56 protein-coding genes (2 of these 56 running past the window's edge) are annotated in these 56,614 nt (G+C 54.3%); 43 read left to right on the forward strand and 13 right to left on the reverse strand.

Annotated elements, in window-relative coordinates; genetic code table 11:
• The 6 genes from rsmB to rpe form a co-directional block, all read left to right on the forward strand.
• Positions 1-78, forward strand: the end of a protein-coding gene (gene rsmB, locus EDM60_RS17255) for a 16S rRNA (cytosine(967)-C(5))-methyltransferase RsmB (protein ID WP_122965079.1). It extends 1,269 nt beyond the left edge of the window; only the last 78 of its 1,347 coding nucleotides appear in the window; its start codon lies off the left edge, out of view; it ends in the stop codon at positions 76-78.
• A gap of 198 nt (positions 79-276) precedes the next feature.
• Positions 277-1,347, forward strand: coding sequence for a dual-specificity RNA methyltransferase RlmN (rlmN, locus tag EDM60_RS17260; protein ID WP_122965080.1), 1,071 nt, complete (start codon positions 277-279; stop codon positions 1,345-1,347).
• A 4-nt stretch (positions 1,348-1,351) separates the two neighbouring features.
• Complete coding sequence (locus EDM60_RS17265) at positions 1,352-2,107, forward strand: Stp1/IreP family PP2C-type Ser/Thr phosphatase (protein WP_122965081.1); 756 nt, start codon at positions 1,352-1,354, stop codon at positions 2,105-2,107.
• Positions 2,108-2,112: 5 nt separating this feature from the next.
• Entirely contained in the window at positions 2,113-4,095 is a 1,983-nt protein-coding gene (gene pknB / locus EDM60_RS17270; RefSeq protein ID WP_122965082.1) for a Stk1 family PASTA domain-containing Ser/Thr kinase, read from the forward strand.
• Positions 4,096-4,114: 19 nt separating this feature from the next.
• A complete protein-coding gene (gene rsgA / locus EDM60_RS17275; RefSeq protein ID WP_122965083.1) occupies positions 4,115-5,005 on the forward strand; it encodes a ribosome small subunit-dependent GTPase A in 891 nt (296 codons plus the stop codon).
• Positions 4,999-5,646 (forward strand): ribulose-phosphate 3-epimerase, encoded by a 648-nt coding sequence (gene rpe, locus EDM60_RS17280; RefSeq protein WP_063229871.1) that lies wholly within the window; start codon positions 4,999-5,001, stop codon positions 5,644-5,646. Before rsgA ends, rpe begins: the two co-directional genes overlap by 7 nt.
• A gap of 64 nt (positions 5,647-5,710) precedes the next feature.
• Here the strand turns inward: rpe and EDM60_RS17285 are convergent, their stop codons facing one another.
• Both EDM60_RS17285 and EDM60_RS17290 read right to left on the reverse strand, forming a co-directional pair.
• The gene (locus tag EDM60_RS17285; protein WP_122965084.1) at positions 5,711-6,136 is read right to left on the reverse strand and encodes an RDD family protein; all 426 of its coding nucleotides are present in this window, start codon (positions 6,134-6,136) and stop codon (positions 5,711-5,713) included.
• 118 nt (positions 6,137-6,254) lie between these two features.
• Entirely contained in the window at positions 6,255-7,385 is a 1,131-nt protein-coding gene (locus EDM60_RS17290) for a M20 family metallopeptidase (protein WP_122965085.1), read from the reverse strand.
• A gap of 330 nt (positions 7,386-7,715) precedes the next feature.
• Between EDM60_RS17290 and EDM60_RS17295 the strand changes: the two genes are divergently transcribed.
• The 6 genes from EDM60_RS17295 to spoVM all read left to right on the forward strand — a co-directional run bounded on the left by EDM60_RS17295 (position 7,716) and on the right by spoVM (position 11,134).
• Entirely contained in the window at positions 7,716-8,537 is an 822-nt protein-coding gene (locus EDM60_RS17295; protein ID WP_122965086.1) for a transporter substrate-binding domain-containing protein, read from the forward strand.
• A gap of 55 nt (positions 8,538-8,592) precedes the next feature.
• A complete protein-coding gene (locus EDM60_RS17300; RefSeq protein WP_122965087.1) occupies positions 8,593-9,252 on the forward strand; it encodes an amino acid ABC transporter permease in 660 nt (219 codons plus the stop codon).
• Entirely contained in the window at positions 9,245-9,967 is a 723-nt protein-coding gene (locus EDM60_RS17305) for an amino acid ABC transporter ATP-binding protein (RefSeq protein WP_122965088.1), read from the forward strand. Before EDM60_RS17300 ends, EDM60_RS17305 begins: the two co-directional genes overlap by 8 nt.
• A 118-nt stretch (positions 9,968-10,085) precedes the next feature.
• The gene (thiT, locus tag EDM60_RS17310) at positions 10,086-10,646 is read left to right on the forward strand and encodes an energy-coupled thiamine transporter ThiT (protein WP_122965089.1); all 561 of its coding nucleotides are present in this window, start codon (positions 10,086-10,088) and stop codon (positions 10,644-10,646) included.
• A 207-nt stretch (positions 10,647-10,853) separates the two neighbouring features.
• The gene (locus EDM60_RS28710; protein WP_167470322.1) at positions 10,854-11,030 is read left to right on the forward strand and encodes a hypothetical protein; all 177 of its coding nucleotides are present in this window, start codon (positions 10,854-10,856) and stop codon (positions 11,028-11,030) included.
• A 20-nt stretch (positions 11,031-11,050) separates the two neighbouring features.
• Entirely contained in the window at positions 11,051-11,134 is an 84-nt protein-coding gene (gene spoVM / locus EDM60_RS17315) for a stage V sporulation protein SpoVM (RefSeq protein ID WP_005831022.1), read from the forward strand.
• Positions 11,135-11,229: 95 nt separating this feature from the next.
• Here spoVM and rpmB read toward each other — a convergent pair whose 3' ends face one another.
• Positions 11,230-11,418, reverse strand: a complete 189-nt coding sequence (gene rpmB, locus EDM60_RS17320; protein WP_005831020.1) for a 50S ribosomal protein L28 — start codon at positions 11,416-11,418, stop codon at positions 11,230-11,232.
• A gap of 245 nt (positions 11,419-11,663) precedes the next feature.
• Here rpmB and EDM60_RS17325 point away from each other — a divergent pair, with 245 nt between their 5' ends.
• The 7 genes from EDM60_RS17325 to EDM60_RS17355 all read left to right on the forward strand — a co-directional run bounded on the left by EDM60_RS17325 (position 11,664) and on the right by EDM60_RS17355 (position 20,184).
• The gene (locus EDM60_RS17325; protein WP_005831018.1) at positions 11,664-12,029 is read left to right on the forward strand and encodes an Asp23/Gls24 family envelope stress response protein; all 366 of its coding nucleotides are present in this window, start codon (positions 11,664-11,666) and stop codon (positions 12,027-12,029) included.
• Positions 12,030-12,042: 13 nt separating this feature from the next.
• Positions 12,043-13,752, forward strand: a complete 1,710-nt coding sequence (locus EDM60_RS17330; protein ID WP_122965090.1) for a DAK2 domain-containing protein — start codon at positions 12,043-12,045, stop codon at positions 13,750-13,752.
• A 21-nt stretch (positions 13,753-13,773) separates the two neighbouring features.
• Positions 13,774-14,628 carry a DegV family protein gene (locus tag EDM60_RS17335; protein ID WP_122965091.1) on the forward strand — a complete coding sequence of 285 codons (855 nt, stop codon included), beginning with the start codon at positions 13,774-13,776 and terminating at the stop codon, positions 14,626-14,628.
• A gap of 180 nt (positions 14,629-14,808) precedes the next feature.
• Entirely contained in the window at positions 14,809-15,471 is a 663-nt protein-coding gene (sdaAB, locus tag EDM60_RS17340; protein WP_122965092.1) for an L-serine ammonia-lyase, iron-sulfur-dependent subunit beta, read from the forward strand.
• 54 nt (positions 15,472-15,525) lie between these two features.
• Positions 15,526-16,410, forward strand: coding sequence for an L-serine ammonia-lyase, iron-sulfur-dependent, subunit alpha (gene sdaAA / locus EDM60_RS17345; RefSeq protein WP_122965093.1), 885 nt, complete (start codon positions 15,526-15,528; stop codon positions 16,408-16,410).
• Position 16,411: 1 nt separating this feature from the next.
• On the forward strand, positions 16,412-18,466 hold the full coding sequence (gene recG, locus EDM60_RS17350; RefSeq protein WP_122965094.1) for an ATP-dependent DNA helicase RecG: 2,055 nt from the start codon (positions 16,412-16,414) through the stop codon (positions 18,464-18,466).
• 158 nt (positions 18,467-18,624) lie between these two features.
• Entirely contained in the window at positions 18,625-20,184 is a 1,560-nt protein-coding gene (locus tag EDM60_RS17355) for a hypothetical protein (protein WP_229049702.1), read from the forward strand.
• A gap of 10 nt (positions 20,185-20,194) precedes the next feature.
• On the opposite strand, the gene EDM60_RS17360 is transcribed toward EDM60_RS17355, so the two are convergent.
• Together EDM60_RS17360 and EDM60_RS17365 are read right to left on the reverse strand one after the other, a co-directional pair.
• Positions 20,195-20,680, reverse strand: coding sequence for a GNAT family N-acetyltransferase (locus EDM60_RS17360; protein ID WP_122965095.1), 486 nt, complete (start codon positions 20,678-20,680; stop codon positions 20,195-20,197).
• Between the two features lie 21 nt (positions 20,681-20,701).
• Complete coding sequence (locus tag EDM60_RS17365) at positions 20,702-21,073, reverse strand: VOC family protein (RefSeq protein WP_370641080.1); 372 nt, start codon at positions 21,071-21,073, stop codon at positions 20,702-20,704.
• A gap of 135 nt (positions 21,074-21,208) precedes the next feature.
• Here EDM60_RS17365 and EDM60_RS17370 point away from each other — a divergent pair, with 135 nt between their 5' ends.
• From EDM60_RS17370 to EDM60_RS17425, 11 genes are all read left to right on the forward strand, one after another.
• Positions 21,209-22,087 (forward strand): AraC family transcriptional regulator, encoded by an 879-nt coding sequence (locus EDM60_RS17370; RefSeq protein WP_122965478.1) that lies wholly within the window; start codon positions 21,209-21,211, stop codon positions 22,085-22,087.
• Between the two features lie 162 nt (positions 22,088-22,249).
• Complete coding sequence (locus EDM60_RS17375) at positions 22,250-23,491, forward strand: DNA polymerase IV (RefSeq protein ID WP_122965096.1); 1,242 nt, start codon at positions 22,250-22,252, stop codon at positions 23,489-23,491.
• Complete coding sequence (locus tag EDM60_RS17380; RefSeq protein WP_122965097.1) at positions 23,488-23,874, forward strand: YhjD family protein; 387 nt, start codon at positions 23,488-23,490, stop codon at positions 23,872-23,874. Before EDM60_RS17375 ends, EDM60_RS17380 begins: the two co-directional genes overlap by 4 nt.
• A complete protein-coding gene (locus tag EDM60_RS17385) occupies positions 23,871-24,221 on the forward strand; it encodes a YolD-like family protein (RefSeq protein WP_122965098.1) in 351 nt (116 codons plus the stop codon). The genes EDM60_RS17380 and EDM60_RS17385 overlap by 4 nt, the downstream gene beginning before the upstream one ends.
• Before the next feature lie 272 nt (positions 24,222-24,493).
• Positions 24,494-24,775, forward strand: a complete 282-nt coding sequence (locus tag EDM60_RS17390; RefSeq protein WP_063229853.1) for a hypothetical protein — start codon at positions 24,494-24,496, stop codon at positions 24,773-24,775.
• A gap of 172 nt (positions 24,776-24,947) precedes the next feature.
• A complete protein-coding gene (locus EDM60_RS17395) occupies positions 24,948-25,919 on the forward strand; it encodes a helix-turn-helix transcriptional regulator (RefSeq protein ID WP_167470323.1) in 972 nt (323 codons plus the stop codon).
• Between the two features lie 244 nt (positions 25,920-26,163).
• Entirely contained in the window at positions 26,164-26,763 is a 600-nt protein-coding gene (locus EDM60_RS17405; protein ID WP_122965101.1) for an ECF transporter S component, read from the forward strand.
• 3 nt (positions 26,764-26,766) lie between these two features.
• Positions 26,767-28,569, forward strand: coding sequence for an ABC transporter ATP-binding protein (locus EDM60_RS17410; RefSeq protein ID WP_122965102.1), 1,803 nt, complete (start codon positions 26,767-26,769; stop codon positions 28,567-28,569).
• A gap of 3 nt (positions 28,570-28,572) precedes the next feature.
• Complete coding sequence (locus tag EDM60_RS17415; RefSeq protein ID WP_122965103.1) at positions 28,573-29,382, forward strand: energy-coupling factor transporter transmembrane component T family protein; 810 nt, start codon at positions 28,573-28,575, stop codon at positions 29,380-29,382.
• Positions 29,383-29,423: 41 nt separating this feature from the next.
• Positions 29,424-31,292, forward strand: coding sequence for an ABC transporter ATP-binding protein (locus EDM60_RS17420; protein ID WP_122965104.1), 1,869 nt, complete (start codon positions 29,424-29,426; stop codon positions 31,290-31,292).
• Positions 31,261-32,997 carry an ABC transporter ATP-binding protein gene (locus tag EDM60_RS17425; RefSeq protein WP_122965105.1) on the forward strand — a complete coding sequence of 579 codons (1,737 nt, stop codon included), beginning with the start codon at positions 31,261-31,263 and terminating at the stop codon, positions 32,995-32,997. Before EDM60_RS17420 ends, EDM60_RS17425 begins: the two co-directional genes overlap by 32 nt.
• A gap of 51 nt (positions 32,998-33,048) precedes the next feature.
• On the opposite strand, the gene EDM60_RS17430 is transcribed toward EDM60_RS17425, so the two are convergent.
• Both EDM60_RS17430 and EDM60_RS17435 read right to left on the reverse strand, forming a co-directional pair.
• The gene (locus EDM60_RS17430; protein ID WP_122965106.1) at positions 33,049-33,495 is read right to left on the reverse strand and encodes a NucA/NucB deoxyribonuclease domain-containing protein; all 447 of its coding nucleotides are present in this window, start codon (positions 33,493-33,495) and stop codon (positions 33,049-33,051) included.
• A gap of 200 nt (positions 33,496-33,695) precedes the next feature.
• Positions 33,696-35,012 carry an MFS transporter gene (locus EDM60_RS17435; RefSeq protein WP_122965107.1) on the reverse strand — a complete coding sequence of 439 codons (1,317 nt, stop codon included), beginning with the start codon at positions 35,010-35,012 and terminating at the stop codon, positions 33,696-33,698.
• A 215-nt stretch (positions 35,013-35,227) separates the two neighbouring features.
• Here EDM60_RS17435 and EDM60_RS17440 point away from each other — a divergent pair, with 215 nt between their 5' ends.
• Positions 35,228-36,826, forward strand: a complete 1,599-nt coding sequence (locus EDM60_RS17440) for an amidohydrolase (RefSeq protein WP_122965108.1) — start codon at positions 35,228-35,230, stop codon at positions 36,824-36,826.
• Between the two features lie 150 nt (positions 36,827-36,976).
• On the opposite strand, the gene EDM60_RS17445 is transcribed toward EDM60_RS17440, so the two are convergent.
• Positions 36,977-37,864 (reverse strand): DMT family transporter, encoded by an 888-nt coding sequence (locus EDM60_RS17445; RefSeq protein WP_122965109.1) that lies wholly within the window; start codon positions 37,862-37,864, stop codon positions 36,977-36,979.
• Between the two features lie 147 nt (positions 37,865-38,011).
• Here EDM60_RS17445 and EDM60_RS17450 point away from each other — a divergent pair, with 147 nt between their 5' ends.
• Positions 38,012-38,887: a LysR family transcriptional regulator gene (locus tag EDM60_RS17450; RefSeq protein WP_122965110.1), complete on the forward strand. Its 876-nt coding sequence runs from the start codon at positions 38,012-38,014 to the stop codon at positions 38,885-38,887.
• Between the two features lie 7 nt (positions 38,888-38,894).
• Here the strand turns inward: EDM60_RS17450 and EDM60_RS17455 are convergent, their stop codons facing one another.
• Positions 38,895-39,641, reverse strand: a complete 747-nt coding sequence (locus tag EDM60_RS17455; protein ID WP_122965111.1) for a YwaF family protein — start codon at positions 39,639-39,641, stop codon at positions 38,895-38,897.
• 198 nt (positions 39,642-39,839) lie between these two features.
• On the opposite strand from EDM60_RS17455, the gene EDM60_RS29465 reads away from it, so the two are divergent.
• Entirely contained in the window at positions 39,840-39,965 is a 126-nt protein-coding gene (locus EDM60_RS29465) for a hypothetical protein (protein ID WP_255679085.1), read from the forward strand.
• A gap of 199 nt (positions 39,966-40,164) precedes the next feature.
• Here EDM60_RS29465 and EDM60_RS17460 read toward each other — a convergent pair whose 3' ends face one another.
• Both EDM60_RS17460 and EDM60_RS17465 read right to left on the reverse strand, forming a co-directional pair.
• Positions 40,165-40,698 (reverse strand): cysteine hydrolase family protein, encoded by a 534-nt coding sequence (locus EDM60_RS17460; protein ID WP_122965112.1) that lies wholly within the window; start codon positions 40,696-40,698, stop codon positions 40,165-40,167.
• An 89-nt stretch (positions 40,699-40,787) separates the two neighbouring features.
• Positions 40,788-41,285: a Gmad2 immunoglobulin-like domain-containing protein gene (locus EDM60_RS17465; protein ID WP_122965113.1), complete on the reverse strand. Its 498-nt coding sequence runs from the start codon at positions 41,283-41,285 to the stop codon at positions 40,788-40,790.
• A gap of 161 nt (positions 41,286-41,446) precedes the next feature.
• On the opposite strand from EDM60_RS17465, the gene aspA reads away from it, so the two are divergent.
• Positions 41,447-42,871 carry an aspartate ammonia-lyase gene (gene aspA / locus EDM60_RS17470; RefSeq protein ID WP_217365361.1) on the forward strand — a complete coding sequence of 475 codons (1,425 nt, stop codon included), beginning with the start codon at positions 41,447-41,449 and terminating at the stop codon, positions 42,869-42,871.
• Positions 42,872-42,999: 128 nt separating this feature from the next.
• On the opposite strand, the gene pdaA is transcribed toward aspA, so the two are convergent.
• Entirely contained in the window at positions 43,000-43,806 is an 807-nt protein-coding gene (gene pdaA / locus EDM60_RS17475) for a delta-lactam-biosynthetic de-N-acetylase (RefSeq protein WP_122965115.1), read from the reverse strand.
• Positions 43,807-44,080: 274 nt separating this feature from the next.
• Here pdaA and EDM60_RS28715 point away from each other — a divergent pair, with 274 nt between their 5' ends.
• From EDM60_RS28715 to EDM60_RS17490, 4 genes are all read left to right on the forward strand, one after another.
• The gene (locus EDM60_RS28715) at positions 44,081-44,251 is read left to right on the forward strand and encodes a hypothetical protein (RefSeq protein WP_167470324.1); all 171 of its coding nucleotides are present in this window, start codon (positions 44,081-44,083) and stop codon (positions 44,249-44,251) included.
• A 99-nt stretch (positions 44,252-44,350) separates the two neighbouring features.
• Positions 44,351-47,629 carry a DEAD/DEAH box helicase gene (locus tag EDM60_RS17480; RefSeq protein WP_122965116.1) on the forward strand — a complete coding sequence of 1,093 codons (3,279 nt, stop codon included), beginning with the start codon at positions 44,351-44,353 and terminating at the stop codon, positions 47,627-47,629.
• 159 nt (positions 47,630-47,788) lie between these two features.
• Positions 47,789-49,723: a CotS family spore coat protein gene (locus EDM60_RS17485; RefSeq protein ID WP_122965117.1), complete on the forward strand. Its 1,935-nt coding sequence runs from the start codon at positions 47,789-47,791 to the stop codon at positions 49,721-49,723.
• A gap of 25 nt (positions 49,724-49,748) precedes the next feature.
• The gene (locus EDM60_RS17490) at positions 49,749-50,903 is read left to right on the forward strand and encodes a glycosyltransferase family 4 protein (RefSeq protein ID WP_122965118.1); all 1,155 of its coding nucleotides are present in this window, start codon (positions 49,749-49,751) and stop codon (positions 50,901-50,903) included.
• Positions 50,904-51,133: 230 nt separating this feature from the next.
• Here EDM60_RS17490 and EDM60_RS17495 read toward each other — a convergent pair whose 3' ends face one another.
• The gene (locus tag EDM60_RS17495) at positions 51,134-51,742 is read right to left on the reverse strand and encodes a hypothetical protein (protein WP_122965119.1); all 609 of its coding nucleotides are present in this window, start codon (positions 51,740-51,742) and stop codon (positions 51,134-51,136) included.
• A gap of 188 nt (positions 51,743-51,930) precedes the next feature.
• Between EDM60_RS17495 and EDM60_RS17500 the strand changes: the two genes are divergently transcribed.
• The 5 genes in view from EDM60_RS17500 to EDM60_RS17520 are tightly spaced (at most 10 nt apart) and all read left to right on the forward strand, a layout consistent with a single transcriptional unit that may run on beyond the window.
• On the forward strand, positions 51,931-52,953 hold the full coding sequence (locus EDM60_RS17500; protein WP_122965120.1) for an ABC transporter ATP-binding protein: 1,023 nt from the start codon (positions 51,931-51,933) through the stop codon (positions 52,951-52,953).
• On the forward strand, positions 52,946-53,572 hold the full coding sequence (locus EDM60_RS17505) for a DUF4129 domain-containing protein (RefSeq protein WP_122965121.1): 627 nt from the start codon (positions 52,946-52,948) through the stop codon (positions 53,570-53,572). The genes EDM60_RS17500 and EDM60_RS17505 overlap by 8 nt, the downstream gene beginning before the upstream one ends.
• On the forward strand, positions 53,565-54,689 hold the full coding sequence (locus tag EDM60_RS17510) for a DUF4350 domain-containing protein (protein ID WP_122965122.1): 1,125 nt from the start codon (positions 53,565-53,567) through the stop codon (positions 54,687-54,689). The genes EDM60_RS17505 and EDM60_RS17510 overlap by 8 nt, the downstream gene beginning before the upstream one ends.
• A 10-nt stretch (positions 54,690-54,699) precedes the next feature.
• A complete protein-coding gene (locus EDM60_RS17515) occupies positions 54,700-55,620 on the forward strand; it encodes an AAA family ATPase (RefSeq protein ID WP_122965123.1) in 921 nt (306 codons plus the stop codon).
• On the forward strand, positions 55,571-56,614 hold the 5' portion of the coding sequence (locus EDM60_RS17520; RefSeq protein ID WP_122965124.1) for a DUF58 domain-containing protein. 327 nt of this gene lie beyond the right edge of the window; only the first 1,044 of its 1,371 coding nucleotides appear in the window; its start codon is at positions 55,571-55,573; its stop codon lies off the right edge, out of view. The genes EDM60_RS17515 and EDM60_RS17520 overlap by 50 nt, the downstream gene beginning before the upstream one ends.

The raw sequence follows: 56,614 nt of genomic DNA on the forward strand, positions 1-56,614 counted from the left end.
GGTGCCTGCGTGCAGATTTTGCCTCAGCATTTTGACAGTGACGGCTTCTTTATCGCGCGATTGAAACGAAAAGGATAGCAAGGGAGGGGTGGCGTGCCAATTGCGGAAAATGCCACTCCTTTGCCTTTGTTTGCGCATGTGCGGATTGGTTTACACTAGGAAAAGGGACGCATTTCTGAAATGGATGCCAAAACCGTTTGAAGCGTGACGCGTGGCGAGGTACAATGATAGAATGATAATTTGTGCAAGCAATGATTTTGAGGATGTGGAAAAGAAATGCCATTCACGACATTTACAAGCGCTAAGCCGCTTATTTACAGCTTGACCCAAGACGAAATGAAAGAGTGGCTCATCAGCGTAGGTGACAAGGCTTTTCGCGCCCAGCAAATTTTTGACTGGCTGTACGTAAAGCGTGTGACTTCCTTTGATGAGATGAGCAACCTGTCCAAAGACTTGCGGCAGAAGCTTGCTGAGACATTCCGTCTGGACTCTTTGACAGAAATTACGCACCAGCAATCAACGGATGGCACAATCAAGTTTTTGTTCCAGCTCGTTGACGGGCACGCAATCGAAACGGTCATCATGCGCCACAGCTACGGAAACAGCATCTGTGTGACGACGCAGGTCGGATGCCGGATCGGCTGCACGTTCTGCGCCTCCACGCTCGGCGGATTGAAGCGCAACTTGGATGCAGGCGAGATCGTTTCCCAGGTGCTGATGGCCCAGCGCAGACTGGATGCCGATGGGGAACGCGTCAGCCACGTCGTAGTGATGGGGATTGGCGAACCGTTCGAGAACTTCGAGAGCTTGATGGCTTTTCTGTCCATCATCAACGACAACCGCGGGCTGAACATCGGCGCTCGTCACATTACCGTTTCTACCAGTGGGATCGTGCCGAAGATTTACGAGTTTGCCGAACGCGGCGGACAAGTCAATCTCGCTATTTCCTTGCACGCTCCGAATACAGAGCTGAGAAGCAAGCTGATGCCGATCAACCGCGGCTTCCCGCTTGACAAGCTGATGGAGGCGTGCCGTCATTACATCAACAAAACGGGCCGCCGGATCAGCTTCGAGTACGGTCTGTTCGGAGGCAAAAACGATCAGCCTGAACACGCCGAAGAGCTGGCGGAGCTGATTGGAGACATGCTGTGCCACGTCAACCTGATTCCGGTCAACTACGTGCCGGAGCGCGACTACGTGCGCACGCCGCGCAACGAAATTTTTCAGTTCAAACGCATCTTGGATGAAAAGGGAATCAATGTGACCATCAGACGCGAGCAAGGCAGCGATATCGCCGCTGCCTGCGGTCAGCTGAGGGCACAACACGCTAAAGAAACCGTGGGGTGAAGCCATGGAAATCGCGATGAAATCCCATGTCGGCCGCGTCCGCCAGGTAAATGAGGACTACTATGCCTGTGTTGCCGATCTGAACGGACGCGTGCTGGCCATTGTTGCAGACGGTATGGGCGGGCATCAGGCTGGAGACATTGCCAGCCGCCTTGCCGTTGAGCGAATAGTAAAAGAACTGCGGCACCTGGATGGACAGCTTGACGCGGAAGATGCGCGCGAGCAGTTGATGAATGCTGTCCTGGCCGCGAATAAAGAAGTGTACGATTACGCTTTGAATCATCCGGAGTGCAGCGGGATGGGAACGACAGTAGTGGCCGCGCTGCTTGGCGAAACATCTGTCATTACGGCCCATATTGGCGACAGCCGCCTGTACGTGTACAACGCAGACGGACTGGTCATGAAAACAGAGGACCACTCTCTTGTGAACGAGCTTTTGAAAAGCGGACAAATCACGGAAGAGGAAGCTTCTGTCCATCCACACCGAAACGTCATTATGCGTTCGCTCGGCACCGAGCCGGATGTGTTGATTGATCTGGGGCACTTTGAATGGGCGAAGGGCGATATCGTCCTCATTTGCTCAGACGGCCTCAGCAACAAGGTAGCCCATGCCTCTTTGGAAAATTGGTTGCAGAAACAGATATCGTTGCAAGCGAAAGTGGACGGTCTGGTGCAAGAAGCGCTGGAAGCCGGTGGGGAAGACAACATTACGCTGGTCGCTGTCCAAAAAAAGCTTGACGTCGGTCAGAAAGAGGGGTGAGAGAGATGGAAGGTCAACGACTGGGAGGACGGTACCAATTGGAATCCCGCGTCGGCGGAGGCGGTATGGCGATCGTATACAAAGCGAGAGATCTGATACTGAATCGTCCAGTGGCCGTTAAGGTGCTGCGTTCGCAGTTTGGTACAGATGAAGACTTTGTGAACCGGTTCCGGCGTGAAGCTCAGGCAGTAGCAAGCTTGTCTCACCCCAATGTGGTCGGGGTTTACGACGTAGGCCAGGAAGGCGACACGCATTACATGGTGATGGAGTACATAGAAGGCTACACGCTGAAAGAAGTGATTATCCAGCGTGGGGCATTGCCGGTGGAAGAGGCCGTGCGCATCGCCGAACAAATTTGCGATGCACTCGATCATGCGCACCAGAACCAGATTATTCATAGAGACATCAAGCCGCACAATATCATGATCGGCAAAAACGGTCGGGTGAAGGTAACGGACTTCGGAATTGCGCGAGCAGTCACTTCTGCTACCATAACCCACACCAACGCCATGCTTGGCTCTGTCCATTATTTTTCGCCAGAGCAGGCGCGTGGCGGGATTACAGGGGAAAAGTCGGATATTTATTCGTTGGGGATTGTCTTGTACGAAATGGTGACGGGAGAGCTGCCGTTTTCCGGGGATTCCCCGATTTCCGTGGCGCTCAAGCATTTGCAGGAACCGCTGCCTGAACCGCGCCAGGTGAATCCGAACATCCCGCAGAGCGTGGAAAACGTGATTTTGAAAGCATTGGTCAAGGACCCGTTTTTGCGGTACGCCTCGGCCCGCGAAATGCTTGAAGATTTGGAGACGTGCCTGTTTCCGGAACGGTTGAACGAAGAAAAGCTGACGTTTCCGATTGATGAAGAGATGACGCGTGTCGTCCCGATTATTACGCCGGAAATGATGGAAGGGCACACTCACGGACGGACCGGAGGCGGACAGCGCAGCCGCCAGGAGCCGAACGGAGACGACGAGGAGCAAAGACCCCAGAAAAAATGGTGGGTGAAGGCGCTGCTCTGGGTCGGCGGAATCGGACTGTTTTTCGTGCTGGCGTTCTTCGGATTCAACTTCCTGTTGAACGTCGTGCCATCTGTCCCGGAGGTGCCCGTCCCTTATGTGGAAGGAACCGAGGTGTCCTTGGCTGAGAAAAAGATTCAGGAAGCGAATCTCGTTCCGCAAATTGTCGAGGAAGCGAACGATACGATGGAAAAAGGAATGGTCATCAGGCAAGACCCGGCTCCGCCGATGAGGTTGAAGGAAAAGGCCGTCGTCACCTTGTACGTCAGCAAAGGCCAAGAGCTGATCGACATGCCGAACCTGATCACCTTGCCGCGGGCAACGGCGGAAGAGACGTTGAAAAAGAATGGCTTCAAGCTGGAATCGGTCAAGTTCGTCGAAGAAGAGGACGACAAGGCCGAGGTGGGAACCGTCATCAAGCAGTCGCCGGAAGCAAATGAGAAGGTGTATGCAGGAAAAACAAGCGTGACGGTGACGATCAGCAAAGGAAAAGCGTTCGTGACCATGCCGGATGTACGCGGCAAATCGGTCGAAGCGGCGCAAGTGGAGCTGTTCAAAAAAGAGCTCAACGTCGGGGAAATCAAGAAAGTGCCTACGTACTCGACCGACAAAGAGGGGGAAGTGCTGAGCACCCATCCTTATGACCCGGGCATGCAAGTGCAAAAAGGGGTGGCTGTCCCGCTGACCGTCAGCAACGGACAGTATCCGCAGGACGCCAAGTCCGCCGTCGCGCCTGTGTACGTCGAAGTCGTGCCTGGCGAGACGCTGGAAGTGAAGATTGAAGTGACAGACGCGCGCGGCGATGCAAAAGTGCTCTACCAGGAGGCGATTGCCGAGAACAAGGAATACGACGTTCCGGTAGTCGTATCGCCACAAAAAGACGCGCTGGTCAAAGCAACGGTCAAAAGGCAGAACGAAACCGAATTTAAGGAATATCAAACGATTCCGATCTCGTACAACAGCCTGCCGTAAAACAAGTGGAGGGACATGAATGCCAGAGGGACGGATTGTGAAAGCGCTGAGCGGCTTTTACTATGTAGCCGATGAAGGGCGCATCTACAGTTGCCGTGCAAGAGGGCTGTTCAAGAAAAAAGATGCCAAGGTCAACCCGCTTGTAGGCGACTGGGTCGTCTACGATGCGATCAACGAAGAAGAAGGCTATGTGATGGAGGTGGGCGAAAGGACCAATGAACTGGTCCGCCCGCCCATTTCCAATGTAGATCAGGCCGTCCTCGTCTTTTCCATGTACAAGCCGATGTTCAGTCCGCTTCTTTTGGACAAGTTTTTGGCTCATACGGAGCATGTCGGGATTGAGTCCGTCATCGTGCTGTCCAAGGCTGATCAGGTGCCGCAGGAAGAAGTGGACGCGATTGTGCAAAAATACGAGAAGATCGGCTATCGCGTGATCCCGACCTCGACCGTGGACGAACGCGGGCTGCACGAGGTTCGCGAGATTTTGCACGACCGGATTACCGTTTTCGCCGGGCAGTCAGGGGTAGGCAAATCATCGCTGATCAATACGCTGTTTCCCGGTGTCAGTCTCCAGACCGGAGACGTCAGCGAAAAGCTGGGCCGAGGAAAGCATACGACCCGCCATGTGGAGCTGATTCCGCTGGACGGGGGCGGATATGTAGCCGATACGCCAGGCTTCAGCTCGCTCGAGTTCATCGATTTTACCGAGCTGGATCTGGCAGAGTCGTTCCGCGATTTCGCCGAGCTTAGTGCGGATTGCAAGTTCCGCGGCTGTCTCCACGTGAGCGAGCCGTCTTGCGCCGTACAGGAGGCGCTGGCTGCGGGCGAGCTGTGCGAAGAGCGCTATGCCCACTACAAACAGTTCCGTGAAGAGCTGAAAGAATATCAACGGAGGAACAAACCATGGTAAAAATCGCACCTTCTATCCTGTCAGCGGATTTTGCCCGTCTGGGCGAGGAGATTCTCGATGTCGAGCGCGGGGGAGCAGACTGGATTCACGTCGATGTCATGGACGGACATTTTGTGCCAAACATTACGATCGGGCCATTGATCGTCGAGGCGATTCGCCCTGTGACCAAGCTGCCGCTGGATGTTCATTTGATGATTGAAGAACCGGACCGCTACATCCCGCAGTTTGCCAAAAGCGGTGCAGACTGGATCACGGTTCATCAGGAAGCGTGCCGCCACCTGCACAGATCGCTCTACCTGATCAAAGAGCAGGGCGTAAAAGCGGGTGTAGTCCTGAATCCGGCCACTCCGGTTTCGACGATCGAGCCTGTGCTTGCTGACTTGGACATGGTCTTGCTGATGACAGTCAATCCAGGTTTTGGCGGCCAGAAATTCATTCACAGCGTCGTTCCGAAAATCAAGGAGCTGCGCCAGTTGCTGAATGAACGCGGACTGGGCCATGTCGAGATCGAAATCGACGGCGGGGTCAACGTGGAAACGGCTCGCCTGTGCGAAGAAGCGGGGGCAACTGTGCTCGTCGCCGGAAGTGCCGTATTCAACCAGCAAGACCGGGCGAAAGCGATCTCTGCCATCCGCGGATAAAAAGCATAGCAAAAAGCCGACTGCCATTTTTCGAGCAGTCGGCTTTTTTCGTGGGAAGCGAGCGTCAGGGCTGATCAGAGGTTACGTACGTGCCAGCAACCAAGTCGTGAATGGCTCGCTTGTCTTTTCGCACACAGACCATGACCAGACTGACAAGCGCAGCAATGCCAAATGTGATGCCGTAAATGAGCATCATGCCGACCAGCACGCGCAAAAGCATCGTGCCGATTCCGACGCGTTCCCCGTCTACGCGGGCGATGCGCACGCCGACAATTCTTTTGCCGACCGTATAGCCGTACCAGAACACCGGAACGAGCAGGCTGTATAAAGTCGAGATCAGATTGGTCACGATGTTGCCTTCTGTATCCCCAGTAATGAGGTAGCTGATGAGAGCAAGAGGCACGCCAATAATCAGGCCGTCCAGCAAGGATGCTCCGAGACGCCGCCAAAAACCGACGGGATTGCTTGGCACTGGTGCAACGTTTTCCATATGTACCCTTCCTTTCATTGTAGGCTAGGGAATATATATGTCTGATCTCTTGAAAGTATTTCACGAAACAAGCCTGCCGATTCTCCGGTGCCTGAGCAGGCAGGGGAGCGGAGCGGCTTTACAGGGCCGTAAGCAGGCGAAGCAAGACCGCAACCCGTCCCGGAATCGCATCGAGGACGATGTGCTCGTGCGAAGCGTGTGCGCCATCCCCGGCAGGGCCAAGCCCATCGAGTGTCGGGCATCCGGCGTCTGCGGCAAAATTGCCGTCGCTGGTTCCGCCTACGCCCTGCTCTGTCAGCTCGAAGCCTTCCAGACGCGCTTGCTCCTGAGCCAGTAAAAACAGTTTCTCAGTGCCAGCGCTTCGCTCCATCGGAGGCTTGGCAATCCCGCCTTCGAGTTTCAGCTCCGCGCCGGGCAGAACAGGTGCAAGCTGATTCATCAATCGGGTAATCCGCTCTGCTTCCGCACGGCTCTCGATGCGAACATCGATTTCTGCCGTCGCCCAGTCGGGTACGACGTTAGAGACGCTGCCTCCTTTGATCGTGCCAACAGACAACGTAGTGCCAGCCGCATAATCGGTAAACGACTGAATCGCCAGGACGTGATGCGCCAGTTCTTCGATAGCATTTACCCCGATAGCGTGGTCGTTGCCCGCATGAGCGGCTCGTCCTGTTGCCGTCAGGAAAAATTCCCCGCCGCCTTTGCGGCTTGTCTTCAAGGAACCGTCTCCTGCCGCTGGCTCCAGAACCAGCGTGTATTTGCTTCGCTTGGCTTCCGCTCTGATCAACTGTTCGGAGGAGACGCTGCCGATCTCTTCGTCCGTGTTCCAGAAAAAGACGAGCTTTTTGGACAGCGGCAGCCCGTGCGAGATAATCGCGCGCAGAGCGAAGTAGGCGAAGACGATCCCCGACTTCATATCGTACGTGCCAGGCCCGTACAGCCGCCCGTTTTCCTCGCGCAAAGGCTCTTTTTGCAGCGTGCCGATCTCTTTCACAGTATCGAAATGACCGAGTATGAGCACTTGCTCCTCGCCTTCGCCGTATTCGATGCGGAGCTGATCGCCGTACGTTTGCTGCGGCAGGCGCTCGACGCGGCAGCCAAGCTCGCGGAAACGCTCTGCGATATACAGGCCCAGTCGATCAACAGCTTCCTTGTTGTGAGTCGGTGTCTCCATTTCCACGTAGGTGCGCAGCTCTTCAACCATGTCCGGGAGCTGCTCGCGAAAGTAGGACGTCCAATTCGTACTCATCTTAGTTTCCTCCTTTATGTACGAGCTTTTCATACTGCACTATAAATCTTCTCTCCTGTTTTCGCCAGAGAAAAATCCGCGAAGCCGTCACGATATTTGCCGAGGTTGGGCATACTAGGCGAAGCAGCAAGCACCGTGAGAAAAAGGGGGAGAGTGATTTGTGTGTAAAATTCTGTATTTTGCATAATTGGCAGATGGTGAAAAAATGATTGAAATTGTTTAGTAAATGATTAAAATAGTCATTATCCTGCATAAATATAAGTTGTTGTGCAAAATATTCAAGTCAAGCATGGCTGCTTTTGCAGTAAATCATTTTACCGGGGGTACACAATGAAAAAACGGACTTCGATTCTTTCTCTTGCAGTAACTTCTCTTTTGGCAGCGGCTATGATCGCAGGATGCGGTACGGGAAATCAGCCTCAGACGGGCGCAGGACAGGGGCAACCGGCTGGCCAAGGACAAGCAGGAGAGAAAAAGACGCTGATCATGGCGACGTCTGCTGACTACAAACCGTATGAATACCACGACCTGACAAGCGGAAAAGACGAAATTGTCGGCTTCGACATCGACATTGCCAAATACATCGCAAATGAGCTTGGCTACGAAGTGCAAGTGACAGACATGAACTTCGACGGACTGGTTCCGGCGCTGCAAACCAATCGCGCAGACTTCGTTATGGCAGGCATGACGCCGACACCGGAGCGCCAGAAAAACGCGGAGTTCTCCGATATTTACTACGATGCGAAAAACACGCTTGTCTCCAAAAAAGAAAGCAACATTACAAAGCCGGAGCAATTGGCTGGCAAAAAAATCGCGGTTCAGCTCGGTTCCATCCAGGAAGAAGCAGCCAAAGAGATGAGCAAAACGGTACAAGGCTTGCAAGTCACTTCCCTCAACAAGCTGGGTGAGATCGTGGAAGAAGTGAAAACAGGTCGTGTCGATGCGGCAATCATCGAGGACCATGTGGCAAAAAGCTTCGTCGAGAGCAATCCTGGCCTGCAATTCACGACGCTCGAAACAGACGAAACAAACGGCTCCGCCATCGCTTTTCCAAAAGGCTCTCCGCACGTAGCGAAGTTTAACGAAGTCATCAAGAAAATGAAGGAAAACGGAGAAATGGACAAGCTGATCCAAAAATGGTTCGCTCAATAATCTCTGGTCACAACGAAGTAACTACTACGCAACGTAGCAAGAGGTGAGAACGGGCATGAATTTGGATTTTGCGCAAATCGTGCCCTATATCCCTTTCATTTTGCAGGGGATAAAGGGCACGCTGCTTGTTACATTGATTTCCGTCGTACTGGGTTTCGTCTGGGGTTCGATCCTCGCACTCATCAAAATTTCTAAATTCGGACCGCTGAACTGGCTCGCTATCGCGTATACGTCCGTTTTTCGCGGCACGCCGCTGATTTTGCAGCTGACCTTTGTTTACTTTGCGACCCCGCAGCTTACCGGCTACAATATTTCGCAGCTGGAAGCGGCTGTCCTGACGTTTACGCTGAACTCGGGCGCGTACATATCAGAGACGATTCGCGGCGGAATCATGGCGGTCGACAAAGGCCAGTGGGAAGCGGCCAAAGCGCTCGGCATTCCGTACCGCCGGATGATGCTCGACATCATTTTGCCACAGGGCATCAAGAACATCCTGCCTGCGCTGGTGAATGAGACGATTGCGCTGCTGAAGGAATCGGCGCTGGTCTCCACGATTGGCTTGTCCGACATCATGCAAAATGCAAACGTGGTAAAAGGGGCCATCTTCCGCTACTTTGAGCCATACATTATCGCCGGCACCTTGTACTATGTCATGGTCATGATGTTGACATGGGTGGCGCGCGTTGTGGAACGGAGGATGAGACGCAGTGATTAAGATCGAGAACATTACCAAGTCTTTCGGGCAACTAAACGTACTCAAGGGCATCTCCACCGAGATCGGCAAAGGGGAAGTCGTGGCGATCATCGGGCCGTCCGGCTCGGGAAAATCCACGCTTTTGCGCTGCATGAATTTGCTGGAGGTGCCAACCAGCGGCAAAATCGCGATCAACGGTCAAGACATTACCGATCCAAACGCGAATGTGATGGCGATTCGCCAGCAGATCGGGATGGTGTTCCAGCATTTTCACCTGTTCCCGCACATGACGGTGCTCAGCAACCTGACGTATGCGCCGATGAAGGTGAAGGGCATGGCAAAAAGCGAAGCAGAGAAGAAGGCAAGAGAGCTTTTGGCGCGTGTCGGTCTGGCTGACAAAGCCGACGTGTTCCCGTCCCGCTTGTCCGGTGGACAAAAGCAGCGGGTGGCGATTGCCCGCTCGCTCGTTATGGAGCCGCAAATCATGCTGTTTGACGAGCCGACTTCCGCGCTCGACCCGGAAATGGTCAAAGAGGTGCTGGAAGTCATGAAAGGGCTGGCTCATACCGGGATGACGATGGCGATTGTGACGCACGAGATGCGTTTTGCCGAAGAAGTTTCTGATCGCATTCTGTTCATCGATGATGGCCGACTCTTGGAAGAGACGCCTCCGAAAGAGTTTTTTCAAAATCCGAAAAGCGAACGGGCCAAGCAGTTTCTGGAGAAAGTTCGCTAGTGGAAAAAAGTCGCGGTGCCGCTTTGGGGCTGCGGCTTTTCTCTTTGACAGGGGCATGCACTTGGGCTAGAATCAGGTTGATTTGGAATGTTCATTAGGTTATAAGGAGTGAAGATAGTTGGATCGACAACGCTTGATCATCTTGCTGGAAATGGCGATGATGGCTGCGCTCGCTTTCGTGTTTAGCCAGATTAAAGTTTTTGAAATGCCACAGGGCGGTTCTGTCTCGCTGGTCATGGTGCCGATTGCGCTGATCGCTGTCCGCCGCGGTTTGACCGCAGGCGTCGTGACGGGCACGCTCGTCGGGTTGCTGCAGCTCATGCTGGGAAGCACGCTGGTAAACCCTGTGCAGGTGCTGCTGGATTATCCGCTGGCATTCGCCTTCCTGGGGTTGACGGGACTGGTTCGCTTGTCCCGCTATGAAAAGAAACAGCAACGGGTTGCCGTGCTCTGGGGCGGCTTGCTCATCGGCGTGCTCGGCCGTCTGGCTTGCCATTTTACTTCCGGCGTCATCTGGTTTGGGCAGTATGCGCCTGAAGGCATGAATGTGGCGCTGTACTCGTTTGTTTACAACATCACTTACCTCATTCCCGAAATGATCATCGCGGGAGTGGTCTTGTCAGTCGTGCTGGGCAGCGCTTCCCAACTGTTGTTCCCTGCGCGAGACAGAGTAGCTTAGTTGGACCTGCATAAATGGCACAGCGGATTCATAATGTAATCAGGCAGCAATCATGTTGCCTGATTTTTTGTTTTGTCGTGGCGCGATTCCACGGGAGTTTTTGGTGGACATCGACATTTTCGCGTGGCAGGATACATGTTTATCCGACAGCAGAATATGATGTAATATGCACGTTTGGGAGAACACCTAAAGGAGGTGCACAATGAAATGGGATTGCGCTCCTATCGCCTGCGACAGGGGGGCGCCTTGCGACGTGTTCTCGGGGTTGCGTTGGCTGTCGGGGGAATCACCATTTTCCTGTACATGGCACCTCCGTGGGTTTGGTATAGCCTGTTGGCGGCGGCACTCATGGGGGCAGGCTGGTTTTTGTATCGTGGGAAGTAATTTCGGTGAGGAGGGGTAGCATGCGGTTTTACACCATCAAGTTGCCGAAGTTCCTGGGTGGCATGATTCGCGGCATCATCGAGGCATTCAACAAGAAAAAATGAAGACGCGGCCTCCTTCATGAAAAGATGGAAAAGGAACGTCGGAGAAATGCAAAAAAGCACCTCGAGGGTGCTTTTTTTCGCGTCGTTTAGAAAAACTATACGCGAGTTACGAGACCGGATTTCAGTGCTCGAGTGCTTACATAAACGCGCTTCGGTTTACCGTTAACGAGAATGCGCACTTTTTGTACGTTGACACCCCAAGTGCGGCGAGTTGCGCGCATGGAGTGGGAGCGAGCGTTTCCAGCTTTTGCAGATTTACCTGTTACAAAACAACGACGTGCCATTACAATCCACCTCCCTTGTTGCATCTAAACGGGATTTCCTTGATGGGAAATACAAATACTCGATTATATTAGCACATGATTGCTGTCAATTGCAATACTTGACAAGATGATTTGCCAGCTCTTTCTCATAGGGTTGGTAGGATCGACAAAACGCTTCATTTCTCACATCCGTTAGTGTAGAATTGAGGGAAGCATGGGTACGCTTACCTATGAGGCAAGCTGTTTAACAGAGGAGGAGTCCTTCAATGACAGTGGAAATGAGCACATCATTAGGAAAAATTGATGTTACAGAGGACGTAATTGCACGAATTGCCGGAGGCGCAGCCATGGAAGTTTTCGGGCTGGTGGGCATGGCTTCCCGCAAGGCGTTGAAAGATGGAATTGCCGAGCTTCTTGGCCGCGACAACTTGAGCAAAGGTGTCGTCGTGCACAATACGAACGGCGAAGTGGTTTTGGACATGCATATTATCGTCAGCTATGGCGTGAAAATTTCCGAGGTGGCAGGCAACGTGCAACGCCGAGTGAGATATACCTTGGAGCAAACGGTAGGCATCGACGTCACTGCCGTAAACATCTTTGTGCAGGGAGTTCGTACAGACAGAGATTCGTAAGGAGGAACATCAGTTGGTACATACGCATCTAGATGGCGTGCTGTTTAGCCGGATGGTTTACCTGGGGGCGAACCTATTATCCGACAACGTCAGAGTAGTAGATGGCTTGAACGTTTTTCCGGTGCCGGATGGCGATACGGGGACAAACATGAATTTGACTTTCACATCCGGTGTGGATGAGCTGAGACGCAAGGAATCTCCCCGCATCTCGGACAGTGCTGCTGCTCTGGCAAAAGGTCTTTTGATGGGAGCGCGGGGGAACTCCGGTGTCATTTTATCGCAGCTTTTCCGTGGCCTGAGCAAATCAGTCAATGGAAAAGACGAGGTGAACGCCCGTCAATTTGCCGATGCCTTGAAAGCAGGTGTGGACGCTGCGTACCAAGCAGTGATGAAGCCTGTGGAAGGCACGATTTTGACTGTTGCCCGCGAAGCGGCGGAGATGGCTGTGCGTGCAGCGCGCACGTCAGATGATATTGTCTCTGTAATGGAAAAAACGTACGAGCAGGCGCAAGCTACGCTCTTGCGCACGCCAGAAATGCTGCCTGTACTCAAAGAAGTGGGCGTCGTCGATTCAGGCGGACAGGGCCTTCTGTTTATTTATGAAGGGTTCTTGCGCGCCTTGCGCGGCGAGGAATTTGCCGAGCGCGGAGAACAAGCCAAGCCGTCCGTGCGCCCGGAAGAGCTGGACAAGCTGATTTCCGAACAGCACAATGCACAAGTCCATCTGAAAACGGAGGACATCAAGCACGGTTACTGCACGGAATTTATGGTTCATGTCACACATAGCACAGAGCCGAACAAAAAGCCGTTTTCCGAGCTGTTGTTCCGCGGTCATCTGGATACGATGGGCGACTCGCTCCTGGTAGTTTCCGACGACGAAATCGTCAAAGTACATATTCATGCAGAGCATCCGGGCCAAGTGTTGCAATACGCGCAACAGTTCGGAAGCCTGCACCGGATCAAAATCGAAAACATGCGCGAGCAGCATGCGAACATACTCAAAGCGGAAGAGGGCAAAAGCGAGGCGAAGGCGGCAGAGCCAACTGTCCAGCCTGCGAGTGAACAGCTCCCTTACGGATTGATTGCAGTCGCTGCGGGCGAAGGCATCGCCAAAATTTTGCGCAGCATGGGTGTGCATGTCGTGGTCGAGGGCGGCCAGACGATGAACCCGAGCACAGAAGATTTCATGAAAGCTGTCGCAGGACTGTCTGCCCAGCACATCATCATATTGCCAAACAACAGCAACATTATTATGGCGGCACAACAGGCTGCTGCACTCGCAGAGGTTCCGGTTACTGTCGTGCCGACGAAGAGCGTTCCGCAAGGTTTGGCGGCGGCGCTCGCTTTCCACGCAGACGCCGAGCCGTCTGTGAACGCATCCGCGATGGAAAAAGCCATCTCCCAGGTAAAGACGGGAATGGTGACACATGCGGTTCGCGATACGCAAATGGGTGAAGTCACGATCAAGGAAGGCGACTTCATCGGCTTGGAAGAAAAAGAAATCGTCACGGCTGGGCCAGAGCTTTTGGAGTGCGCCAAGACGCTGCTTCTGGGGATGGTGGACGAAGAGACGGAAATCGTCACCGTGTTCCTGGGAGAAGGAGCGACAGAAGAGCATGCCGAAGCGTTGCAGGAAGCTGTGGCAGACGCATACCCGGATGCGGAAGTGGAGATTCAGCCTGGCGGACAGCCGCTGTATCCCTTCATTTTTTCCGTGGAGTAACGAGGAGAGGAGCACGCCAGAATGCCAGTTGTGATTCTTACTGACAGCGCGTCCGACATCGACGCGTCTGTAAGGCAGTCGCTCGGTATCGTGACCGTTCCGTTGAAGGTCATGTTTGGCTCGGAGACGTATTTGGACGGAGTGACGATCTCTTCATCCGAGTTTTTTGAAAAGCTGAAGCAGTCTCATGCTTTGCCGACTACTTCGCAGCCATCGCCGCTTGAGTTTGCCGAGGCGTACAAAGCCATCCGGGAAGAGTACGGAAGCGATGTACAAATCATTGCCATTCTTCTGTCCGGTTCCTTGTCCGGCACGTATCAGTCCGCGATGATCGCGAAGTCCATGCTCGACGAAAACATCGATATTACCGTAATCGATTCGCGCAAAGCGTCGTTCGTGCACGGAATGATTTGCGTGGAAGCGGCCAAGGATGCGAAAGCGGGAAAAGGCAAGGAACAAATCCTCGATGCGATCGACCGCTATCTCGATTCCGTGCAAGTGTACTTTATCGTAGATACGCTGGAGTTTTTGCAAAAAGGCGGCCGGATTGGCCGAGCTTCGGCTGTCATCGGCTCTTTGCTCAATATCAAACCGATTTTGACGCTCGACCCGGCAGGCTACGTGGCTGCTTTTGACAAAGTGCGCGGCACGAAAAAAGCGCTCAACCGCGTGCTGGAAGCCTTGCAAGAGTATGCGCAGGGCCAGCCTGTAAGAGTCGCGATTCTCCACAGCAGTGCCCACGAGCAAGCAAGCGAGCTGTTGGAGCGGGTGAAAAACGAGTTCCAGGTAAGCGAGTCACACCTGGAGCAAATCGGCCCGGTAATCGGCACACATACAGGCCCAGGGCTTCTGGGCGTCGTGATGGTCAAGCAATAAAAAGTCAAAGTGAATCAGATGAGAGAAAGCCTCCCGGTGGATGGGAGGCTTTTTACGCGAGTGAAGCGGCGAGGGCGATGACAGCACACGCTACACTTTCCCATGTGGCGCTTTGACAGCCTGTAGGATACAATGAGAGTGAATCTTGTTGAACCCCTTGTCATTCAGGAGGAGAACCGGTTGAAGTATAAAAGCGTATTTGATATCATCGGCCCCATCATGGTTGGACCATCGAGTTCCCATACAGCTGGCGCAGCCCGGATTGGCCGGGTGGCACGCAAGCTGTTCGGACGTCAGCCACAGCGGGCAGACATTACTTTTTACGGCTCATTCGCGAAAACCTATCAGGGACACGGCTCCGATGTGGCGACCGTTGCAGGGATTCTCGACTTCGATACATCCGATCTGCGCTTGAAAAATTCGCTCCTGCTTGCAGAAAAAGCCGGGATGGAAGTCGCGCTGACTACCTCCGACGTTTTGACGGAGCACCCGAACACGGCGCGGATCAAGCTGTCTGACGATCAGCACCAGGTTGAACTGGTAGGCGTATCGATTGGCGGCGGAAAAATCGAGGTGCTGGAACTGAACGGCTTTTCGTTTCAGCTCGGTTTCGACACGCCGACGTTGCTCGTTTTGCACGAAGACCGCTTCGGCATGATTGCCGCTGTAGCGAAAGTGCTCACGCAGCACCGGATCAATGTCGGATTCATGGAAGTGTCCCGACACGAACGCGGCTCCCGCGCCTTGATGGCGATTGAGACAGACTCGACGGTTTCCGCAGAAGTGCTGGAGGAAATTCGTCAGATTCCCCATATTTTTGATGTTTCCCTGCTCTCGCTCTAGCCAACATCCGAGCCAAAGCACGAATAGCAGGATCAGAGGAGTGAAATCAACCAGATGTTTCGTAATGTAGCTGAACTGGTAGAATTGGCCGAATCGCAAGGGAAACCGATCTCCCAGGTGATGATCGAAGCGGAAATGGAAGTTTCCCAGCGTACAAAAGAGGCGATCATGCAAGACATGTACGCCAATCTCGATGTGATGGAAAAAGCAGTGCGCCGCGGCCTTACGGAAGATATCCGCTCCCATAGCGGACTCACGGGCGGCGATGCGAAAAAACTGCAAGAATATATGAAGAACAAGCCTTTCTTGTCCGGCCCGACTCTGCTCAACGCCGTGTCGATGTCGGTAGCGGTCAACGAGGTGAACGCAGCGATGGGAACGATCGTAGCGACACCGACAGCGGGTGCCTGTGGGATTGTGCCGGGAACACTGTTTGCCGTCTCAGACAAGCTGCAACCAACCCGCGAGCAGATGGTCAACTACTTGTTCACGGCTGGAGCGATCGGCTATTGCATCGCCAACAATGCGTTTATTTCCGGTGCGGCTGGCGGCTGTCAGGCAGAAGTAGGCTCGGCGACCGCGATGGCAGCGGCTGCGATTGTGGAGATGGCAGGCGGCACCCCGGAAGAATCGGCGCAGGCAGTGGCGATTGCCTTGAAAAATATGCTCGGTCTGGTTTGTGACCCCGTAGCCGGACTGGTAGAAGTGCCGTGTGTCAAACGAAATGCGATGGGAGCGGCGATTGCGACAGTCGCAGCGGACATGGCGATGGCGGGAATCAAGAGCGTGATTCCGACAGATGAAGTCATTGATGCGATGTACCGGATCGGCTGCTCCATGCCGACTGCCTTGAAGGAAACCGCGCAGGGCGGATTGGCAGCAACCCAGACAGGCCGTATGATCGAAGCGAAAGTGTTCGGCGTACGGATGGAGAAGTAAAATGGCTGGGGCTTATCAGTCACCCGTCTCCCTTTTGCACGGGGTAGGGGAGGAACGGGCGAAGGCATTTGCGGGACTCGGGATTCACAGCATCGGCGATTTGCTGGAGTATTTCCCTTCCCGCTACGAAGATTACCGCGTGCGCGATTTGACAGAAGTAAAAGATGGAGAGAGGGTCACGCTGGCAGGTACGGTGTACGGCGAACCCTCTGTTCGTTTTTATGGAAAAAGAAAATCGCGCCTCTCTGTCAAGCTGGTGATGGATCGGGTGGTCGTGACGGCTGTCTGGTTCAACCAGACGTTTGTCAAAACGAGACTGTCGCCCGGGAAGGAAATTCTCGTGACGGGCAAATGGGACAAGCACAAGCTCCAGATTACGGTCAGCGAGATGACAGAGGTAGACTCGGAGCGAGCGGCGAAACGAGGCGAGCTGTCTCCGGTCTATCCGCTCGGCGGAGATATGACTACGACGCTGCTGCGTAAATCGATTCAGCAGGCGCTGCGGCAATACGGCAAGGAAATCCCGGAATTTTTGCCGCCAGACATCGTGGAGCGCTATCGGCTGATGCCGCGCGTCGAAGCGTTTCACTCGATCCACTTTCCGGAAAATGCGGAAGTAGGACGTCAGGCGCGCCGCCGGATCATGTTTGAAGAGCTGTTTTTGTTCCAGTTGAAAATACAGACGCTTCGCCGCATCAATCGGCAGCAGTCGGAAGGTGTGGCTCTTTCCATTCCGATGGACGAAGTGCGGCAGTTTGTCAAAGGGCTGCCTTTTCCGCTGACAGACGCGCAAAAGCGGGTTGTCAAAGAAATATTGGACGACATGCTCGCGCCTCACGCGATGAACCGACTGTTGCAAGGTGACGTAGGCTCGGGGAAAACGGTAGTGGCGGCCATCGCGCTGTTCGCTGCCGTGAAAGCTGGCTATCAGGGCGCCTTGATGGTGCCGACCGAGATTCTTGCCGAGCAGCATGTGCAGTCGCTGACGAAGCTGTTGTCAGACTTCGGCATCGAGGTGGCACTGCTGTCGGGATCGTTGACAGCCAAGCGCAGACGCGAAGTCATCGGCTCGCTGCAAATGGGGCTGATCGATGTCGTCGTCGGGACGCATGCGCTCATCCAGGAGGACGTGTTCTTCTCGCGCCTCGGCCTGGTCATTACGGACGAGCAGCACCGCTTCGGCGTAGAGCAGCGGCGCATTTTGCGCAACAAAGGACTGACTCCCGACGTCTTGTTCATGACGGCTACGCCGATTCCCCGGACGTTGGCGATTACGGCGTTTGGCGATATGGACGTTTCGACGATCGACCAGATGCCGGCAGGCCGCAAGCCGATTGAGACAACGTGGAAAAAGCACGACCAGTTTCCGGCCGTCCTGGAGCAGATGCGCGATGAGTTGCGAAAAGGACGCCAGGCGTACGTCATTTGTCCGCTCATTGAAGAGTCGGAAAAGCTCGATGTGCAAAATGCAATCGACGTCCACGCCCAGCTCACCCATGTTTTCCCAGAATTTGGCGTCGGGCTGATGCACGGTCGCTTGCCTGCCAAGGAAAAGGACGCGGTGATGCAAGCTTTTCTCGCAGCGGAGCACGCCGTTCTCGTTTCGACTACGGTCGTCGAGGTCGGAGTCAACGTGCCGAATGCGACGTACATGGTCATTTACGATGCCGAGCGCTTCGGGCTTGCCCAGCTGCACCAGCTGCGCGGTCGGGTCGGTCGCGGTTCGGAGCAATCGTACTGCGTCTTGATCGCCGATCCGAAATCCGAGATCGGCAAAGAGCGGATGCGCGTCATGTGCGAGACGACGGACGGCTTTGAGCTGTCGCAGCGCGATTTGGAATTGCGCGGACCGGGTGACTTTTTCGGCACGAAGCAGAGCGGATTGCCGGAATTTAAAGTCGCGGATTTGCTTGCCGACTACAAAGCGTTGGAAGTCGCCAGACAGGAAACCGCGAGACTCGTGGCCGAGGACGCTTTTTGGCGGGAGCCAGCTCATCAGTGGCTGCGCGATTACTTGCAGCGTGAAGGCGTGCTGGATGGCATCGTCTTTGATTAAAAATGGAAAGCAAGAGTCTTCTTTTGCACGTTTGTGTGCGGGGGAGGCTCTTTTTTAGTGATAAAACGATTTTTTTCAGGAAAAAAATGTGACGAAATGGCAAGGATAAACGTCTTATCTTCACGGATAAAAATTTACTGGGGAGAGAGGCGAATTTTGTGTTTTTGCGAAATCTTCGGGGAATGAGCATCGCGTTGGGCTTCTCTTTGATCATCATGACGGGTTGCAGCATGGCCGCAGCCTCTTCGGCACAAAAACAAACGGGCACAAATCCAGCAACAGGCGCTTCGTCCGGCAAAGCCGCACCATCGGGCACGACACCGAAGGCAGCGGATGACTGGAAGCAAAAGGAGCGCCCTTACGATTATGCAAGCATGAAAGCAGATGTGGTTATTCAATTAGATGAGGACACGCGGTTGCAGTCGCCGCTGCGCACGGTAGTCGGACCGACTCCGCAGTCGTACACGCTCTTTTTCCGGGAGGAGATGGACCGGGGAAGCGTGGAGACGACGATTCGCAAGCACGCGAAAGAAGAGGCGGCGAGAGAAGGTTTGGGGTTCATTGAACCGACGTTTGCTTTTCAATGGTTGAACAACCGTCAGTTGCAAGTGCTGGTAACTCTTCCTGCTACCGCCGGAAAAGAGCGGGATTGGACGGAATACGTTCTGAGTGCCGGGGGAGCCAAATCGACAAAAGGCACGGTGATTGGTGCAGCGAATGCCTTTCACGCTGTTGTGCTTGCGCCTTCGCAAATTTGGCGAATCTCTGTCGATGGCAAAGTGCGCGAGAAGCTGACTGACTTTTCCGTCATGACCAATATGAAGTTTTTGGACCGCGAGCAACGGTACGTGCTGCAGAGCCGTTTCACGAAATATTGCGAGTGCGACGCCCGGTATCCGATGCTCTATTCGATTTATGATACAAAAACAAAGGAACGGACCCTTTACCCAGTGGAGCTTGCGGACAACTATCGTGGAGCGGGCGATTTCATCGCCGATCGCCGGGGCTTCTTCTATGCACAGCCGGATAAAGGAATCACTGTTCCGCCAAGCGACAGCGCCGTTCGCGTTCAGGTACAAGGGTACGTGCATGGTGCGAGCTTCAGCTACGATCAGAAACAATTGCTGATGGCAGTGGGGAAAGCCGAGCAGAAAAAAGACCTCGATCTCGTTGTGTTTGATCTGGAAAAGGGAACGGAAAAGCGCATTCCTGGAGCGATCAAGGGATGGGTGCCTACGAGCGAGTCCAACGGGGAGATTTTGCCTGTCGCCTTCCAGGACGATGGCCGCTACGCCACGTTCGCGATGAGAAGCGAAGAATCAGGCTTTGAGGAAATACGTCTGCGCTATGAGTGGAAGAGCGGCAAGGTCATCGCATGGACACCGCCTGTTCCGGCCGATTCCTGGTCCGGGTATGTGCAGTCGACGGATGGCGCGTATCAAATGTACTGGAACGCAGGTCTGTTCAAAGGCAACGTGCCGCTGATGGACATGCGCGGCGATGGTCTCTGGCTGCCGGGCACGCACCGTTTTTTGTTTACGGAATGGGAAAAAGCCGCGCAGGAAACCGACTTGAAGCAATCGCTGTACTTGTTTGACGCCGATACAAAAGCACAGTCCGTGCTCGTGTCGGGCCTTCCTGCGGGTCTTTCCATCCTGGGAGCAAGCGCGGATGGCAAATGGTTGTACGTGATGACGGACCGAACGCTTGCTCCTTAAATCGCGATCATCACGATTCGTATTCGTCGGCAAGCATGGACAGGATAAGCAAAGATTCGTACGTATCTCCGGTCTTCAGGCAGTCGCGCAACGTTCCTTCCACGCGAAAGCCTTCGGAAAGGTAGAGCGTGCGGGCGACGTCGTTTGTTTCCTTGACGTCCAGCCAAAGGCGGTGGGCTTTTCGTTCCTGAAAAGCCCATTGCTTGATTTGGCGCAAGATGCTGCGGCCGTAGCCTTGACCTTTGACTGCAATCGTAATGCGTTTCAGCTCAATTGAATCATGCGGATTGGCCAGCCCGGCGATGATGACGTAGCCTACGGGGTGGCCTGTTTCTGCTTTTTCAGCGATCATGTGCAAAACATCGGGATCGTCAAGAGCTTCCCGATGCCGTTCTTCGCTCCAGACGACGAGAAAAGGGGCGTTTTCGGGTGCTTGCTCCACATCGCAAACGAACGGGAGGTCTGTTGGCACGGTAAGGCGCAGGCGGATCGTCACAGTCGGTTTCCCCTTTCTTTGTCAGCATTTGGCTGCCATCAGCAGATTGCCATCCGGGTCTTTGAACGTGAACCAGTGTCCGTGCTGGATCGGACCGACCAGTTCCACCCCCAACTCTTCCAGGTAACGATAGGAGGCTTCGATGTCCGTCGTGTTGAAGTGAAAGAGCGGAGCATCATCAGGGGTGCGTTTGGGAAAAATTTTGCTGTCCAGCACCAGGTTGGAGCCGTTGTTCATCGGGATGCAATAAAGGTGTCCAAACGAAATCTCGCCGTCTTTCGGCAGTCCCAACAGCTGGCAGTACCAGTCGCGCGCACGCTCAATATCGCTGACGGCGATGAAAATGGCTCCGATCTCGGAGTGCAACGGAGAAGGAGAAGTGGTCATGGGCATGATTCGCTTCCTTTCGGTACGGTATGGGAATCGGGATGCTACATGTAGCGAAGCCACCCTGCATCATCGGGCACGAAATGTCGGATCGCTTCGCGGTATGTCTGTTACTCTTTGGTGGAGAGGGAGGTCATGTTGATGGATATGCTGCAAAAATGGAACGAAGCTCTGGACTACATCGAGGAAAATCTGGCTGGCGAGATTGATGTCAAGCAGGCCGCACGCGTGGCTTGCTGCTCGGAATACCACTTCAAAAGGATGTTCTCCTCTCTGGCTGGCATTCCGCTTTCCGAGTACATCCGGCGCAGGCGCATCACACTGGCTGCTTTCGAGCTGAAAGACGAGCGGGTGAGAGTCATTGATGTCGCCATCAAGTACGGGTACAGCTCGCCAGATTCGTTTGCCCGCGCCTTCGTGCACATGCACGGGGTAACGCCCACCGAAGCGAGAGCCAGCGGCCAGTCGCTGAAAGCTTATCCGCGCATGACCTTCCATCTGTCTATCAAAGGAGGCAGTGTCATGAACTATCGTATAGAAGAGAAAGCGGGATTTCGCATCGTCGGCTTGCAGAAACGGGTTCCGTTGATGTACAACGGGGTGAATCCCGAGATGGCTGCGATGTGGGCCTCGCTGGATGCTGAAAAAATCGAGCTGCTCAAATCTTTGTCCAATGCCGAGCCTGTAGGATTGTTGAGCGCATCCACGAATTTTTCCGAAAAGCGGTTGAATCAGGGCGAGCACGGAGAGCTGGACCATTACATCGGCGTGGCCACGACAAAGGAATGTCCAGAGCACTTCGCGAAGCTCGAAGTGGCGGCCTCTACCTGGGCGGTATTTGAAGCCGTAGGACCTTTTCCCGATACGCTGCAAGACGTCTGGGGCCGCATTTATGCCGAGTGGTTTCTCTCTTCCGGCTACGAGCTGGCGGAAGGTCCCGAACTGCTGTGGAATGCCGACAAGGATACGACTTCGCCGACATTTCGCAGCGAGATTTGGATTCCTGTTGTCAAAAAATAACATCCTCGTATCAGATTCGCACACGCTTGCCGAAACACCTGCTGGCGTGTGCGTTTCTTTTGCAGAAATAATTACCAATGTTTTTTTCGGCGGGTCAGGTATAAAAACGAACATACGTTTGCTATAATAAGAACATAAGTTCTTGTTTAGGGGATGATGGTGATGCCCAATGCGAACAAACGGTGCGTCTTCTTGATCGACATGGAGAGCTTTTACGCCAGTATTGAAAAAGGGGCCAATCCGGCCTTGCGCAATCAGCCGATTGTGGTCGCAGGAGATCCGCAGCGGCGAAGCGGAGTAGTGCTGGCAGCCTGTCCGATTGCGAAGTCGTACGGCGTGATTACGGCAGAAGCACTGTGGCAGGCGCAGCAAAAATGCCGCAAGCTCGTAGTCGTGCGTCCGCGCATGGAGATGTACCTCCAGATTTCCATGCACATTACCGCGATATTCGAATCGTTTACCGACAAGGTGGAGCCGTATTCGGTTGATGAGCAGTTTCTCGATGTGACCGGGAGCCTTCACTTGTTCGGCGACCCGTTGCAGCTGGCAGCGCAGATTCAAAAACGGGTCTGGGCGGATACGGGCATCCGCTGCCGGGTAGGAATCGGGGAGAACAAGGTACTCGCGAAAATGGCCTGTGACAACTTCGCCAAAAAGCGGAAGGACGGCATTTTTTGGCTGAAACGCGAGGAGCTGGAAGAAACGCTCTGGAAGCTTCCGGTAGAGAAAATGTTCGGCGTAGGCTCGCGGATGAAGCGGCATTTTCACCGGATGGGCATTTACCAGATCGGTCAGCTCGCGAAGCTCTCGCCAGATGTGCTTACCCGCCACTGGGGAGTGAACGGCGAAGTGCTGTGGCGTACGGCGCATGGCCTCGACGATTCGCCTGTCTCCCTCGATGTGTACGGCACGCAAAAAGGGATCGGCCATCATATGACGCTGCCGCGCGATTATCATACGGCCAAAGACATCAAGGTCGTGCTGCTGGAGTTGTGCGAAGAAGTATGCAGGCGAGCCCGCAAAAAGGAGCTGATGGGTTCCGTCGTGTCGGTTGGCTGCCGCGGGGCGAACTTGTCGGCAGGAGAAGGCTTTGGCCGACAGATGAAGCTGGCAGAAGCGACGAATGATGCCATGGAGCTGTACGAGGCAGCCTGCCGGTTGTTTGATCGCCACTGGCAGCAGACGCCTGTGCGCAGTATCGGGGTCAACCTGGAGCAGCTGATTTCCGATCATGCCGTGCAGCTGAATTTGTTCACAGACAACCACAAACGCCGTTCGCTCGCCCGGACGATCGACGAGATTCGGACGCGGTTTGGCCCGGATGCGATTTTGCGGGCAGCCTCTGTCACGGAGGCTGGTCAGGCGAAAGAACGCGCGCGCAAGATCGGGGGGCACTACAAGTGACGACTCCGCTGGCAACAGAAGAAGAGTACGAGCTTGTCCGGCAGTACATTTTGTTCGGCATTTTGTTTCAGGCTGTCATGGTCGATTGGAGCCGACTTCAGCTTGTGCCGTTAAAGCTCTCTTACCAGGCCATGATCGATGGGGCTTTTCAGGAGCTGTCGCGCTGGGCTGAGCGGCAGCAGCAGCAAATGCGCCGCCTTTTGCAGCAGCGCGACTGCACAGTAGTCCGCGCCAGGCGCGAGGGGCACGTGTACATGGTGCATTACCAGCAGCGCGGATATGTACGGGAAGCCCGGTACACCATTGAAATGTTGCAGGCAGAGTGTCAGGAGCTGATCGATTGGTGGATGCGAAATCAGCAGCGAGGAGAGAAGAGAGCATGAGAGAAAAGCGCGTATCCAAAAAAGAGAATGTGTTTGTAGCCAGCCGATTTGTCCTCCCGGAACATCGGGAAATGTATTTGCGCGCCAAGGAAGAGGAGCAGAAGTACGTGCCGCCCGAGCTTGACCAGGAGCAGTTGGGAGCGATGAGCGAGCTGATCTGGCAAGGATTTCAGGCGAACAACCTCTTGAAGCTGACATACTTTGACGGACGCGAGCCGCGGCACTTGTCTGCCCACGTCATACATATCGATCAGGCGGCCCGGCGATTGAAGCTCAAGACAGGCGACGGGTTTCACTGGCTTTCTTTTGCGTGTTTGCTGCAAGTAGAGCTGGCTTCGGGTTTTTGAGCGGGAAATGCAGGAAGAACAGGGGCACGAGGATTCAGAAAATGGACAAAAATAGGCCCCTTTTTGCAAAGCAAGTGGCAAAAAACAGCGTGCCGCGCTGAAACGATGTGTGTAAAGAAGCAGTGAGATTCCTGAAACGAAAAGCGGTCAAAAACAACCGTTTTTCGTCTTTTTTTGGCTTAAACGCTTTTTGCCAGAACAGGATGTTTCCCTGTATTGTTAGGATATCATTTGAAGCAGATAACTGCTGGATAGAACAAAGGAGATTTTACATGCTAGCACAAGAAATGGGTGTCATGTTCACCAAGCACGCCGATCAAATTACTTCCAAGCGTTGGGGGGAATTTATTCAGCAATTGGAGGAAAAAGGCTTGTACGTGCTCATCGAGACGGACACGATCGGACGAGTAATGAGCCCTTTGGGCGGATTGATGCCCATGCCCTGCAAGAGCGAGACGCTCCACATTGTGACAGCAGAAGAGCTGGAGCAACGCGGTCTGCCGCTCGGTCACCACATCGTGACGAAACCAAAAGAAAAAGCAACCACTGCCTAAGCGCAATCGAACGGACAAAACCTTTTCAGCCTTGGAAACAAGAGGCAGAAAAGGTTTTTTTGTGTGATTATCAATTGATAATGAAAATCAAAATCAATATAATGAAGAAAAATGTGGCAGGCAATGCGTACCAATCGTTTGACATAGAAGAGGGGCAAAAAGGATGAGGAACATGCATATTCAAGCGGAGTTTTCCGAGTTTACCGAGTACAATCAAGTGATCACGGACCAGCTGGAATGGGCCCGCTCAGAGGAAATCGACGGGATGGAGCGGTTGCACGATCTGCCGCCGCACTATGGGGAAGGGTACCATCGGCATGTGGCGGTGCGCGAGGGACTGAGGCTCGATTACAGCAACATGTATTTGCACCAAACTTTTTCGATGGAGACGAAAATGAAGTACCCTCATCTGGAGCTGGCTTTCAATATCGAGAGCGGAGCGAACTGGACCGTGAATGGCGGGCAGCAGGAGTTTTGCTCACAGACAGGAAGCGCTCAGCTGATTTACATGAACGATCTGACGTGCCATGCCCAGATGCCGAAACATGAGCGAATTTCCCATCTGGAGCTGAGCTTTGACTACAAGCTGTGGAGCCAGCTGCTGGAAGCGATGAACGCGTGCCCCGAGCAGTCGTTTGCGAGGCTGGAAACGACGATCACCCCTGGGATGACGCACATTATCGAGCAGGTGATCAGCAATCCGTATCGGGGAACGATCAAGAAGCTGTTTATAGAAGGCAAGGCCATGGAGCTGTTGGCGCTGTTTCTGCAGGAGGCGGAGCTGGAAAAGGAACAGCGGATTTCGCTGAAGGCAGATGACGTCAAAAGCATCCATGAAGCGAAAAACATCCTGCTAAAGACGCTGGATCATCCGCCAAGCCTGATACATCTGGCGAGAAAAGTCGGGATCAACGACTACAAGCTGAAAATCGGGTTCAAGGAAGTGTTCGGAACGACAGTGTTCGGCTTCGTGCGGCAGCAGCGGCTGGAAAAAGCCAAGCTTTTGCTGGAGAGAGAGCGGGTCAGCGTCAGCGAGGCGGCATTGCTCGTAGGCTACAGCAACTTCAGCCACTTTGCTTCGCTGTTCCGCAAAACGTACGGGGTGAATCCTAGCTTGTACGGCAAGCGGCTGGAAAAACCGTAAAAGCAACAAAACAGTCACAACCGTTTTGTTGACCGCAAGCGGCCACATCCCATTTCATGAAAAACGGCGAGACATTTTTCATCGCAAAAAAGACGTTCAATCGCGAGCGTCTTTTTTTGTTGCGGGCATTTTCTCCCTCTAGGGGCAGTCTCTCTCCGCGAAATGGCGGTAAAGAGGCTGCCCCTCACTCTATGATAAAGAAGGAACAGCAAAAGAGAGAAGCAAACACAGGAGAGGTGAAAAAATGAAAGCAGGCTTGGAGAACGCTGGCCGAGTACAACGGGCTTGGAGAACGAAAGACTTGCTGATGGCCGGGCTTTTGGGAGTGGTTTTTGCCATCGTCATTATCGGGGTCAATTACGTGTATATGCTGGCCACTTCGCTTACGGGTCCGATTTATTCCCGTGTCCTTATCGGTTTTTACATGATGCCGGGCTTTATGGCGCTCTATCTTATCCGCAAACCGGGAGCAGGCGTGCTGGCTGAACTGGTAACGGGTCTGGTAATGATTCCGTTCACCTCCTACGGCTGGATGATGCTGATCGGGCAAGCGATCAACGGATTGTATTGCGAGCTGCCTTATGCCGTTGCACGCTATCGGACGTACAGCGGACGGTTTATGTTGACAGCCGCCGCCGTAACAGGCGCGCTGGCAGTCCTGAGCGAGTACCCGCTGACAGGCTATGCGAACTTGTCATTCGGATCACAGGTCGGTTTGTTCGCGGTGACGGCTGTCAGTTGCGCCTTGGTTGCATGGCTCTCCCGCGCTTTGTGCCATTCGCTGATGCAGGCAGGCTTGCTGACGGACTATCGTGTGAGCCTCGCGAACAAAGCAGGGCGATAGCTGATGGATAACGGTGTTTTGGATGTGCGGAATGTCTGTTTCGGCTACGATGCCGCCGAACAGCCTGTCCTGACTAACGTGACATTCCGTGTACAAACAGGCGAGCTGCTGCTCATCATGGGGGCATCCGGGGCGGGCAAAAGCACGCTCGCCCTCACCTTGAACGGATTAATCCCGCACGCCGTCCAGGGGAGCTATGAGGGCGATGTGCGGATAGCAGGGCGAAGCACGAGCGAGGCAACCGTAGGGGAACTGGCGATGCATGTCGGGATGGTGTTTCAAGACCCGGAAGCGCAACTGGTTGCTTTTACGGTGGAGGATGAGGTCGCTTTCGGTCTGGAAAATCTTTGTCTGGACCGCGAAGAGATGGAGCGGCGCATCACGCAATCGCTGGCAGAAGTAGGACTTTCTGATCAGCGCAAAAAGGCAGTGGAGCACCTGTCCGGCGGGCAAAAGCAGCGGCTCGCGATTGCCTCTGTGCTGGCGATGCAGCCGCAAGTGATCGTGCTGGATGAACCGACAGCGCTGCTCGATCCGGCAGGCCGCGCAGAAGTGTTCGCCGTCATTGAGCGATTGAAGCAAGGCGGGCGACAGGCGCTCGTTCTCGTGGAGCACCATCTGGACGAATGCATCGGATTGGCCGATCGTGTGCTTGTGCTCGGCAAGACAGGAGAGGTAAGCGCCGAAGGGGAAGCGCGACGCGTCTTTTCCGAAAGCTATGAGCGGCTCTGCGAAGAGGGCGTCTTTTTGCCGGAGACGGTGCGGCTCAGCAAAGAGTTGGGGCTGTCGCCCGTCGCGCTCTGTGCGGATGAAGTGGCGGAACAGATCGGAAAAAGGCTGGGCAACGGCTTTGCTTTTGGCAGCCTGATCCAAGAGAAAAGCTGGTCGGAGGGCGCTCGGCCCGCTGCGTGCGCTGAGCAAACGGCAGACGCTGGACGCTCCGCATCGCCCGAAGACGAAGCAGGCGTCCCGCTGCTTGCGATCAGGGAAGGAATGCTGTCCCTCGCCGCTTCGGGCGTGCTGCAAAAATCAGTGGGAGCGCTGACCATCTCCAGTGGCGAGCTGTTGGCCATCGCGGGAGCAAACGGCGCCGGGAAGACGACGTTGGCTTTGCACTTGATGGGGCTGTTGCCCGCCCACAAAGGAGCGCTCTTTTTGTCCGGCAAAGACATGACAGGGCTATCGATGGCCGAACTGGTGCGAAACATCGGGTTTGTTTTTCAAAACCCCGAGCATCAGTTTGTGGCGGAGACAGCAGAAAGGGAGCTTGTCGTCGGCATGCCGGAACGGGATGAAGAGCAAGCCCGTGTGCAGGCCCAGTCTCTGTTGCAGCGGTTTGGTCTTGCTTCTGCTGCCGGGCGCAGTCCGTACCAGTTGAGCCAGGGAGAGAAGCGGCGGCTCAGTGTTGCGACGATGCTGACAGAGGAGCGCAAAGTGCTGATCCTCGATGAGCCGACTTTTGGCCAGGATCAAAAAAATGCCAGAGAGATCATGCAGATGCTGCAAAGCCTGCAACGCGAAGGAGTGGCGATTGTCTTGATCACGCACGCGCTTTGGCTGCTTGCGGAGTATGCCGATCGGGTGGCTGTGCTGGCAAAAGGGAAGCTCGTCTTCCACGGCACGGCAGCTCGGTTGTTTTCGCAGCCGGAGCTTTTGAAACAGGCGAGCTTGCGTCTGCCACCAGCAGCAGAAATGGCGCAAAAGCTGTCCGTGTACGATCCGAGCTTGGCCGGGATTGCGACTTACGAAAATGTGCGAGCAGGCTGCCTGCGATTGCTGGGCGAGCGGACGGGGGTGGAGGCGTAAAAGATGAGCGAGAATCAGTGTGTCCCGGGAGCTTCCGCTTCGTATTTGCATCGTCTCAATCCACTGTCCAAGCTGGTAGCGACGCTGCCTGTGACTGTTTTTTTAACGCTGGTGACAAATGTGTGGACGCCCGTCGCCTTTATCGTGGCAAGCGCCTTGCTGACGGTTTGGCTCGGGCGCGTCCAGCTGTTTTCCTACATGAAAAAAATCGTCGTGCTGCTCCCGTTTCTGATCGGTTTTCTCCTCACGTATCCATTCATGATCGACAGCGCAGCCGGGGGCAACCAGCCAGGCTCGCAGGCAGGCGTGTTGCTCGGATTGACTACGGGACTTCGGCTGCTTTCGCTGTATGCAGTCATGCTATTGTTTGCACTGACGACCGAGACGCCTGATTTCGTGCGGGCGCTGGTGCAAAATTGGCGAGTGAATGACCGGATCGGATACGCCGTGCTGGCGATTTTGCGGTTTGTGCCGGATATGCAGCGGCAGCATCGGACGATTCGCTGGGCGCGTCAAGTGAGAGGCTTGAATGAAAAAGCGAGAAAAAGTCGGTTGTCTTACGGGGAGAGAGTGAGAGGGACGACGCTTCCGCTGTTGGTCACGGCGATCCGGCAGGCAGAGCGGATGGCTTTGTCCATGGATGCGCGCGGGTTTGCAGTCCATCCGCGGCGCACTTACTATCGGGCAAGCGTGTTCCAGCGGGAAGACTGGCAGTTTGTCCTGCTGTTCTGGCTATTGTCGGGGCTGTTGGTTGCAGGCTTGGCTTTTGCTGGTCTGCTTGGGGAAATCTCGTTTCTCAAAATGTTTGCCTAACGCTTGGTGGTCTAGAAAGCATGGAAAGGGAGGGAAGAGGAATGAGCGAGAAAAAAGGCGTGCTCCGACTGCTGGAGATTGCGGATGAGAAGCGGAGCTTGCTGATCGTTTCGGCCATTTTGTCGTCGTTGAGCGCCATCTGCATGCTTGTGCCTTACGCATCTGTCTATTTTATTTTGCAGGAGCTGCTGCTGCATGCCTCGTCTGTGGCCGATGCAGACGGGGCGTACATGATTCGCTGGGGCGTGATTGCCCTGTTCGGACTGGTGGGAAGCCTCATTCTGATGTACGCGGGAGGGATGGTATCGCACATTGCCGCTTTTCGGATTTTGTACGGCTTGCGTGTGAAACTGGCTTCCCATATCGGCCGTTTGCCGCTTGGCTGGCTGAGTGGCACGTCGACGGGGGCAGTCAAGAAAACGCTGGAGCAAAACGTGGAAAAAGTCGAGACGTTCATCGCCCACCAATTGCCCGATTTGGTTCAGGTGGTCGTGACGATTGTCGTCATGGTCGGCGTCATGTTTTACTTGAACGTGTGGCTGGCGCTCGCCTGCGTAGTGCCGATCGTGCTGGCTCTTTTGGTGCAGGTGCTGTCGTTTCAAGGGACGCGGACGAAAGAGAACATCAAAAAATATTACGACTCGCTGGAGCGGATGAACGGTTCCGCCGTGCAGTACGTACGCGGCATGCCCGCGATCAAGGTGTTTGGGCAAACCGTCCACTCTTTTCGCCAGTTTTACGCGGACATGATTTCGTACCGCGATTATTGTGTCAAGCATACGCGTGATTTTCAAAACGGATATTTGACGTTCAAGGTCATTTTAGGCTCGTTCGTCGCTTTCATCCTCCCTGTGGGGGTTTTTCTGTTGAGCAGCGATCCGCACAATGTGGCGTTCGCGTCTGTCCTGCTGTTTTTCCTCGTGATGGCGCCGGGGGTGTCCGCCCCGATGTTCAAAATTATGTTTTTGACTTCGACGCTGCGCGACATTGGAGAAGGGGTAGAGCGGATGGATCGGATTTTTGCCGAACAGCCTGTTGCCGAGCCGCTCGCTTCCAAACAGCCGCAGCATTTTGACGTCGCGTTTGACGACGTTTCGTTCGCCTATGCGAGCGCAACCGCAACAGAAGGCACAGAGGGCGCACAGGCACAGCAAGGAAAAGAAGCCCTTTCGCATGTGTCTTTCCTGGCGCGGCACGGGCAGGTGACCGCACTCGTCGGCCCGTCGGGAGCAGGCAAGTCGACGGTAGCCAATCTCATTCCCCGCTTCTGGGATGTGCAGGAAGGCGCCATTCGCATTGGCGACGTGGACATTCGCGATCTGTCCAGCACCGATTTGATGAACACAGTGGCGTTTGTGTTCCAGGAGACGTTTTTGTTCTATGACACGGTGTACAACAACATCGCGGTAGGATTGCCCGATGCTGCGCCCGAAGCGGTCTATGCGGCAGCGAAGGCCGCGCAGTGCCACCAGTTTATTCTAAACCTTCCGCAAGGCTACGATACGCTGATCGGCGAAGGCGGGGTCTATTTGTCAGGGGGAGAGGAGCAGCGCGTGGCCGTGGCGCGGGCGATTTTGAAAAATGCTCCGATTCTCGTCCTCGATGAAGCGACAGCTTTTGCCGATCCCGAGAATGAATACGAAATGCAGCTGGCCTTGGCCGAACTGGTGAAAGGCAAGACCGTGATCGTCATTGCCCATCGCCTGTCCACGATCCGGGAAGCCGACCAGATTCTCGTCATGCAAGGCGGCAAATTGGTCGAGCAGGGAAAACACGAGGCGCTGCTACAGCAAAACGGCTTGTACGCCCGGATGTGGTCGGCGTACACCGATGCGCAAAACTGGCAGATCGGAAAAGAGAGAGGGAGGTTGGCTGCCGATGAGCACGTTAAGCAATATAACAGCCGGTAAACCCCGCGCATTGCTAAAGCCTGTCTTTTACACGACGATTGCGAACCTTGCCAGCATTGTGCCGTTTGTCTTGCTGGTAGAGGCGGCGCGCTTGATTTTTGAACCGTTTGTGCACCCGGACGCACCGCTGAACACAGGGCGTTTATGGTGGATATGCGCATGGCTGATCGCGTCTCTGGTGCTGCTGTTTCTGACGGAAATGCCCGCCTACCGGGCGCAGTTCGGCGGCGCATACAGCGTGGCAGCAGAAGGGCGGGCCAGACTTGCGGAGCATTTGCGCAAGCTGTCGCTCGGTTATTTGAACAAGCGGGACCCCGGCGACTTGGCGAATATGATGATGGGCGATTTTGCGATGGTCGAGCACGGGATATCCCACCTCGTCCCGCAAATGATCGGGGCGCTGATCATGCCGGTCATTGCTATCGTCGGGCTGTCTTTCATCGATTGGCGGATGGCGCTCGCCTTGTTTGCCGCATTTCCAGTCGCGATCATGCTCGTTTTGCTCACGTCTGGCATTCAGCGCAAGCTCGGCGCCCAGCATATGCGGGCCAAAATTGATGCCGCGAACCGCTTGCAGGAATATTTGAACGGCATTCGCGTCATCAAAGCGTACAATTTGACAGGCGAGCGCTTCGTGCGGCTGGAGAAGTCTTTTCGCGAGTTCATGAGACAGAGCATCCGCATCGAAGGCTTGCTCGGGCCGATCGTGCTGGCGGCCATCGCCTGCATTCGGGCGGGTCTGACGCTCATGGTAATCGCTGGCACGTATTTGCTGGCTGGGGGCAACCTCGATCTGATCACGTTTGTCATGTTTCTTTTGGTAGGAACAAGAATTTTCGATCCGCTGACCACGGCGCTCGTCAATTACGCAGAATTTCGTTATCACGAGCAGGCCGGCGAGCGGATCGTCGATTTGCTGGCTGAACCGACGATGCCGGGCGAGCTGCATCCGCCGGACGAAAACGATGTGACGCTCGATCACGTATCATTCGGATACAACGAAAAGCTGGCGCTCGACAACGTCAGCATGCACATGCCGACAGGATCGTTCACCGCTTTGGTCGGGCCGTCCGGCAGCGGAAAAAGCACCGTGCTCCGCCTGATTGCCAGATTTTACGACCCGACCAGCGGGCAAGTGCTGCTCGGACAACAGCCGCTTGCAAAAATGGACCCGGAAGCGTTATTGTCCCGCATCTCGATGGTATTTCAAGATGTGTATCTGTTTCAGGACACGATCGCCAACAACATTCGCTTCGGCAAAAGAGACGCGACACAAAAAGAAATCGAAACGGCAGCCAGACAGGCGTGCTGCCACGAGTTTATCATGCAGCTGCCAAACGGCTACGAGACGATGGTGGGAGAGGGAGGAAGCACGTTGTCCGGCGGGGAGAAGCAGCGCATATCCATCGCCCGGGCCATGCTGAAAAATGCGCCGATCGTCCTTTTGGATGAGGCGACCGCTTCCCTCGATCCGGAAAACGAAGCGCACATTCAGCAAGCGATCGACAGGCTGATTCAAGGCCGGACGGTCATCGCAATTGCCCATCGCTTGAAAACGATCCGCCACGCTGACCAAATTTATGTGCTGGATCAAGGCCGTGTCGTGGAAGCAGGCAAGCACGACGAGCTGATTGCCCGCCACGGACTGTATGCGAAGCTGTGGGGATTGCAGCAGCAAACAAGCGGCTGGCACATTTCCTCGTAACGCGTTGTGACGAAAAACCCCGTCTGGCCGATGCGCCAAGCGGGGTTTTTTCTAGCGGGCAAGCTGATCGCCGATGACGATTTGCACGCGCGTGCCATCCGGGTACTTTTCGAGCTGGTTGGCGATCCACGAACCTGCCCCGCGGTTGTCGGAAGGGGAAATATAAGCGATATCTGCTCCCTTGCCGCCTTCCTTGCACATTGCCATCGGCCATTCGTCGCGATCGTAGCCGCGTTTGGTCGGGATGCCGCGCAAGGAATCTTCGCGGTGCTTGTCCGCCGATTTGCGGTCGATGGTACAGACAGCAGACTGGCCTTTTTCGATGGCGGAGCGAATGTGCTCTGCCGTCTCGGGATAGCGCTCGCGGGGAAAGGTCAGAACGACATCGGCTTGCACAGACGTGTTTGTGGTCTGGCTGTTCTGTTGCTCGGTTAACAGACTGAACAATCCGATCCCGATCAAAAAAGCGAGGGTGAACAAAATTCGTTTGATTCGCACGTTGCTCTCCTTGGTCCGTTTTTGCGACAATCGCTGGTTCGCCGCATGGGAAAAGGGCAGTTCATCCACGGGCGATAACCGCGGAGATCAACTGCCCTTTGGTTCATTATACCAATCTAGGACAAGCGTGCTAAGAAAAAACTTTTGCGAAAATGCCGCTGCGTACTTCTCTGTTGTCCGGCTGGCCCCGCCACGGCCTGCTAAGTTCGGCTTTGTTTGGCATCGTCTGTGCCCGGCCCGGGAAACAGGCTTTTCATGCACAGCCAGGCGAGCACAGGCCCGGTTCCAATCGCGAACACCAGCCAGTTTAACGTCGAGGCCGAGACGCTGATCGCGGTGACGAGCAGGAACAGCGAAATGCCGACCAGCCGACCGACATCCAGGGCAAATTCGCGCAAAACGACATACTCCACCCGGTTTTTCGCGCTCTGTTCATTCGTGCCGATCAAATCAAAAACAGTCGAGATCATCGGCATCGAAAAAAGCGGGTAGGCGAGCGAGACGACGATCCCGAAAGCGAGCAGTGTCGTATAGCTGACCTGCCAGAAAAACAGGAGCAAGATGCCGGACATCATGACCGCGCCTGTGAGCATGCCCCATTTGCGGTAGCGCGGGGCGTACCATTTGGCCGCCACATAGTAGCTGAGCAGCCCGACGGCCGAGGTAATCAGCCAGAAATTCCCCAGCGTCATTTCGCTTTTCGTGGCGATGTAGACAAACAGCCCGATGATGAAGCCGAACACGCCTTCGCGCATGCCTTGTGCGGCGAGAGCGGCGGCAGCGAGACGCCACTTGGGTTCCTCGCGCAGACAGCGGAAGGAAAAGCCCCAGGAGTACGTTCCTTCCGACTGGCGCTTTTTCAGAAAAAAGCTGATGATGCCGCCGACGACGAACAGAGCGAGCGAGAGGGCGAAGATCAGTCTGTAGCCATTGTTTCCGGGGAGACGGGAGATCAGCCAGCCTGACAGCCAGGGAGCGAGCATGCCGCCTACGGAAGCCAACAGTCCTGCCCAGCCATTGAAGCGGTCGCGGTTGTCTGGCCCGGTAATTTCAAAGTAAACGACGTTGAACGCAAGCCAAAAAAAGCCGACCGCCATCCCCTGAACCAGCCCGAGCCAGACGGCGTACGACACAGCCTGCGGGCCAGCGAGGAGCACAAGCAAGTAAAAAAGCGCCGACCCGGCCATCCCCGCGCGCAGGATGTTCATTTTGTTGAACTGCTTGACGTACGCGCCAGCGAGCCAAAAGGTCAGGGCGCCAGCCAAATGGGTAGCAAATGTAAACCAGGCGATGGGCGCAAACTGACTTTTCACCTTCCACAAATAAACGTTCACGAACGTACCGGAGAGAGCGCCGGCAGCGATGAACAATCCATTCACCAACAGCAAAAGCCGAGCCTGGTTGTCCAGTTCGCCGGGCTTGGGAGATTTAGGAGCAGCGGAGCCAGGCGCTTTTGAAGAGGTGCTGTTCATCGCCGGAAAAAAGGCAGGAAGGCGGTTCTTCGTTTTTTGCTGCATACGATCACCCCGCTTCAAAAATAAGAGTTGAACATAACGTACCCTTCCTGGCGGGCTTTCAACAGGAATCGGCGAAAGTACCGTTTTTTTCCTTGCGTTTCCGTCATCGGCGAAGTTTTTTTCAGAATAGGAAGGAAAAAGGTGAGCGGCAAACAAATAAGGAGAGGGGAAGGCGAGCAAGAATACGGATCGTACATCCACGAGGAGGAGCATACATGGCGACGACCATTTTCAAAAACGGACGCATCTATACAGGGGATTCGCGGCATTTGTTTGTGGAGGCTCTCGTTGTTCGTGACGGGATCGTCCACGATTTGGGCAGCGATGCGGATATGCTGCTGCAATACGGACGCAGCGATGCGCAAGTGATCGATTTGCAAGGCTGCACGGCAACACCGGGGCTGATCGACAGTCATCTGCACTTGGGCTGGCTGGGGCTGACCTTTTTGCAGCTCGACTTGCGCGAGGCGAAATCGAAGGATGAAATGCTGTACCTCATCCGACAAAAGGCGAATGAGACAAAAGCGAATGAATGGATACAAGGCTTTGGCTGGGACGAGAATCTGTTTGTCGACGGCGGAGGAATCCCGAGCATCGAGGAGCTTGACGCCGCTGCGCCGCACTGCCCGATCTTTTTGCCGCGCATTTGCGGACATGCGAATCTGGTCAATACAAAAGCGCTGGAGCTTGCCGGATATCATCCTGACATCGAGGTGCCCGCTGGCGGAGTGATCGTGCGCGATTCGCTCACCGGAAAGCCGACAGGGATGCTCCTCGAAACGGCTTCCAATCTGATCACCAAACATATTCCGCGCCCTGATTACGATACATTAAAAAAAAGCTTGCGCAGCTCCATCCGCTACGCGATGCAGCACGGCTTGACCGGAGCGCATACAGAAGACTTGCGCGAACTGAACGGACTGGCGCAGACGTATCGTCTCTACGATGAGCTGATCAACGGGGAAGAGCTTGCGCTGCGCTCCCATCTGCTCGTTTACTACCCGCACATGCATGAACTGCGCGACCTGAACATGACCGCCGGCTATGGAAACAGCCACGTACAGATTGGCGCGGTGAAAATTTTCGCAGACGGGGCTTTGGGGCGCAGAACCGCTTACTTGTCCGCACCGTACGCAGACGATCCGTCGACGAGCGGGTACCCGGTACACGAACAAGAGGAGCTGACCGAGCTTGTCCGGCAGGCGCGTCAGCTCGGCATGCCGATTGCGGTGCATACGATTGGCGACAAGGCGCTGGAAATGGTGCTCGACAGTCTGGATCAGTTTCCGACCGTCGCGTATCGGGACAGATTGATCCATACGCAAATTTTGCGCCCGGATTTGCTGGAGAGACTGAATCAGCCAAGCCGGATTGCCGACATTCAGCCGCGCTTCCTCGCAGGCGACTTCCCGTGGGTGATCGACCGTGTGGGAGAAGAGCGCATCCAGGACTCGTACATTTGGAGGACGATGATGAACAAGGGAATTATTTGCGCGGCAGGATCAGATACGCCAGTGGAACCGATCGATCCGTTGCTGGGCATTCACGCGGCCGTGACGCGCAAGGCTCCGGGCGAAACACACGGCGGCTACCTCCCGGAGGAAAAATTGACGATGGAAGAAGCGCTCCATTTGTTTACACTGGGAGGCGCTCAGGTGACAAACGAGGAGCAAGTAAAAGGAACGCTGTCTCGCGGAAAATATGCGGATATGACGGTTTATTCCAAGGACTTGTTCACGATCGATCCGGATGAATTGCTCACGACGAAAGCCGTCATGACGGTCATTGGCGGAAAAGTTTGCTATAGCAGCTAACGAAAGCTCAGATGCCCAGGAAGCATCAACGAAAAACCGGCTCTTCGAAAATGCGCTGCACCTCCAGGTTGTACGTATCAACACTTGGGGGCAGGGCGCACAAGGAGCCGGTTTTTGTATGGGCAAATTCGCGAACAACGAACAACCTCGTCATGTTGACAAACGGGTCTGCCGCTTGCTGCGCAGCCATTTGCCCACGTCGATTTCCGCAATCAGCACGCTGGCAAGTACAAGTGCTGCGCCAATATACCCGCGCGTGGTCAAAATCTCGCCAGCGAACAAAAAGGCAAACAGGGCAGCGAATACAGGCTCCAGCGAAAAAATCAGTCCGGTATGAGTCGCGGTCGTATATTTTTGAGCCACCGTCTGGACGACAAAGCCGATGGCACTGCACAAAATACTGAGAGCGAGCACAGCGACCCAGCCTTCTGTCGAATGCGGCAACACAGGCGATTCGAACAAACAGGAAAAAACGAAACCGAGCAAGGCGGTGAAGCCAAGCTGATAAATGCCGAGTTGAATCGTGTCCGAAAAGGAGGCAAATCTGCCTGTCACGGTAATGTGCATGGCGTAACAGAGCGCTCCGGCGATACACAGCAGATCGCCTTGGCTGATCCGCAGTTCGGTGTTGAGCGTCATTAGACCGATGCCGACCATGGCGAGTCCCGCCCCGACAAACACGCGCTTTTCCGGGCGGTGGCGAAACAAAATCGACAGCAGCGGGACGAAAATGACCGTCAGGCTGACCAAAAACCCGGCTTGGGAAGCCGTCGTCGATTTGACCCCGTTTGTAATCGTGGCAAACACGCCAAACAGGAGCGTGCCGAGAATCGAGGCGTGCAGCAATGTTTTACGGCTGGTGCTGCGCAACCGTTTGTGAAAAATCGCTGCCGCCAAAACAAAAGCAATGCCAAAGCGGATGGCGATCAGGTTAAACGTCTCCAAATCTTGCAAGCCCATTTGCATAAACAAATAAGACGATCCCCAAAACAGGGTAACCAGCAGCATTGCCAGATCGGCTTTTACTTGCGGTTTCATTTGTGCCTCCTTGCCCGGTTGACCAGGCGCGACCATGAAGTATTCGTATTGCGCAATACTCAGTATACGAGTAATGTTTGAATAAGAAAAATGAATGTTTATCATGCTTTTCATGAAAAATTTTAATGCAAAAGGTGGCAGAGCAAGATGAGCCTGAGCAAGTACGAAGTGTTTGTCACCGTGATCGAATCGGGGAGCTTGACCAGGGCGGGCGAAATTCTCGGCTTGACGCAATCCGCGATCAGTCACGCCCTGGCAAGTCTGGAGCGGGAATTTGGGTTTTCCATTTTGACGCGAGGTCGTTCCGGCATCAGTCTGACGAGCAACGGCGAGCGGCTGCTCCCTTATATGCGCGAGATGCTGCGCGCCCAAGAGCGGATGAAGCAAGAAGTTCATGCGATCAACGGCATGGAAGTGGGGACAGTCAGAATCGGGACGTTCACCAGCGTGTCCACCCAATGGCTGCCGGGCATTTTGAAACGGTTTCAGGACCAGTATCCCGCCATCGAAGTCAAGCTGCTGGAAGGCTATTACGACGGGATCGAAAGCTGGATTCAGGCGGGGGAGGTCGACATGGGCTTCGTCTCGTTGCCGACGACTGAGGAATTGGAATCCATCCCGTTGAAAAAGGACCAGCTGTACTTGCTCGTAACGAAGGAGCACCCGCTCTACGAGGAAGAGCGGGTGCACGTCAGCCGTCTGGCGGAAGAAACGTTTATCATGCCAAAAGCAGGCTGCGACAACGATATTCAGAGGCTGCTCGCCATGTATAAGCTACAGCCGCGCGTGAAGTACGAAGTGGGCGACGACCACGCCATTATCGCCATGGTGCAAAACGGCCTGGGAATCAGCATTCTCCCGGAGATGATCCTGTTTCGCCTCCCGCCCAACATCCGCATGATTCCGCTGGAAGGGGAGCATTATCGTTCTCTCGGCGTGGCAGCGACATCGTTTGAGAAGCAGTCGCCCGCAGCGAAGCGCTTTTTGCAGGTCGTAACCGAGTGGGTGCGCGAACAAGGATAAGTTGGCATTACGACGGCAAATCGCGCGTGGCGGGCACCGCCGCTTGTTTTTTTCGCAGAAACGGCAAGTACATGAGCGAAAAAATCGCGAAGGCAACTCCTTCAAGCGAGAGAAGGTACCACGGATACGGGCCAAGGAAGTCGATCAGGCTGGGATTTTCAGGTTTGTGCGAGACAAACAAGTAATTGCCCCCTGTCCAGCTGTTCACGGCGAGTGCCGCGACCAACAGCCCGTTCAGCAAGCCCATCGTCTTCCAGACGGAGCGGTAAGTCGGGCGATAGCCTTCGACCCACGTCATGTACAGGCAGGCGAGAACGATCCCTGCGTGAGCGAGAAAAAAATGCCAAAAGCGGAAGTGCGGGAACGGGTAAAACAGTTCTGGCGTAATCAATGCCTGCGCTGCACCGCCAATGCCCGCAAAAAACGTGACTTCAAACAAGCTGTAGCTTCTCGAAAGCAGCATGACGATCGCAAGCAACAAAGTGACGCTGCACAACTGCAACGGCAAAGTGTAGGCAGCCGACCAGCTTCCCGTATAGACATGCCAGAGCTGAAAGCCCACTTCCGTCAGCAGCAACAGCCCAGCCAGCGAAAAGCGGATCGTCCGCTTGGCAGCAGGTGCTTGCAGGCGGTGACGAAGCAAGTAAAGCAGGAGCGCTGTGCCAAAAGTGGCAAGCAAGGCGATGAGGTGCGACAGCGAAAAGAGTTGAAAAGGCGCACCGGAGATGAAGAGCGAAAAGTAAGGCGAGTTCATGAAAGCCTCCCAGGCGGTGTCTGTTTATCTGTTTATGTAAAAGGAAAAGCTGGGCAAGCCAGTTGCAAGGCGAGTGCAAGCTTTTCCTTTTGTAATTGAAAGAATTCACGAAATTTTAACACAAAGCTGCTTATTCCATATCAATCTTCGGTTATAATCTAAATAGACTAACGTACATCATTGAGAGGAGATATAGTCTTGAACTTGGTGCTCACAGAAAAACAATGCAAATCCTGCCAGGCTCGCTTGACAGAGTACGAAATCGAGAACAATGGTGCCCTCTGCATGGAGTGCTACAAAGAAGAACAAAGCGAGCAAAAGTAGCAGCACGACGCAAGTCAGCATGTTGCCACACGAATAAATAGATGTCTGACAGTCAAGGCCCTCTCCAAGCGGGAGGGTTTTTGAATTTCGGGGGAAACTTCCTAAAAAAGGATACCATACATTCGAGCAAATTGGAAAATATGGAAAAAACCATTGGCGCATGGCGTCCAATGGTTTTTGGCGTGGGCGTGCAAGCAAACTAGGCTTCCCAAAGCGAGGCTGATTGTTTGACTGTGATGGCATGTTTAGGGCTGCCAAAGCCACTCAATGTATTGTTGTGGTGGGCGATGATGTCTGGTGCCTTGAGGACGGAAGTGTCAGTGGTAGAGTGGCAATCTCCGACGAGAATCACGTCATAATCGTGAGAGATGGCACTTCTGCTCGTTGTATCAATACAATAGTTCGTCTGGAACCCGGCAATGATCAACTTTTCAATGGCGAGTGACTGCAACTTTTCATGCAAGCCTGTTTCGTAAAACGAGTCGGGCGTCATTTTATGAAACACCGGATCGGTTTCTTCCGGCTTGATGGAAGCGGGAATTTCCCACCCTGGCGATCCGAGAGCCAGTTCATCCGTTTCTCCGGTATTATGCTGTACGTAGAGAACAGGAAGCTCGCGAGTTCGCGCCTCGGCGATCATATGTTTGATCCGTTCAACGATTTCCTCGCCTTGGTGACAGTATTCCACGAGCAGGTTTTGCACATCGACAACGAGCAAGGCAGTCTTTTTCATCCGACAGTCATCCTCCCCACATATGATGAATCTCTCCCATTATAATCCAGATGGCAGGACAAGGGGAGAACGAAATCACGCCGAGCGAACTACTTTTCCGGCAGAGGAATGATCAGTTCACTCCGGCGGCTGCCGTCCTTGGCGCTCGCTTCGAACAGGATGAGCATGAGCGTGCTGTTCGGCTCGGCTTTTTTCACCTTGACCGTCTGGGTGAAGTCGCCCCATTCAGGAGCGCCGGAGGAGGTTTGGAAAAAGCCTTGGGTCAATTCGTTGTGCCCATCCTCCACGACGTAATTGACGACTGCTTCAAACACTTGCGCTTGCCCTTTGACTTCAAACGTGTCTTCCCCCGTCTTTTTCACGGTGACATTGCGAAAAATATCATTGGCATATACCGTTTCTTTTGTTTCAGGCTGCTCGGTAGGCGGTTTTTCAGCCGGAGTTTGCGGGTTAGAGGGAGCAGGCGTCTCAGGCTGTGCCGGAGTCTCGGGCTGCGTGGTTGCAGGCGGAGCTTCCGGGGCAGGGGGAGAGCTGGTGCAGCCTTGCAACAGGCCGACGGTCAACAAGACAAAAAGAAGTTTTTTCATAAACGTACCCCTCGATTCTGTAGAGATATGGCGAGTCTTGCTCTTAGTATGACGTAAAAAAGCCAAATTGTGTTTCAAACTACTGGTCATACCACTCCGATTCTGTGCTAGAATGGGGAGGTAGCATTAACCACTATTCCTAGAAAGCTGGTCTGATAAGAATGGTACAACAAACATTTCGCACGGAAAAAGACTTTCTTGGTGAAAAAGAAATTCCTGTAGATGCCTATTATGGTGTCCAAACCATGCGGGCAACAGAGAACTTCCCGATTACCGGATACCGTCTTCATTCTTCCCTGATCATCGCAATGGCTATGGTAAAAAAAGCAGCAGCCCTTGCGAATATGGAGGTTTCCCGTCTGAATCCGCGACTGGGCAATGCGATTGTGACTGCCGCGCAGGAGATCATTGAAGGGAAATGGCACGATCAATTTATCGTGGACCCGATCCAGGGTGGTGCGGGAACATCTATTAACATGAACGCCAATGAAGTGATCGCCAACCGCGGTCTTGAGCTTATCGGAGAGAAAAAAGGAGATTACTTCCATCTCAGTCCAAATACACATGTCAACATGTCGCAGTCGACCAACGACGCATTCCCGACTGCGATTCATATCGCGACGCTCGACTTGCTGGAAAAACTGCTCGTAACGATGGAGTCCATGCACGATGCATTTGGCCAGAAAGCAAAAGAGTTTGACGACGTCATCAAAATGGGGCGCACGCACTTGCAAGACGCGGTTCCGATCCGTCTCGGCCAGGAATTTGAAGCGTATCGCCGCGTGCTGGAACGCGACATCAAGCGGATCAAGCAATCTCGCCAGCATTTGTACGAAGTGAACATGGGCGCGACCGCTGTAGGGACAGGCTTGAATGCCGATCCGCGCTACATTACAACCGTTGTCGAGCATTTGGCAACCATCAGCGGCTTCCCGCTCGTAGGGGCGGAGCACCTGGTAGATGCGACGCAAAACACAGACGCGTACACAGAAGTGTCTGCTGCATTGAAAGTTTGCATGATGAACATGTCAAAAATCGCCAACGACCTGCGTCTGATGGCATCCGGACCGCGTGCCGGACTGGGCGAAATCTCGCTGCCAGCACGTCAGCCAGGATCTTCTATCATGCCAGGTAAAGTCAATCCGGTTATGGCCGAGGTGCTCAATCAAGTAGCCTTCCAAGTAATCGGAAACGACCACACGATCTGCTTGGCTTCCGAAGCGGGCCAACTGGAACTGAACGTGATGGAGCCAGTGCTTGTCTTCAACCTGCTGCAATCGATCAGCATCATGGACAACGCGTTCCGCGCGTTCACCCGCTACTGCCTGGAAGGCATCGAAGCAAACCGCGAGCGCATGAAAGAATACGTAGAAAAAAGCGTAGGCGTCATCACGGCGGTCAACCCGCATTTGGGCTATGAAACGGCTGCCCGCATCGCGCGCGAAGCGATCCTCACCGGAAAATCGGTGCGCGAGCTGTGCTTGCAGTACAACGTCCTGACAGAAGAAGAACTCGATCTCATTTTGGACCCGTTCGAGATGACCCACCCGGGCATCGCCGGCGCTTCCCTGTTGGATCGCCAGTAGAAGCAGCAAACGCAAGAAAACTCCCGCCCTTGTGCAAAACGAGGCAGCGGGAGTTTTTTGTTGCCGACAGAAGCAACAGGCTATCGCGCATGCGAGCGGCGAAGCCTGTTGATCTCGTCCAAAGCTTTTTATGGGGAGCTTTGCTGATGTTGCGGCAGTTGGTCGAGACTCTTGAACTCGTAGCCGCGCTTGCGAGCTTCGTCAATGATCGAGCCGAGCGCGTCGGCATTGTCCTTGGAGACGGAGTGCAAAAGAATCACCGCTCCCGGATGCAGCTGTCCCATTACGCTGTCGAAGGCGAAGCGGGAACCGCGCTGTACTTTTGTATCCCAGTCCTTGTAGGCAACTGACCAAAAGACGTTGGTGTAGCCGAGTTCCTTGCTGACCGCGAGAGTCCGGTCGCTAAAAATTCCCCGCGGGGGGCGGAGATAGCGCATGGTCGCCTGTCCGGTCACTTGGCTGACGGCTTCTTTGACCCGATTCAGCTCTTCCTTGATCTTTTCGTTCGGTACGGTGGTCATGTCAGGGTGACTCCAGGAGTGATTGCCAATCAGGTGCCCTTCCTTTGTCATCCGTTTCAACAACTCAGGCTGCTCCTTCACGTAATGTCCGGTCACGAAAAAAATCGCAGGGACCTTTTTCGCCTGAAGCGTGTCAAGAATGGCCGGGGTAAAGCCGTTTTCATATCCGTTGTCAAACGTCAAGTACAGCTCTTTTTTGCTGGTGTCGCCCAAAAAAACCGCGCCGTGCCGATCCACGATTCCTTTAAAGCCTTCCTCGTTAATAGAAGGAAGCTGTCCATTTTTGCTCTTTTTGAAGCCGAAATGGTACGGGTGATCCTGATAGGCGACCGCCGCGGAAAGCGGCAAGGTGAACGCCAACGCAAGCATGAGAATGACACCCGTTCTGAGGAGCCTTGTGCAGTGTGCTTTCATGATGCGATACTCCCTTCTTTGTCCATATCGTCATGACGGTCTCGCAGACGTTTCCATCCAAAGTTTGTCCAGTCCATCTGCAAATATGTAACAGCTGCGAAGCGCATGGCGACATCGATCAGCCAGAGCGAGGTGGCAAGATGTGTAAAAATCTACGCGCACAAAAGGGACAATCAACCATACATGCAAGCGGCAGCCGTCATATAGTATCAATGTCGACGGGAAAGCCGCTGACGAGGCTGTATGAAATCATCCGGTACCAGGAGGTGTAGTCATGGATTGGTTGCGGTATTTGCGTGACGCCGTTGGTGAGGACGAGGACATTGAAGAAATCGAAGTAAAAGTGGAATACGAAGATGGCACGAAGAAAAAATGGATCTTCTCGCGGAATCAAGATCCGGTCTTGGAAGACAACGACGACGAAGATGACGAGGACGAAGATTAATCATTCGATATAGCGAAAAAAGATACGCTCGCCAAGGCGTATCTTTTTTCTTTCGAAATCTGCTATCATGAAACATATTTTAGGAAGCAGGTACAGGCCATGAGCTTTTCAATCAGCCATCAAAAAATCAAAGAATGGTGCGGTCGCCTCTCCTACGAGCGGGGCAAAGCCTTTTATCGCTCGCAAAAGGTGAGCGTCGATACGTTTCAGCCTGAGCCGATGATCGTTCGGGCAACCGTTCAGGCAGGCAAACACGACTACCAGGTACATATGGAAGGGGATGAGGCAGGGATCGTGGCGACGTGCAGCTGTCCTGCGCTGCGTTCCTATGAACAGTATTGCCAGCATATTGCGGCTGTGCTGTTGACTGTGCGTGATCTGCCGCAGGATGAGTTTTCGCCAAAAGGGAGCCGCGTGAACACGCCAGCTTCCAGGGAAAGCGCGACGGCAGACCGGGACGATCAATTGACACAGGGCATCCTCGACTTGTTTGGCGGAGCAAGACGGCAGGGGACAAGGATGAGGAAGGTACTGCTTGACGAGCGGGCGGTACTGGAAGCGGAAATCATTTGCAAAATCGTGCCGTACGGCTATCGCAAAGCGGTGATCGGAATCGAGCTGAAGCTGGGACCAAAACGGCTGTACGTCGTCAAAAACATTCGGGACTTCCTGGCGAAAATGGAAAAAGGGGAGCCGTACGCCTTTTCCGCCCATTTTACTTACGATCCGAAGTGTCATCGCTTTTTGCAGGCGCATGAACCGATCATGGAAGAGCTTGTTCACGTCTATCATCATGAAAAGCTGTACCGCGAGACAGCAGGATACAGCTATCAGGAGGCAAAAGCGGCAGGCTCGGAGCGAACGCTGATTGTCCCGCCTTTTGCCTGGGACAGCTTGTTCGCTCACCTGCTCAAAGCTCCTGGCGTGCGCGTCGTACAGGGCGAGCAGACGTATGAAACGTTTCAGGCGCAAACCGGGAAGGTGCCGTTGCAGTTTGCATTCGATGCGGGTGACAGCGAAGCCGAATACCGTTTGACAGTCGAGGGCTTGTCCGGTTTGACCGTGCTTCGTGAATACGGATGTATTTTGCATGACGGCGTGTGGATGAAGCAGTCAACAGATGCCTGCAACAACCTGCAGCAGTTGAAACAAATGCTGGAAGCGCATCAAAGACAGGACATCGTCGTTCCGAAAGAGCAAATGGAGCCATTCATGACCAAGGTCGTTCCGGGCTTGATGAAGCTTGGCAGCGTCCGCATTGCCCAGCCTGTTGCCGACCGGATCGTGCAGACCCAGTTGAAGGCGAGGCTCTATCTCGACCGGATACGCGATCGGCTGCTGGCCGGACTGGAATTTCAGTACGGCGATATCGTCATCAATCCGCTTGTCACAGACACGAATGGACAGAACAGAGACAACGATCTGATCTTGATGCGCGACGGAGAGAAGGAGCAGCGGATTTTGGAACTGATGGAACAAAGCGCCTTCGTCCAGACGGAAGCGGGCTATTTTCTCGATGACGAGGAAGCCGAATACGAATTTTTGCACACGGTCGTGCCCGAGCTGGAAAAATGGTGCAAAGTGTACGCGACCACGGCGGTCAAGCTGAGGCTGGCTTCTATGCACGTTCCGCCAAAGGTCAAGGTAGAGATCAATGAGCGAACGAATTGGCTGGAAGTCCGCTTTGACGTGGAAGGCTTCCCGCCTACTGAAATCAAGCAATTGCTGCTCGCTTTGGAAGAAAAGCGCAAATATTACCGCCTGCCTACAGGGGCGCTCTTGCCTTTGGAGACGAAAGAATTTGAGCGGATCAACCAGCTTGTCGACGAAATCGGAGTGCGCCACGCCAACTGGATCGCCAGCGGCTTTGCGCTGCCGATGCTGCACGGCTTGCGCTTGCTGGACACGCCGCAGGACAAGACGGTGCAGTTCGGGAAAACGTTGCGCAGCTTTCTGGAAAATATGCGCAACCCGGACAACCTCGACTTCCGCGTACCGGACAGGATGGAACCAGTTTTGCGCGACTACCAGAAGTTCGGCTTCCAATGGCTCATGACGCTCGCCCATTACGGTTTTGGCGGCATTTTGGCGGACGATATGGGGCTTGGCAAAACGGTGCAAAGCATCGCGTACATGGTAGCCAAGCTCCCCGACATTCGCAGCCGCAAACAACCGATCCTGATCGTTTCGCCTGCCTCGCTTCTGTACAACTGGCGCAACGAGTTGAACAAGTTCGCTCCGGAGCTTGTAGTCCGCATCGTGGACGGGAGTCGGCAGGAACGGAATACGGCGCGCGAGGAAGCGGAAGCGGTGGATGTGCTGATCACGTCTTACCCGCTTTTGCGCAGGGATTACGCCGAATATGCCGAGCGCACGTTTCACACGCTGTTTTTGGATGAGGCGCAGGCGTTTAAAAACCATACTACCCAGACGGCGCAGGCTGTGAAGAGCATTCAGGCCGGGCAGCGCTTTGCCTTGACCGGAACGCCGATCGAAAACAGGCTGGAGGAACTGTGGTCGATCTACGACGTTGTGTTTCCCGAGCTGTTTCCCCAGCGCAAAGCTTTTCAGGACTTGCCAAGAGAAGTCATCGCCAAGCGGGCCAGACCGTTTTTGCTGCGCAGGCTGAAATCAGAGGTCTTGCAGGAGCTGCCGGAAAAAATCGAAACCTTGCAAGCGACGGCGCTTCTGCCGGAGCAGCAAAAGCTGTACATCGCCTATTTGGCCAAGCTGCAACAAGACGCCGTGAAGCACTTGAACGAGCAAACTTTTGACAAAAACCGGATCAAGATTTTGGCGGGCTTGACCAGACTTCGCCAGCTGTGCTGTCATCCAGCCCTGTTTGTCGAGGGCTACGAAGGCAGCTCCGCCAAATTCGAGCAATTGCTTGAGGTGTTGGAAGAATGTCTCGGCGCAGGCAAGCGCGTCCTGCTCTTTTCACAGTTCACGGAGATGCTCGCCATCATTGGTCGGGAGCTTGGCGATCACGGCATTCCGTTTTTTTATCTGGATGGCAACACGCCAGCCGCCGAACGGATTGAACTGTGCAACCGATTCAACGACGGAGAATGCGACTTGTTCCTCATGTCGTTGAAGGCAGGGGGGACGGGTCTGAATTTGACGGGAGCGGACACGGTCATTTTGTACGATCTGTGGTGGAATCCGGCCGTTGAGGAGCAGGCAGCAGACCGGGCGCACCGGATCGGCCAGAAAAGGGTCGTCCAGGTCATCAGACTGGTGGCTCAAGGGACGGTCGAAGAAAAGATGTACGAGTTGCAGCAAAAGAAAAAGCATTTGATCGAGGAAGTCATCGCCCCCGGAGAAGCAGCGATTTCGACGATGAGCGAAGAAGACCTGCGGGAAATTTTGATGATATGACCAAAAAGCGGCCAGTCTGCCAAGTTGCGCAGAACGGGTCGCTTTTTCGTTGGAGGAATTGGCAAACTGCCAAGGATATTTGTCCGTTTCGTCAACCTGTATACACGAATATTTTATGAAGAAGGTGAGCGCTTGAATTAGGAACACGGGGGGAATGGAATGGAACAGTATGTGATCAAACCATGGGACACTAGAGATGGAAGCGAGCCCACTCCTGTCGATTGGGATATGCAAGTACCTCCGGAAGTAGATGCAGTCGCTGAGCTTGTCATAAAGGAATACGACATGACCGTTCACAACAGGACATTGATTACCTCGAAGCCTGACAAAGGCGGTGCCATCTGGCGAATCGAGACGAACAAAGGCCCGCGCAGTCTGAAAGTGCTCCACCGGACGCCAGAGAGAAGCCTCTACAGCGTAGGTTTGCAGGAATACGTAGTCAGGCAGGGAGCAAGGGTGCCAGCGCTGATTCCGGCCAGGGACGGGAAGCTGTTTGTGGAGAAGGGCGGAAAGCTGTGGATTGTCACCGACTGGATTTCCCTTGAACCAGCGGCCAAAGTCGACCTGACAGGGGCGCAGGAGCTGTGCTACGGCTTGGGCGAATTTCATCGGCACACCAAAGGGTACGTGCCGCCAGCAGGGGCCAAAAACTCTTCCCGTCTGTATCGCTGGCCCAACTACTATCAAAAGATCGCCAAAAAAATCGGCTGGATGCGTGAAATGGCCAAAGCGTATCGGGAAACGGCGGCAAGCGGTCCGATCTTGGCGGTCGTCGACAAATACGAACAGCAAGCAATCGCAGCACTGGAGCGGCTGAAAGCATCTTCCTATCCGAAAATGGTGCAAATGGGCGAGCCGCACTGGGGATTGGTTCACCAGGACTACGGCTGGTCCAATGGACAGAACGGACCTGGCGGACTGTGGGTTATCGACCTGGACGGCGTGGCGTACGACTTGCCGTTTCGCGACCTGCGGAAGCTGATTACCAGCACGATGGACGACATGGGTGTCTGGGACGTGACATGGATGAGAGGGATGATCGAAGCGTATCACCGGGCGAACCCGCTCGATCGTGAGTCCTTCGAAATCCTGCTGCTCGATATGTCCGTGCCAAACGAATTTTACAAGCATTTAAAAGAAATGTTTTACGATCCGGTCACCTTCCTGAACACCGAGGCAGAGGGTATTTTGCAGCGGGTTGTGGCAACCGATCAGACAAAAGACCAGGCGCTTGCGGAGTTGGCCAAAGACAGCAGTCAATACCAGCCAGGCAATTACACGCAAGTGGTTGTACCGCGTTCACCGGAACGGCAATCGCTTGCGAGTACAGAGAATCAGGCCAACTGGCAGCTTGCTGACCAAATGCAGCTTCCTGCTCAAAGTCAAGTTCCAGAGCAAAGTCAAGTGCTTGTGCCTGTCGCGGAAGAAAAAGCGGTACTGGCAGCAGACGCCCGCCGACCAAAAGCGAAGGTCGAGAACAAGCCAGACGAAGTCAAGGCGAAAAAGGCGCTGCGCATTCCTGAGCCTGAGCCGATCCGCGCCGCTACAGTGAAGAAGCCGCAGGAGCCGAAGGAGCGAGAAAAGGCGCGGCCGGAAACGCGCAAAGAGCCGGTCAAGCAAGAAAAAGAACGCACTCCGGTTGCTGTCCAAACAACTACTCCTCCGTCAGGCTGGTTCATCAAGGCCCCGGTTGTTACACCCGTTGAAAAAGCGGAGCCTGCCAAGCAACAAGGCCCGCGCCTGAAAGCAAAAGTAGCACCCGCAAAACGTGCAAAGACGGGAGATAAGCCAGTCAAGAAGAAAGCGTCCAGTCAGGGAAGCAAACAAAGCGCAACGAACAAAAAAGCGGTTGCCAAAAAAGCAATTACAAAGCTGCAAGCAAAAAAACCGCTCAACAAGTCTCCCAAAACGAGCGAAAAAGCAAAAGCAGGGAACCAAGTGGTAGCAAAGTCCGGTTCTCCCCGGAAAACTCAGCATGCAGCCGTCACGCATCCATACAAAAAAACGGCAGCTCCAAGCCGGAAATCAGCCAGCAGCCAAGCAAAAAAGCCGCGTTCGGCAAAAGCGCAAAAAACAGGCAGAAACATGCTGTGAGTCGCAATAGGAAAGGAGAATTCGGATGAAGGTAGTCATGATCTGTACGGAAAAACTGCCCGTTCCTCCGGTGCGGGGCGGTGCGATCCAGACGTATATAGCGGGAATCGCGGACACGCTGGGACAGCACCATGATTTGACCATTCTCGGGACGTCTGACCCGACTCTCGCCATGGACGAAAGGGTGCGGAACGTCCGTTATGCGCGTGTGCACGGACTCGGCGTGTTCGAAATCTACGCGCAGGAAGTGCTCGCGTTTTTGCGGGCGAATGCGTACGATGTCATCCACGTGTTCAATCGGCCGCGGCTCGTGCCGATGATTCGGGAAGTGTGCCCGAATGCGCGAATCGTGTTGAGCATGCACAACGACATGTTTGATGCCGCCAAAATCTCTCCGGAGGACGCGGCGCAAGCCATTGCCAGCACATCAAAAATCATCACGATCAGCGATTATGTCGGCCGCGTCATCGCGTCGCTCTACCCGCAAGCCCAAGGCAAGCTGCGCACGATCTATTCAGGCGTCGATTTGCAGACGTTCGTACCGTGGGAAAGCTCGCAGACCGCGCGAAAAATTCGTCAGGAACTGCGGACTGCGCACAATTTGGGAAACAAGCAAGTCATTTTGTTCGTCGGCAGGCTCACCCCGAAAAAAGGGGCGGACATTCTGGTGCGGGCGATGAATGAGCTTGGTGCCCATCATGACAATCTGGCGCTGGTGCTCGTAGGCGGTTCGTGGTACAGCGTCGACAAGATCAGCGATTACGTAGCGTATGTACGCGCGCTCGCCGATCGTTTGCCGATTCCGGTCATTACGACTGGATATGTGGCAGCAGAAAACATTCACCACTGGTTTTGGGCGGGAGATATTTTCGTCTGTCCTTCGCAGTGGGAGGAGCCGCTTGCTCGCGTCCATTACGAAGCGATGGCCGCAGGGTTGCCGTTTGTGACGACGAAGCGCGGTGGAAACGCAGAAGTCATCATCAGAGGAAACGGGCTTTTGGTGGAAGAACCGGAGAATCCGCAGTCGTTTGCCACCCAGTTGAAACAGTTGCTCGCCAGTCGTGAGTTGCAGCGCAAAATGGGCAACAGCGGCAGGAAACTGGCAGAGCAACGCTTTACGTGGAATCGGGTGGCCGAGGAAGTGCTGGATGTATGGAGGAGCTTGTCGTTTGAAAACTGACGGGAGACAAATGCCCACTTTCACGAGACGGGATCGGAGAAGTGGGCTATGGCTCGTTTTTTTTCTCGCAGAAAAGACAAGCCTACGTTTTCTTATTCAAGCCTTCGAGAGCTTGTCCAAAACAACAAAAGCTGTCGCTGCAAAAAGCAGCTCCCACTCCTGGGGTGTTTTTGCATAAAGAGGACGTCGCATGAGGCAAAGGAGTGGGAGAACGGGGGAAGGCGCGTACCTTACAAAGCTTTTGCCGATCCTTCGATCACTTTCAATACGACGGGTTCAGCCTCGTCTTCTTCGTGCGTGGCAAATGCCTCGGCCGGAGGTGGAGCATCCGGGATGATCGCGGCAATGCGGTTCAGCGGAATGAGAATACAAGTTCCGTGGTTGGCGTCCAGCGCAAGCTCGATGATTCCATCGTCTACTCTCTTTAGTTGTCCGACCCGATAAGGGCGGCTGTCCGGCCCCCAGTCGGAAGTAAGGATCACTTCGATGGTCCGGTTTTGCCGCATGCATTTTTGCAGTTCCTTGCGCAGTCCAGCCACGCTTTCCTGCTCGGGAGTATCCTCTGCTTCTACGTCCACTTTGACAATCGGAGCGGGAATGACCAACGGCTTGGGCGCTTCGAACTGGACGATTGGCGCTTCTACCTGAACGGTCGGGGTGGCGCTGGTGACGGATACATGAGGAGCAGGCGTCGTCACTTTCACCTGAGGAGCGCGCACGTGGAGGCGGACGATTCGGTGCAGCCTGTCTAGCAAGCGGTTGGCAGTCCGGCTACCGGGCTGACGGCGTCTGCTGCTCGCGGCTGACTTCGCTCTGGCCTTCTTTTTGGCTGATTTCAAGAGAATACACCTCCTACTGTCTTGCTTTATCCTATTCAGCACAAAAACGGACCGAAATGGACAAATACCCGCAGAGAACGAAAATCAGGCAGGAAAACATCGGTAAATTTAGCGGAAATTTTTAAAATCAAATGGAAAATCGTGTATACTATTCAGGTAATCTCAAAAAGAGAGATGGAGGATTTACCATGAATCAAATGCCAATGACCCCAATGGGAGTGGGGAAATTATTGGACAAAAGCTTTAACGTTTACCGTCAGCACTTCGGAGCGTTCTTTCTCCTGGCTCTTATTTGGTTTGGTCCTTTTCTGCTGGTGCAGCAGTTGCTCCTGATCGATGTCAGCAGCATTCCGCTGCTCATGCAGGATACGGAAGGGCTGGAATTTTGGGAAGCAATGGGTGAAAAGTTTGGTGGTCAGGAAGATTTGCTCACCCAAAACGTAGCCATGATGCTTCTGTATGCGTTCGTCGTTGCGCCGTTGACGATGGTTGTTGCCTATCCGCAATTGATCGCGGGTGCCACGTTCATGACGAAGTCTGCGTTGGAGGAACAGCCTGTTGATTTGAAGGCGGGATTGAAGCAAGCATTGGGCAGATTTTGGCCGCTTGTGGGGAGCACGATTGTTTACGGCTTGCTGGCAGTCGCCTTGACGATCGGTTTTCTGCTCGTCTTTATGCTCATCGGCTTCTTGCTGGTGCTGGCTACCGGAAATTCGATCGAAACGTTCTTCGATTCCGACAGCACGTTGAGTCCGTTTATTTTTATCGTTGTCTTTTTGTTCGGCTACATCTTGTTTTTGGCCGGAATCGTTCTCGTCCCGGGTTATTTCCTGCTCAGATGGAGCTTTTACCTGCCGCTCGTCCTGTTTGAAAGAAACGGCATCGGGATCGACAAAAGCTGGAATTTGACAAAAGGAAATTTTTGGCGATTGTTTGCGATCTACCTCGTGCTCAGCATTCTGTATTCGATCTTTTCCGGCGGCATCCAGGTGGCTGTCATGGGCATTATGGGAACGTCTGTCATCTCCCAAATCATCATGGTCGTGCTCAGTTGCCTGCTGATGCCGTGGATGGCGATTGTTTATGCGCTCGCCTACTTCGATTTGCGCGTCCGCAAAGACGGCACGGACCTGGAAGCCCTCATGAGCAAACAACTGGATCAAGATATCGACCGCCTTTTGGCAAAAGATTCAGGAGCTACCCATGAGTAACGCAAACCCTTGGACAGCGGACAAGGAGCATTTGCAGGAAATTTTGCAAAGGGACGAATTTCACGCTCTTCAGGACAACGGGCCAAGCCTCTGGGAGAGAGTGATCGATTTTTTGATCGACTTGATTTCCAAACTTTTTTCGTGGTCAGAAGTTCCGGCGGGGGCTGCCACGACGGCATCCACCGTTGTCCTGATCGTCGGAGCATGCTTGCTGATCGCGGTCATTTTTTGGCTGTTCCGCAGAATGGTATGGGAACAAAAGCGGCAGTCGCCCCTGTTCGTTCACGGTGAAAAAATTCGCACGCACGCCGATTACTTGCGGGAAGCAAAAGAATGCGCTGCCCGCGGTGATTGGCGTGCAGGGGAGCGCTCGCTGTTTTTGGCGCTGCTTGTCTACATGCAAAAGCAGTCGTGGATTCGGATCGAGCAATGGAAGACGAACTGGGAATACGCAGCGGAAATCGAACTCAACCAGCCGCAGGCAGAAGGGCAGTTTCGCCGTTTTGCGCGCGCCTTCGAGCAGGCTTGGTACGGGCAAGTAGAAGTAGATCAATCCGGCTATGCAGAGCGGATTCGCGAGCTGGAGCAGATTTTTGGCAAGGAGGGACAGCATGAATAGCCTGAGAACGTATCGGATCGGCATCATCGTGGCGATCGTGCTGCTCATCGTCGTCGGCTGGTTTGTGGTCAAGCCCGCAGCGACCCACTTGCCGCCTTACCTGGCGTCTTCCGCTCAGCCGGACGGAATCAAGGCTGTACTGCTTTTGCTGGAAGAGAAAGGCGGACGGGTCAAGGAATGGCGGCAGCCCACTCACATGCTGCCGACAGCGTCTGGACAGGCGCTTCTGGTCGTGGAGCCGCAAAGCTTGACGGACAAGGAACAGGAGTCCTTGCTTGATTGGGTCGAGAACGGAAACGACCTGCTTCTGTTTTCCGAGCATCCAATCGATTGGGAAGATTTGCCCTTTGAGCCGAAATTCAGCGAAGGTGCAAGCAAAGAACGCAATATTCAAGGCCAGGGACTGCCAGAAGGACAGAGCGGAAAAGCCAGGACGCTTGTCAGATGGCAGGAAGCAGATGGGCTGGAGCCGCTGTTTTATGACGAGCAAGGGATTCTTGCAGGCAAAGTCGAGCTGGGGGCTGGAAGCGTCTCGTATTTTCTCGTCCCGGATTGGTTGACGAACCGCAAAATAAACGAATTGTCCCATTTTGAGGCGGTATGGCCGCATTTGCAAGAAAACTGGTCCGTGATCTGGATAGACGAATATCACCACGGGTTGCAGGAGACGCCGGGTTTGCTGGCGATTTATCCCGGCTGGCTGGTGGCGACCATCATTCAGCTGTCGCTTGTGTTGCTGTTGTTCGTCTGGTGGAAAGGGAAACGGTTTGGCCCTGTCTACACTTTGCGCGAATGGACGGTGCGACGCGGGGACGAAACGCTTCTCGCCGTGGCGAGCTGGTATGAGCGGCGAAGCCTTGCGCGTGATGCGCTCGCGCACAGGGAGGCGTACTTGCGCCAGTTGCTGCACGACCGCTGGGGGATTCACCAAAAAGCGGACCGCGCACAAATTTTGCACAGTGCCAAGCAGCGGTGGAGCGAACCGCGCGTCCAGAAGCTCGCTGATGTGCTGGAGCGTCTGGAACGAGTGCGCAGCCAGGAGAAATACTCGGCGAAGCAGCTTTTGGCAGACAGTCTTTTGCTGGATGAAATGATTACGGAATTAATGAAGGAGTGACGTATACATCGTGGAGCCATTGTTGCAACAGATGGAAAAAGAATTGGTTGGACAACGCCAAAACATCCGGCTGCTCGTGACCGCCTTGCTCGCTGGCGGCCATGTTTTGCTGGAAGGAGTGCCGGGAATCGGAAAGACGAAAATGGTTCGTGCTTTGTCGGGACTGATCGGCGGGGAGAGCAGACGAATCCAGTTTACGCCGGACATGATGCCTTCTGACATCATCGGCCATGTCGTATTCAACATGCAGGACAATCGCTTCGAGACGATCAAAGGCCCTGTCTTTGCCAATTTGCTCCTGGCAGACGAGATTAACCGCACGCCGCCGAAAACCCAGGCAGCTTTGCTGGAAGCGATGGAAGAAGGGCAAGTGACGATTCACGGCGTCACGTACCCTTTGCCCGATCCGTTTTTCGTCGTCGCGACACAAAACCCGGTGGAGTACGAAGGAACTTACGTGCTGCCAGAGGCGCAGCTCGACCGCTTTTTGTTCAAGCTGACGATGCAGTATCCGTCGCACGAAAGCGAGAAGCAAATCCTGATTCAACACGCGCCGTTTACGCGAAAGCAAGAAGAAAAACAAGCGCCAGTCTACAGTCTGGACGATATTTTGGCACAGCGCCGCAAGCTGCAAGACGTTGTGGTCGACGATTCGATTTTCGAGTACATTACCACCTTGATTCGCAAGACGCGAGAAACGAAGCGGCTGCTGCTCGGAGCCAGCTCGCGCGCGGGGATTGCCGTTTTGATGGCCAGCAAGGCTTGGGCGCTTCTGGACGGCAGAGAGTATGTGACGCCGGATGATGTGAAGATGGTTGCCCGGCCTGCCTTGAGGCACCGTCTCATCCTGTCACCCCAGGTAGAATTGGAGGGGGGTACCAGTGACCACATCATCGAAGAAACGTTGGCCGCTATCCCGGTTCCTCGCTGATTTGTTGGCAGACCGCTTCGTTTTGCCGACGAAGCGGCTGCTCGTGCTGTTGCTGCTCGGCGCGCCGATTGCTATCGTCGGCTTTGTGCTTCAGGCGGGCTTTACGGCATTTTGGCTGTACAACGCCTTGATCTTGCTGGCGAGCCTGTTTGATTGGCTGACGCTGCCCAAGCGCAAGGACCTGGAGCTTCGCCGCGTGCTTCCTGAGCAAAGCGATATGGGACAGTCGTTCATGGTCGAGGTGGAGCTGGCAAACAAAAGCGGTCAGTCCGTGTCTTTTGTTCTCCAGGATGACCTGCCGCTGTCTTTTGCGGAAACAGGGCCGATCCATGGCATCATGGAAAGCGGCGAATCGCGTATCAGCTACCAGACGCGCGGCACGGAGCGGGGGCGTTATGATTTTCGCTGGCTGTACTTGCGCTGGAGCGGAAAGATCGGGTTGTGGCATCGGCAAAGCCGTTTTGCTGCTCCCCAGGCGATCAAAATTTACCCGGACTTGTCACAAGTTCGCGGCTATTTGAACTCGTTGCAGGAAAGCTTGATTGTCGACGGCAAAAAAATTGTGCGGCGGGCGAGGGCGGGCTCTGAATTTCATGCGATCCGCGAATACGTGCCGGACGATGATCCGCGCACGATCAACTGGTCGGCGTCTGCGCGCTCCAGGCGTCTGATGACGAACCAGTATCGGCCGGAGCACGGGAAAGTCATTACGATTCTCGTCGACTGTGGCAGGCTGATGGGAGTGGAGCTGAACAACCAGAGCAGGCTTGACCAGTCGCTGGAAGCGGCAATCACGCTCGCCGCTGTCGCACTGCGTCAGGGAGATCAGGTAGCGTTTCTGGCTTACTCGCATGAGATCAAGAAGTACATACCGCCAGGGCGAGGCATGGGGCATTTGCACACGATTTTGGAAGCGAGCTACGACTTGTCCCACGATTTTGTCGAGGCAGACCCGGCCAAGGCGCTGGAGTTTATGCATCGCCAGCAAAAGCGG

This window comes from Brevibacillus parabrevis, assembly GCF_003710905.1.
Taxonomy (GTDB): domain Bacteria; phylum Bacillota; class Bacilli; order Brevibacillales; family Brevibacillaceae; genus Brevibacillus; species Brevibacillus parabrevis.

Bases quoted from the DNA above. Each gene is read 5' to 3' on its own strand.
- EDM60_RS17455 (WP_122965111.1), bottom strand. From the start codon at position 39,641: ATGAACTCGCCTTACTTTTCGCTCTTCATCTCCGGTGCGCCTTTTCAA.
- EDM60_RS17505 (WP_122965121.1), top strand. From the start codon at position 52,946: ATGAGTAACGCAAACCCTTGGACAGCGGACAAGGAGCATTTGCAGGAA.
- rpmB (WP_005831020.1), bottom strand. From the start codon at position 11,418: ATGGCACGTCGTTGTTTTGTAACAGGTAAATCTGCAAAAGCTGGAAAC.
- rsgA (WP_122965083.1), top strand. From the start codon at position 4,115: ATGCCAGAGGGACGGATTGTGAAAGCGCTGAGCGGCTTTTACTATGTA.
- EDM60_RS17290 (WP_122965085.1), bottom strand. From the start codon at position 7,385: ATGAGTACGAATTGGACGTCCTACTTTCGCGAGCAGCTCCCGGACATG.
- EDM60_RS17480 (WP_122965116.1), top strand. From the start codon at position 44,351: ATGAGCTTTTCAATCAGCCATCAAAAAATCAAAGAATGGTGCGGTCGC.
- EDM60_RS17370 (WP_122965478.1), top strand. From the start codon at position 21,209: ATGGATATGCTGCAAAAATGGAACGAAGCTCTGGACTACATCGAGGAA.
- EDM60_RS17265 (WP_122965081.1), top strand. From the start codon at position 1,352: ATGGAAATCGCGATGAAATCCCATGTCGGCCGCGTCCGCCAGGTAAAT.
- EDM60_RS17425 (WP_122965105.1), top strand. From the start codon at position 31,261: ATGAGCACGTTAAGCAATATAACAGCCGGTAAACCCCGCGCATTGCTA.
- EDM60_RS17415 (WP_122965103.1), top strand. From the start codon at position 28,573: ATGAGCGAGAATCAGTGTGTCCCGGGAGCTTCCGCTTCGTATTTGCAT.
- EDM60_RS17440 (WP_122965108.1), top strand. From the start codon at position 35,228: ATGGCGACGACCATTTTCAAAAACGGACGCATCTATACAGGGGATTCG.
- EDM60_RS17420 (WP_122965104.1), top strand. From the start codon at position 29,424: ATGAGCGAGAAAAAAGGCGTGCTCCGACTGCTGGAGATTGCGGATGAG.
- EDM60_RS17375 (WP_122965096.1), top strand. From the start codon at position 22,250: ATGCCCAATGCGAACAAACGGTGCGTCTTCTTGATCGACATGGAGAGC.
- EDM60_RS17510 (WP_122965122.1), top strand. From the start codon at position 53,565: ATGAATAGCCTGAGAACGTATCGGATCGGCATCATCGTGGCGATCGTG.
- EDM60_RS28710 (WP_167470322.1), top strand. From the start codon at position 10,854: ATGGGATTGCGCTCCTATCGCCTGCGACAGGGGGGCGCCTTGCGACGT.
- EDM60_RS17435 (WP_122965107.1), bottom strand. From the start codon at position 35,012: ATGCAGCAAAAAACGAAGAACCGCCTTCCTGCCTTTTTTCCGGCGATG.
- EDM60_RS17410 (WP_122965102.1), top strand. From the start codon at position 26,767: ATGGATAACGGTGTTTTGGATGTGCGGAATGTCTGTTTCGGCTACGAT.
- pknB (WP_122965082.1), top strand. From the start codon at position 2,113: ATGGAAGGTCAACGACTGGGAGGACGGTACCAATTGGAATCCCGCGTC.
- EDM60_RS17390 (WP_063229853.1), top strand. From the start codon at position 24,494: ATGCTAGCACAAGAAATGGGTGTCATGTTCACCAAGCACGCCGATCAA.
- EDM60_RS28715 (WP_167470324.1), top strand. From the start codon at position 44,081: ATGGATTGGTTGCGGTATTTGCGTGACGCCGTTGGTGAGGACGAGGAC.
- EDM60_RS17485 (WP_122965117.1), top strand. From the start codon at position 47,789: ATGGAACAGTATGTGATCAAACCATGGGACACTAGAGATGGAAGCGAG.
- rlmN (WP_122965080.1), top strand. From the start codon at position 277: ATGCCATTCACGACATTTACAAGCGCTAAGCCGCTTATTTACAGCTTG.
- EDM60_RS17295 (WP_122965086.1), top strand. From the start codon at position 7,716: ATGAAAAAACGGACTTCGATTCTTTCTCTTGCAGTAACTTCTCTTTTG.
- EDM60_RS17335 (WP_122965091.1), top strand. From the start codon at position 13,774: ATGCCAGTTGTGATTCTTACTGACAGCGCGTCCGACATCGACGCGTCT.
- recG (WP_122965094.1), top strand. From the start codon at position 16,412: ATGGCTGGGGCTTATCAGTCACCCGTCTCCCTTTTGCACGGGGTAGGG.
- EDM60_RS17300 (WP_122965087.1), top strand. From the start codon at position 8,593: ATGAATTTGGATTTTGCGCAAATCGTGCCCTATATCCCTTTCATTTTG.
- EDM60_RS17395 (WP_167470323.1), top strand. From the start codon at position 24,948: ATGCATATTCAAGCGGAGTTTTCCGAGTTTACCGAGTACAATCAAGTG.
- EDM60_RS17445 (WP_122965109.1), bottom strand. From the start codon at position 37,864: ATGAAACCGCAAGTAAAAGCCGATCTGGCAATGCTGCTGGTTACCCTG.
- pdaA (WP_122965115.1), bottom strand. From the start codon at position 43,806: ATGAAAGCACACTGCACAAGGCTCCTCAGAACGGGTGTCATTCTCATG.
- EDM60_RS17285 (WP_122965084.1), bottom strand. From the start codon at position 6,136: ATGGAAAACGTTGCACCAGTGCCAAGCAATCCCGTCGGTTTTTGGCGG.
- spoVM (WP_005831022.1), top strand. From the start codon at position 11,051: ATGCGGTTTTACACCATCAAGTTGCCGAAGTTCCTGGGTGGCATGATT.
- aspA (WP_217365361.1), top strand. From the start codon at position 41,447: ATGGTACAACAAACATTTCGCACGGAAAAAGACTTTCTTGGTGAAAAA.
- EDM60_RS17500 (WP_122965120.1), top strand. From the start codon at position 51,931: ATGAATCAAATGCCAATGACCCCAATGGGAGTGGGGAAATTATTGGAC.
- rpe (WP_063229871.1), top strand. From the start codon at position 4,999: ATGGTAAAAATCGCACCTTCTATCCTGTCAGCGGATTTTGCCCGTCTG.
- EDM60_RS17365 (WP_370641080.1), bottom strand. From the start codon at position 21,073: ATGCCCATGACCACTTCTCCTTCTCCGTTGCACTCCGAGATCGGAGCC.
- EDM60_RS17490 (WP_122965118.1), top strand. From the start codon at position 49,749: ATGAAGGTAGTCATGATCTGTACGGAAAAACTGCCCGTTCCTCCGGTG.
- sdaAA (WP_122965093.1), top strand. From the start codon at position 15,526: ATGTTTCGTAATGTAGCTGAACTGGTAGAATTGGCCGAATCGCAAGGG.
- EDM60_RS17460 (WP_122965112.1), bottom strand. From the start codon at position 40,698: ATGAAAAAGACTGCCTTGCTCGTTGTCGATGTGCAAAACCTGCTCGTG.
- EDM60_RS17405 (WP_122965101.1), top strand. From the start codon at position 26,164: ATGAAAGCAGGCTTGGAGAACGCTGGCCGAGTACAACGGGCTTGGAGA.
- EDM60_RS17385 (WP_122965098.1), top strand. From the start codon at position 23,871: ATGAGAGAAAAGCGCGTATCCAAAAAAGAGAATGTGTTTGTAGCCAGC.
- EDM60_RS17325 (WP_005831018.1), top strand. From the start codon at position 11,664: ATGACAGTGGAAATGAGCACATCATTAGGAAAAATTGATGTTACAGAG.
- EDM60_RS17450 (WP_122965110.1), top strand. From the start codon at position 38,012: ATGAGCCTGAGCAAGTACGAAGTGTTTGTCACCGTGATCGAATCGGGG.
- EDM60_RS17465 (WP_122965113.1), bottom strand. From the start codon at position 41,285: ATGAAAAAACTTCTTTTTGTCTTGTTGACCGTCGGCCTGTTGCAAGGC.